The organism is Bradyrhizobium zhengyangense, from assembly GCF_022012555.1.
Lineage (GTDB): Bacteria > Pseudomonadota > Alphaproteobacteria > Rhizobiales > Xanthobacteraceae > Bradyrhizobium > Bradyrhizobium zhengyangense.
The window spans coordinates 1-56358 of sequence record NZ_JAKLTZ010000012.1; the positions used below are offsets into that span (position 1 = coordinate 1).

Genomic DNA, 56358 nt, shown 5'->3' on the forward strand with positions numbered 1-56358 from the left:
TCCTCGTTCAACGGCGTCAACCTGCTGAACGGCGACCAGCTCAAGCTGGTGTTCGACGAAACCGGCAAGTCGAGCCTGAGCATCACTGGCGTGACCTACAACTCCAAGGGCCTGGGCCTCGCCGCGTTGACCAGCGGTGTCGACTTCATCGACAACGCCGCGACCAACAAGGTGCTGACCAACCTGAACACGGCTTCGAGCACGCTACGCTCGGAAGCCTCGGCGCTCGGTTCGAACCTGACGATCGTGCAGGTTCGTCAGGACTTCAACAAGAACCTGATCAACGTGCTGCAGACCGGTTCGTCCAACCTGACGCTGGCCGACACCAACGTCGAAGCGGCGAACAGCCAGGCACTGTCGACCCGGCAGTCGATCGCGGTCTCCGCGCTGTCGCTGGCCAACCAGTCGCAGCAGAGCGTGCTCCAGCTGCTCCGCTAATAGCAGCTCGCATCGCAAGCAAGATCCGGCGGCGGGGCTTCGGCTCCGCCGCTTTTTTGTTCACCATTGTTCGGCGAACAGCATTCGAGAAGGCGGGGAGCGATCGATAAAGTAACCAGCGGTTATGGTTAATGGAGAGTAAGCGAGCAAAATCGCCAACGATTTCAGATTGATTGCGAGACCGGCTAGCGCGCCCCGACGGTTTATGGTGAACGGGCGCTTATGAGAGTGAGGTTCGTTTCACCCTTTGTTAGCCATGTCATCGCACCCTGTGCCGGTCACTCGATCCAGAAGCGATCGAACGAAGACGCGTAAACCAGAAGGGTAAGAGTCATGTCCGGTATTGTTCTCTCTGCGTCGGTTCGTCAGAACCTGCTGTCTCTCCAGTCCACCGCCGATCTTCTCGCCACCACACAGAACCGTCTGTCGACCGGTAAGAGCGTCAACTCGGCCCTGGACAATCCCACCAACTTCTTCACCGCACAATCGCTCGACAATCGCGCCAGTGACATCAACAACCTGCTCGATGGCATCGCCAACGGCGTGCAGGTGCTGCAGGCTGCCAACACCGGCCTGACCTCGCTGCAGAAGCTGATCGACAGCGCAAAGTCGATCGCCAACCAGGCGCTGCAGACCACTGTCGGCTATTCTTCGAAGTCCAGCGTTTCGACCACGATCGCCGGCGCGACGGCGGCCGACCTGCGCGGCACCACGAGCTTCGCCAGCGCAGTCGCCAACAGCAACGTGCTGTACAGCGGTGCTGCGGGTGGTGTGACCGCCGCTACGTCTGGCGCCACGCTGGGCGGCATTTCGGGATCCGACACGGGAACCGTCATCAACGCTGCGACGACTGCGGCCAAGCTCCTGAACGGCGCGGCTGCGGGCGACGCGAACGCCGGCGTTGCGGCCGGCGACACGCTCACCGTCAGCGGCAAGACCGTCACGTTTGCTGCGGGTGACGTTCCGACCACGATTCCGACCGGCCTGACCCAGGTTGCGGCATCGGCAGGCGTGACTACGGGCAACGTCTTCACCGACACGAGCGGCAATGTCACCGTTTATCTCGGTTCGACCACGAAGGCCTCGATCGGCGACGTGCTGACTGCAGTCGACCTTGCCAGCGGAACGCAGAGCAACGTTGCCGGCACCCTCACGCTCAACGCCGGGCAGACCGCCTCTACCGTCACGGGCGGCGGCGCGCTGAAGCTGCAAAGTACCACCGGTTCCGACCTGAGCGTGACCGGCAAGGCCGACATCCTGAAGGCCCTCGGTCTCACCAGTGCGACCGGCGCCGGCAATGTCACGGCAACTGCTGCGCGCACCACGAGCTCGACGACCGTGTCGTCGCTTGTTTCGTCGGGTTCGACGCTGAACGTCGACGGACATGTCATCACCTTCAAGGATGCACCGACGCCTTCTGCGGCTTCACTCGGCGCGACTCAGGGTGTGTCGGGCAACGTCGTCACCGACGGTAACGGCAACTCGACGGTCTATCTGCAGAACGGCACGATCTCCGACGTTCTGAAGGCTATCGACTTCGCCACGGGCGTGCAGACCTTCACGCTCAACGGCAGCGGCAGCGGCACGCTCGCGACCGCCTCGGGCCAGACAGCCTCGTCGATCAACACCTCCGGCCAGCTCAAGATTTCGACCGGAGTCAATGCCGATCTGTCGATCACCGGTACCGGCAATGCGCTGTCGGTGTTCGGTCTCGCCGGCAATACCGGCACGGCCTCGGCCTTCACCGCTGCGCGCACCTCTGGTGTCGGTGGCATCGCCGGCAAGACCCTGACCTTCACCTCCTTCAACGGCGGCACGGCGGTCAACGTCACCTTCGGCGACGGTACCAACGGTACGGTCAAGACACTCGACCAGCTCAATTCGCAGCTTCAGGCCAACAACCTAGCCGCAACGATCGACGCCAACGGTCAGCTAACCATCACCGCCTCAAACGACTACGCGTCTTCGACGATTGGCTCGACCGCGGCCGGTGGTGCGATCGGCGGCACGCTGACGTCCGCTCTGACGTTCACGACCGCCTCCACACCGGTCCAGGACGTGGTGGCGCAGTCGGCCCGCGCCAATCTGGTGTCGCAGTACAACAACATCCTGAATCAGATCGACACGACCTCGGTCGACTCTTCGTTCAACGGTGTCAACCTGCTGAATGGCGACCAGCTCAAGCTGGTGTTCGACGAGACCGGCAAGTCAAGCCTGAACATCACCGGCGTGACCTACAACTCCAAGGGTCTGGGCCTTGCCGCGCTGTCTGTCGGTGTCGACTTCATCGACAACGCCGCGACCAACCGGGTGCTGACCAATCTGAACTCGGCCTCGAGCACGCTGCGTTCGGAAGCCTCGGCTCTCGGTTCGAACCTCTCGGTCGTGCAGATCCGCCAGGACTTCAACAAGAACCTGATCAACGTGCTGCAGACCGGCTCGTCGAATCTGACGCTCGCTGACACCAACGTCGAAGCGGCGAACAGCCAGGCGCTGTCCACCCGCCAGTCGATCGCGGTCTCCGCGCTGTCGCTGGCCAACACCTCGCAGCAGAGCGTGCTCCAGCTGCTTCGCTAATAAGAAGCTGAAATTACTCAATAAAATCCGGCGGCGGGGCTTTTGCCCCGCTGCTCTTTTTTGCGTTCCGAGTTAGGGCAGGGCGTACACCAGCCATTAACCCTATCCCTTAAACCGGCGTTAACCATACTTTAAAGGACAGGTCCTAAAACTGGACAAAAGCCCGCTTCCAGACCCGCGCGGCCGATTCGTATCCGGTTCAAGAGGAAGACCTGCCAATGTCCAACATCGTTCTCTCGGCGTCAGTTCGCCAGAACCTGTTGTCGCTGCAGTCGACGGCCGACTTGCTGGCCACGACGCAGGAACGGCTGTCGACCGGCAAGAAGGTCAACACGGCGCTCGACAATCCCACCAACTTCTTCACGGCGCAGGGGTTGGACAACCGGGCGAGCGACATCAGCAACCTCCTGGACGGTATCAACAACGGTGTGCAGGTGCTCCAGGCGGCGAATACCGGCATCACCTCGCTGCAGAAGCTGATCGACTCCGCGAAATCGATCGCCAACCAGGCGCTCCAGACCACGGTCGGCTACTCCACCAAGTCCAACGTCTCGACCACGATCCCGGGCGCGACGCCGGCGGACCTGCGCGGCACGACCTCGTATGCGAGCGCGACCGCCAACAGCAATGTGCTCTATACGGGCGCGGCCGGCGGCGTCACGCCGGTGACGGCGGCCGCCGCGCTCGGCGCCTCGCTGGGATCGACCGCCGGCACGTTGACGACCGGTACTGCGGTGAATGCCGCCGACAACAGCACCGCGCTCATCGGTACCGACACGCTGCTCGGCACCACCACGTCCACCACGTTCAGCACGCCCCCCACAGACGGCGACACCATCACCGTGAACGGCAAGACCGTCACGTTCCGCACCGGTCCCGCGCCAGCGACGCAGCCGACCGGCTGGGGCCTCAATGCCAGCGGAAGCATCGCCACCGACGGCAACGGCAACTCGATCGTCTATGAGGGAACCGCGGCCGCACCCAAGGCAACCGTCAACGACGTCCTCAGCGCGATCGACCTTGCCAGCGGCGTCAAGACGGCTACGATCAGCGCCGGCGCGGCCACGATCGCGACCAGCGGCGCGACTGTCGGTACGCTGCAGACGCCGTCCTCCATCACCGCCGGCGTGGTCACGCTGAAGAGCTCAACCGGCGCTGACCTGAGCGTGACGGGCAACGCCGACTTCCTCCACGCCCTCGGCCTGACGGCCGCGACCGGCGCGGGCAATGCCAGCGTGAGCGCAAGCCGGTCGACGACCGCGGGCTCGCTCGGCACGCTGGTCCAGGACGGCTCGACGCTGAACGTCGACGGCCACACCATCACCTTCAAGAACGCGCAGACGCCGCAATCGGCAGCGAGCGTGCCCACCGGCTACGGGGTCAACGGCAACGTCGTCACCGACGGCAACGGCAACTCGACGGTCTATCTGCAGAGCGCGAACCTGACCGACCTGCTCAACTCGATCGACCTTGCGACCGGCGTGAAGACCGCCAGCCTCTTCAACGGCGCAGCGACGATCAGCACCACGTCGGGGCAGATCCCGTCGTCGGTGAACTCCAGCGGCCAGCTCTCGATCTCGACCGGCATCAACGCCGACCTCTCGATCACCGGCACCGGCAACGCGCTCAGCGCCTTCGGTCTCAGCGGCAACACCGGAACGGCGACCGCGTTCAGCGCGGACCGCAAGTCCGGTGTCGGTGGCGTCAGCGGCAAGACCCTGACCTTCACCTCCTTCAACGGTGGCACGCCTGTCAACGTCACCTTCGGCGACGGCACCAACGGTACGGTCAAGACGCTCGACCAGCTCAACGTCCAGCTTCAGGCGAACCACCTGACGGCGACGATCGATGCCAACGGCGTGTTGACGGTGACCACCGTCAACGAATACGCATCCTCGACCCTCGGCTCGTCCACCGCGGGCGGCACGGTCGGCGGCACGCTCACCGGCGTGCTCGCCTTCACCACTGCGCAGCCGCCGGTGCAGGATCCCGTGGCGCAGACCGCGCGTTCGAGCCTGGTCAGTCAGTTCAACAACATCCTGGCGCAGATCGACACGACCTCGCAGGACTCATCCTTCAACGGCGTCAACCTCTTGAATGGCGACACGCTGAAGCTGGTGTTCAACGAGACCGGCAGCTCCACGCTCGGCATCAACGGCGTGGTGTTCAACGCGGCGGGTCTCGGCCTTAGCAATCTCGTGCCCGGCACCGACTTCATCGACAACGGCGCGACCAACAAGGTGCTGCAGAGCCTGAACGCGGCCTCGAGCACGCTGCGCTCGGAAGGGTCGTCGCTCGGTTCGAACCTGTCGATCGTGCAGGTGCGCCAGGACTTCTCGAAGAACCTGATCAACGTGCTGCAGACCGGCTCGTCCAACCTGACGCTCGCCGACACCAATGAGGAAGCGGCCAACAGCCAGGCGCTGTCGACCCGCCAGTCGATCGCGGTCTCCGCGCTGTCGCTGGCCAACCAGTCGCAGCAGAGCGTGCTGCAGCTGCTCCGCTAATCCGCGAACGCAAGAACGAAGCTTGAGACGGCGCGGCGGGGCTAATGCTCCGCCGCTCTTTTGAGGGAGTTCGCTAAGACAAGATTAGCCGCGATCGATGCGCATGATGCAGTGCAAGTTTACAGCTTGCGTCTCGCGCATTTATCCTCGCGCTCACAAGGACGCCGCGACCCGTAATAATCCGGAGTCCTTCCAGGCGCACATGTAAGCAAATCTTAAGCGCTACTGCATAGGGTTGGGAAAGAAATCCTTAAGTCCGTTCAACGGGCTAGGAAGCTTCCAAGGTGTGATTGATGTCGAATTCCGCTGCCTCGGCCTACGCGCGTGTTGCAACGACCACTGCATCTCCTCGCGACATCGAGGCGCAGACTCTGTTGAAGGCCGCCAACAAGCTCCAGGACGCGGTCAATGCCGCCGATCCGTTCAGCGAGCAGACTACGCAGGCGCTGCTGTTCAATCGCAAGCTCTGGACCATTTTCCTCAGCGAGGCGATGCGCGACAACAACCCGCAGCCGCTCGACGTCAGGCAGAAGATCGCCAACATCAGCGTGTTCGTGTTGAGCCAGACCGCGGCGCTGCAGATGAGCCCGCAGTTCGATCACTTCCGTCCGCTGATCGAGATCAACCGCAACATCGCTGCCGGTCTGTCCGGCCGGCCGTGACGGAGAGCCATGATGTCGGACATCATGAGCATCCTGTCGACCGCCTATAAGTCGAGCTCGCTTTCGAGCACCTCGGGCTCGTCCAAATACGTTCCGGTCGATTCGCAGCTCTATCAGGGCAACTGGAGCGGCACCTACTCTGACGGCAAGACATTCTCGCTCAATATCTCGCAGGTCGACGGGTTCCGCGCGCAGATCCACTACCAGAGCGGCGGGACCTCGCAATACCAGCAGGTGCTGATCAAGGATTCCTCGTTCCGCTTCGGCAATACGAAGTTCACGCTGACGAAATCAGGCGTGGCGCAGATCAAGAACGTCGTCACCGATCCTGCAACAGGCTCGAGCTATCTCGACACCGCCCAGGCCACGCTCGACAGCTGATCGACAGGCGCTAAGCGCTGAGGTCCGTGTTGAGCGGACGCGAGGGCTCCGACTTCAAATCCAGTGCGTGGAAATAGGCTCGCCGGCGCAGGATCGCCTCGTCGGGAAATTGATTGACCACTGCGTCGGTCTTTTCGTTGACGACCTGGAAAACCATGGATGCAGCCGCCTGGTCGAACACGACCTGGCGCGAGATGTTCGCGTTGCTCTGCAGATCATTACTCGCAGGCGCGCTCGTATCGCTTGCGGCGACCGTCTGGCGCACCGGCAAATCGGTTTGCACGGCATCGTTCGCCGCCGAATTCGACGTCGCGACGATCTGTACGGGGGCCGGGATCCCCACCGGCCTGATGCTGAAATCTGTACTCATGGCAGCCTCCTGGTTGCCTCGCGTGAGTCAAATCCCAACCCCTCTCAATACGCAACCATGGAACAACAGGATTGAATACCCGGTAAGGAAACGTGCCTAACCGCGCGACGCTTTTGCCGCGCGGTTTTTCGTAAAATTTGAAGTGGTTTTGGTGTGTGCCTAGAGCGTGCGGCTAACCGCGAGCGGCGTGATGTGACGCGGGCCTGGCGTGGCACGGCGGCCCGCCGCGGTATAGGTGTTCGGCACGTTGCGCTTCTGGATCTCGGTGTTGACGCCGCGCACGACGCTTTCCGAGACCGCATGCGCGGTCGCGAGCACGGTGAGGTTGACCTGGAGCATGGCGCGGAAGGCGTCGTGATGCCGGTGCAGGGTCGACAGCAGCTCGGGCGCCGATTTTGCAAGCTTGTCCTGGTTCGCCTTCAGCTGGCCGACGGCGACGACATAGCGCCGCGACAGCTCCTGCTTCTTGCCTTCCATCATCATGGCCTCGCGGACCTTGCCGGCGCGGACCAGTTCGGTCTCGCGCTCGATCAGGCCGAGCAGGGCGTTCATCGCATCCATCAGATCTTCGGCGAGCTTGCGCGCCTCGGCGCTGCCTGGCGTGTTGCTCGGGCGCTGCGCGGGCATCGGCTGACGTGACGCGTTGAAGTGGTTCATCTCGTTTGACCTTATGCCGTACGAAGAGTGGTTTTGGCCTGCTGCATGATCAGGGTACGGTAGACGTCGCGGGCGACGCCGACGCCACCGGCGCTGGCGAAGTTCTTGGAATATTGCTCGGTCAGCATCGAGCGCCACACGCCGGTACCCGGCGTGTCGCCGAACGGACCTTCGCCCTTCAGGCCCGAGGTCATCTGCGCGAACATGCTGTTGAGGAACATGCCTTCGAAATCGGTGGCGGTCTTCTGCGCCTTGGCCTGCTGCTGCGGCGAGACCTTCTGAAGCGCTGCGGCAAGCTCGAAGTCGGGCCGGCCGTTACGGCTTTCCACCGAGAAGGCTGGGTTCGGGGATAGGGTGGCGGTGGCGAGATGCGCAGAGTTGATCATGCCGGTCTGCATCACATCACCTCGATGTCGGCTTCAATTGCGCCGGCGGCCTTGATCGCCTGCAGGATGCTGATGAGGTCGCGCGGGCCGATGCCGAGGCCGTTGAGTCCGTCGACGAGCTGTTGCAGCGAGACGCCGTCCTTGACGACGGCGAACTTCTTGCCGTCCTCGGTGACGCCGACGCTGGAGCGTGGCGTGACCACGGTCCGGCCCCGCGACAGCGGGTTGGGCTGGCTCACTTGCGGACTCTCGGAGATCGTGACCGTGAGATTGCCTTGCGCGACCGCGACGGTGGCGACGCGAACGTCGCGGCCCATCACGATGATGCCGGAGCGCTCGTCGATGACGATCTTGGCGGCGAGGTCCGGATCGACCTGAAGCTGCTCGATCTCGGTCAGGAAGGCGACCACATTGCCCTTGAACTCCGGCGGGATCGTCAGCTGCACAGTCGAGGGATCGATCGGCTCGGCGCTCTTGACGCCGAGATAGTCGTTGATCGCGGCCGCAATGCGTTTGGCGGTGGTGAAGTCGGCGTTGCGCAGCGCGAGCCGTACGTTCGGCAGACGATTGAGCGCAAACTCGATCTCGCGTTCGATGATGGCGCCGTTGGCGATGCGGCCCACGGTCGGCACGCCGCGCACGATCTTGGCCGCTTCGCCTTCGGCCTGGAAGCCGGAGATCGCGAGCGAGCCCTGCGCGACCGCGTAGACGTTGCCGTCGGCGCCGAGCAGGGGGGTGACGAGCAGGGTACCGCCGCGCAGATCCTTGGCATCGCCAAGGGCGGAGACGGTGACGTCCATGCGCGTGCCTTGCGTGGCGAAGGCCGGCAGGTTGCCGGTCACCATCACGGCGGCGACGTTGCCGGTACGGATCGTGGCGCCGCGGATGTTGACGCCCATGCGTTCCAGCATCGCTTGCAGCGACTGCTTGGTGAAGGGGATGTTGTTGAGGGTATCGCCGGTGCCGTTGAGGCCGACGACGAGGCCGTAGCCGATCAACTGGTTCTGCCGCACGCCTTCGATATTGGCGAGATCCTTGATGCGTGAGGTCGCGTTCGCGGACGCGACCGAAAGCGCCAGCGCCGACAGCGCGGCACAGGCCACCCCAAAAATCCTCACCCAACGAACGCCTGGCATCCTCTGCTCCCCAAGGCTCCCGAGAAGCCTCCTCACATCTCGGACCGTCTGCGACACTCCCATGTCGAGCTGGTCCGACGCTGTCCTTGCGAGTGCTGTGCCAACGCAGAGCGGAGGGGTTAGGCGATTGAATAGGTTGAGTAAATTTGTTTCCTCCGATGTCAGCGCCCGTTGTCGCTGAGGAGCGAAACTGCCGTGTGCCGGCAGATTTTGCCGGGCCGTTTACGCGTCGTTAACCATAATGCGGCGAATGTGGCGCATCGATCACCCGGATTGCTTCGATGCGCATCTACGGACCGAATGGCACCACGCTAGGGACGCCGGCCAGCCAGGCCAGGCGGACGAGCTCCGGCACCTTCGTGCTGCCGGATACCTCGTCGGCGCAGGAGACGCGCAGCGCGGCTGCGCCGAAGGCCACCGCCAACATCGACGGGCTGCTTGCACTCCAAGGTATCGAGGAAGATCCGGTCGAACGCCGGAAGCGTTCGGTTGCCCGCGGCAAGACCGCGCTCGACGTGCTCGACAATCTCAAGATGGGACTGTTGTCGGGCAATCTCGATAAGTCGACCGTGATGCGGCTGCGTGATGCGGCGGCAAACCTGAAGTCGTCCTCTGGCGATCCTGGCCTGGATTCCGTCCTGTCCGAGATCGAGCTGCGCGTCGAGGTCGAGCTGGCGAAGGCCGGGCAGGGCTGATCATTATTCAACTAGCTGAGCGTTCGGGGAACGGCTCGACGCCGCTTCCTCCTTTTGCTGCGTGTCGTAGCGGCGCTGGGCGGCGAGCACGTCTTTCAGATTCTCTTCGGCCCAATCGCGCAGCGGATCGACCGCGGTGGCGAGCGTCACGCCGAGCTGCGTGATCGAATATTCAACAGTCACCGGCACGGTCGCGATAGCGCGCCGCTTGAGCAGGCCGTCGCGTTCGAGCGACTTGAGAACCTGGCTCAGCATCTTCTGCGAGATCCCTTCAATCGTACGACGTAACTGATTGAAGCGCATCGGCTCCTCGCGCAGCAACAGCAGGATCAGCACGGCCCATTTGTCGCCGACCCGATCGAGGATTTGGCGCGTCGGACATTCGGAGGCATAGACATTGGGTTTCATCTCGGGCTCTCGCGCTTGCCTGGCTCGGCATCCGTTGTTGCTGGTTACTCGTGCGTAATCAGGTAAGCACAAAGTGCGCTCTTAACACCAGCATTCTTTGCGATATCTAGTTACTGTTAGTTACTATAGCAGCAAAGGAGCCTTCCATGAAAATCGCAGTCGCCGGCGCCTCGGGCCGGGCCGGGTCGGAGATCACCAAGGAACTGTCCCGTCGCGGTCACGCGGTCACCGCCATTGCCCGGAACCCGGAAAAGATTGCGGCGCTGCCGAACGTCACGCCGACCAAGGGCGACGTGCTCGACCGGGCCGCTCTGACGAAGCTCTGGGCCGGGCACGACGTTGCGGTGAGTTCCGTGCACTTCCTGGCGAGCGACCCGCACAAGCTGATCGGCGCAGCCAAGACGTCCGGCGTCGGGCGTTATCTGGTTGTCGGTGGCGCCGGCAGCCTTGAGGTCGCTCCCGGCGTAAAATTGGTCACAACCCCCGGGTTTCCCGCCCAATACAAGGCCGAGGCGGAGGCGGGATCCGCGTTCCTCGACCTGCTGCGTCAGGAAAAGGAGCTGAACTGGACCTTCATCTCGCCATCGGCGCTGTTCGTCGAGGAGGCGCGGACGGGCAAGTTCCGACTCGGCACCGACCGGCTTCTCGCAGATGCGAACGGCAAGAGCTGGATCAGCTTCGCCGACTACGCCATCGCGCTCGCCGATGAGATCGAGAAACCCGCCCATCAGAGGCAGCGTTTTACGGTCGGCTACTAGGCTTTTGGCCGCCCCCGGGCTTCTCCCGGATAAACCTTCCTGTGCAAGGGCTTGGGGGCGGTAACTGCGCCATTAAGGAAATATTGTCTGTCACAAGGGGTAGCTATATAAGCCCCGGCTCAACGGACCCCGTTCCGTTCGCGAGTCGTTGCTTAAAAAGATAGGCCGCCCTTGGAAAAGTTGAAAAACTACCGACCGACCGAAAAAGAGCCTTTCATGAACGACCGGCAGAAGGAGTACTTCCGTTTGAAGCTCCTCGCCTGGAAGGATGAGATCCTCAAAGAGTCCAAGCTCACCCTGCAAGCCCTGCAGGAGGAGAACGTGAACCACCCCGATCTCGCTGATCGGGCATCGTCCGAAACCGACCGTGCCATCGAACTCCGCGCCCGCGACCGCCAGCGCAAGTTGATCGCCAAGATCGACGCCGCGCTCCAGCGCATCGAGGACAACACCTACGGCTATTGCGAGGATACCGGCGAGCCAATCTCGTTGAAACGGCTCGAGGCCCGGCCCATCGCGACGCTCTCGGTGGAAGCGCAGGAGCGCCACGAGAAACGCGAGAAGGTCTATCGCGACGAATAGAATCCGAGCCGCAGAGATGCGGCTCTTTGTTTTTGGACTATGCCGCCACCCAAAGAACGGGTCGATCGCGGTTTAAGAACGAGTCGGTTGGTGCGAAGGCACATTTGCAACCGGCGGGCAGCGCGTGGTTAGAATATACGCGGAGTTCATGAGCCGCCAGAAGATGAAGGTCTCCTACACTCGCTTTTCGGCATTCGTTGCCGAACTTGGATTTGCCCGGGACGCGGACACCCGACGTCTGAAGAGACGGTGACGAGCGGGTTTGATGACGCCGCGCCCGACGAAACCAGTTCCGTCAACGCATCTTTTGCGCACAAACCCCGCCGATGCTGCGACCAACGGGCTTATTGCCAACACAGGTTAATCCCCCTAAGGTCTACCCCGCCAGCGAGAACAACGAATACGTGTCGCAGGGGAATCCCCTGCGAGGGAGATGCTCATGCCGCCGGCAGACGCCGCACCGTAGCGCTTCGGCGAGGGGCCAGGCTTTGGCTGCTGCCCCCACCTCCAGAACGGAGAATTCGAGACTTCAGGACGAGCGAACTCGCCGTGCGCGGGTTCGCCACGACACGACGCGACCTATCGGTAGGGAGAGGCGAGGTGGGACGGGCCTGGACTACGCAAGACGACGTTCGGTTGCGCTCCGAGCGCTTCAACAGCATCGAAACTCTGAAGAACCCGATCGGCAACTCCCAGATCGAAATCGTTCAACTCGGGCGGGGAAGGCTTTCTGGCGAGCTCCTGCATGGACGGATCGAGGACGTCGCTTTCAGTCGCGGGCAGTTCTCCCTCAGCGTACGCGCCACCGGCGTATTCAGCCCGGACAAGATCGTCGTCGGGACCCTCCTGGCCTGCGTTGGAGGATCCCGTAGCCTGGGCGACACCGTCGTCCCGGGGGACGTCCTCATGCATCCACCCGGAGCCGAGCATGATAGACTCTACGAAGGCGCTGCACGGTTCGCAGGCGTGATGTGCGACCCCGCGGAGATTTTGGACTTGTTCGTGGCCGAGGAGCATGTCTCGGATCCGGAGTTCTGGACCAAACGCCGACACTTTCGCTTCACGGATCGCCGTACTGGCGCGCTCGGCGCGTTATTGGCGCTGCTTGCGGGCCGGCTGCAACATGGCGGCATCCCTCAAGGGGCGGCCGCGGAGTATTGGAAGCGCTCGGTCCTCGACGCCTTCATCGGTCCCGTCGCGATGGAGCCGGGGGCCGGCAGGGAGCGGCCCGTCGCGTCGTCGACGAGGATCGTCCACGACGTCGAAAGATACCTCCATAAATACGGTAATCGGGCCGTCCACGTCTCCGAGATCTGCGAGAAGCTCAAGCTCAAGCGACGAACCCTGTATCGCGCCTTCGACGAGGCCCTCGGGATCGGACCGATCGAATTTCTGAGGGCGAAGCGGCTGTCCATGGTCCATCTCCGCCTGCGACAGGCAAGTCCCGATGAGACCGGCGTCCTCGATGTCGCGACCGAGCTCGGCTTCCTCGAATTCGGTCGCTTTGCGCAGCAGTATCGGGCGCTCTTCGGCGAATACCCTCGCGAGACGCTTCACCGCAACGCTCGCAAGAAGCGGCCCGATCTAAAAACGTCCTCTTCCCCTGACGATTTGGCACGATTCGCATAACGCCGCGATCGCGTCCGAGTTTAAGCTACGCCCACGTAGTTTGCGTAACTATGCTTACCAGAATTCTTATTTCGGCCCGGGGCGACCCCGGAGGGAATTGGAAGCATGCGTGACATTGTTTGCGGCACTGTCCGTCGTTCAGTCTCGATCTCACTCTTCACAATCTCACTGACCGTTTCATCGCTGGATAAGGTCGCGGCGGCTCCCCTGCCTCCGCCAACGGTCATCCAGGCGCCAGATACAAGTTCCGCTGCCATCGAGGTACGAGCCGCCGCACGGGGAGGGCGTGCAGTCGTCGGGCCGCGAGGCGGTGCGGTGGTACACCGAGGCGGCGCCGTCGTCGGACCCCGAGGAGCGGCATACCGCGGCCGCACGGCGGTAGTCGGGCCACGCGGCAACGTGGCGGTGCGACGAACGACGGTCGTTCGGCCGGGCTATAATGGCGGCGGTGTCCGTTGGGCGCGCCCCGGCTGGTATCGGTGGCCCGCCGGTGGCGCGATTGCGGCAGGAGCCGCGATCGGCGTCGTTACCGCTGCGACCGCAGCGGCGTGGGCCGGTGCTGCGCCGGCGCCCGGCATGTGCTGGTACTACACGGATCCCTCCCGCACGCAGGGCTTCTGGGATTATTGCCAGTAGCCGCAGCGGATGGGCGCCATCATGTTGCAGGCAGAGAGCGATCATGATCGTCAAGGTGAGGCATCGACCGACGACATGATCTGGATTCCCGGCGGCATGTTCCGAATGGGGTCCGACCATCACTATCCCGAAGAGGCTCCGAGCCACAGGGCCGTCGTGGACGGCTTCTGGATCGATCGCACCCCGGTAACCAACCGGCAGTTCAAGGCGTTCGTCAACGCGACCGGCCACGTCACCACGGCGCAGATCGTTCCGGATCCGAAGGACTATCCCGGCGCCCGGCCGGAGATGATTTATGCGGGCTCGCTTGTGTTCTCGCCCCCATCGCTGGTGACCGATCTCAACGACTGGAGCCAGTGGTGGACTTTCATGAAGGGCGCGACCTGGCGTCGCCCTTACGGTCCCAAGAGCAATATCAAGGATCTGGACGACCATCCGGTCGTCCATGTGTCCTACAGCGACGCGCTGGCCTACGCGAATTGGGCCGGCAAGGATTTGCCGACTGAAGCCGAGTGGGAATTCGCCGCGCGCGGCGGACTCGACGGCGAAGATTTCGCCTGGGGCAACGCATTCAATCCGGGCGGCCGGCACATGGCCAACACCTGGCAGGGGATCTTCCCGCTGGAAAACCGCTGCGAGGACGGCTTCGAACGCACCTCGCCGGTGACGGCTTTCCCGCCCAACGGATACGGCGTCCACGACATGATAGGCAACGTTTGGGAATGGACTGCCGATTGGTGGTCGGCCCGGCATGATGCCGATGCGCACAAGGCTTGTTGCACCCCGCAAAATCCGCGCGGAGGTCCCGAGAGCGCCAGCTTCGATTCCTGCCAGCCTCACATCAAGATCCCAAGGAAAGTCTTGAAGGGAGGCTCGCATCTTTGCGCGCCCAATTACTGCCGTCGCTACAGGCCTGCGGCGCGCCATGCGGAGCCTATCGATACCTCAACCAGTCACGTCGGTTTCCGATGCGTCGTTAGAAAGGGGAGTGAACGATGAGCGAAAAGAAGCAGTCAAATCCCAATCGCCGCAGCATCCTTCTGAGCGGAACGGCGCTCGTCGCAGCGTCGATTGCAACCGACGCGTTCGCGCAGGCGCAGAAGGCCGCACCAGGTTCTCCCGCTGCGACCGCAGGTCCATCCGGCCGCAGGCCGAACATCCTCGTCATATTCGGCGACGACATCGGCCAGAGCAACGTCAGCGCCTATTCTTTCGGGCTGATGGGCTACCGGACGCCCAACATCGACCGGATCGCCCGCGAAGGCATGATGTTCACCGACTACTATGCCGAGCAGAGTTGCACGGCCGGACGGTCGAGCTTCATCACGGGACAATGCACTCTTCGCACCGGGCTATCGAAAGTCGGCATGCCGGGCGCGACGGTCGGACTGCAGGCACGCGACGTCACCATCGCCGAAGTGCTGAAGCCGCTCGGCTATGCCACGGGCCAATTCGGCAAGAACCACCTCGGAGACCGCAACGAGTACCTTCCGACTGTGCACGGCTTCGACGAGTTCTTCGGCAACCTCTACCATCTGAATGCCGAAGAGGATCCGGAATCCCGCACTTACCCGCGCGATCCGCGGTTTCTTGCAACGCTCGGCCCACGGGGCGTCCTGCGCTGCAAGGCCTCGGACCGGGACGATCAGACCGAGCAGCCGCGCTGGGGACGGGTCGGCAAGCAGACGATCGAGGATACCGGGCCTCTCACCAGGAAGCGCATGGAAACGGTCGACGACGAAACCTCGGCGGCCGCGATCGACTTCATGCAACGGCAGACACGGGCGAACACGCCCTTCTTCTGCTGGTTCAACTCGACCCGCATGCACTTCCGCACACATGTGCGGGACTCGCATCGTGACCAGCCCGGCCTGACCTCGAGGACCGAATACGCCGACGGCATGATCGAGCACGATGCGGTCGTCGGGAATATCCTCAAAGCACTCGACGATCTCGGCATCGCGAACGACACCATCGTGCTCTACACGACGGACAACGGCCCGCATCAGAATTCCTGGCCGGATGCCGGAACGACGCCGTTCCGCAGCGAGAAAAACACCAATTGGGAGGGCGCGTTCCGCGTGCCCTGCATGATCCGCTGGCCGGGCCACATTCAGCCGGGCTCCGTGTCGAACGACATCGTCAGCGGCCTCGACTGGATGCCCACGCTGCTTGCCGCGGCGGGCGAGCCAGACATCAAAAGCAAGCTGCTCAACGGCTATGACGTAGCGGGCAAGACCTTCAAGGTCCACCTCGATGGCTACAATCAACTGCCATACCTCACGGGTCAGCAACCGAACGGCGCGCGCAAGGAGTTCGTCTACTTCGATGACGACGGCGATCTCGTCGCCATGCGTTACGAAAACTGGAAGATCGTGTTCGACGAGCAGCGCGCGACTGGCACCATGCGAATCTGGGCCGAGCCGTTCACCAAACTCCGGGTTCCCAAAATGTTTGACTTACGGTCCGACCCGTTCGAACGGGCCGATATCACTTCGAATTCCTACTACGACTGGTTCATGTCGAACCCGGCGCCGTTCCTGGCCTCGCAATCGATCGTCGGGCCATTTCTCGCGACCTTCAAGGATTACCCGCCGAGCCAGCGGCCCTCGAGCTTCAGCATCGATCAGTTGGTCGAGAAGATGCAGAAGAATTTAGAGCCGGCGCATTAGCGCTGAATGAGGGAGGCTCCGGTGAAAAAAGGACTGCTCGCCGCGTTCGCACTGGTTTGCATTTCGGGCGCCGCCTTCGCGCAGGCTACAGATGACAGCCGCGTGCGCAGCCGCGCCGTCGAGGCCGTCATCTGGGGCATGCCGGCCGTCAACTTCGACCTGATGTTGCAGGCGGCGCTGAAGGCCGGAGCCAGGGAAAATCAGATCGTGTTCTGGTCGCGAATTCCGGATTGGAAGAACCAGACGCTCACGCCCAATCCCAGCACGATCTACCTGATGCCGTTCATCGACACGAAGAGCAACGGCCCGATGGTGCTCGAAATCCCGCCGGCGCGCGGAGGCGAGATCACCGGCACGATCATGGATGCCTGGCAAGCCGCCCTCGACGACGTGGGACCGGCGGGCGCAGACAAGGGCAAGGGCGGAAAGTATCTCATCCTTCCGCCGGGCTACGCCGAGAGAACTCCTGACGGCTACATTCCCCTCGCGTCCGACACCAACATGGGCTACGCGCTGCTGCGCTCGAACGTCGGCAGCGGCAGCGACGTCGACGTCGCCAAAGCGGTCGCCTACGCCAAGCAGATCAAACTCTACCCGTTATCCCAGGCGGCGGCGCCGCCATCAACGACCTTCATCGACGTCGTCGACGCCACGTATGACAGCACGATCCCCTACGACATCCGCTTTTTCCAGTCGCTCGATCGCTTCATCCAGCGGGAAACCTGGCTCGAACGCGACAAGGCGATGATCGATCAGGTCAAGGCAATCGGCATCGAGAAGGGCAAACCGTTCGATCCTAATCTTCAAGCGCAAAAGATGCTCGAGGAGGCGGCCCGAGACGCCCGCTTGTGGCTCGATCTCAGGTACGAAGGCCTCTTCAAGCCGCCCTTCTATGAAGGCGGCCAATGGGCGCTGCCGGTCGCGCACGACGTCACCGAAGGGCTGGCGAATCTCTTCACCAAGCCAAACGTCTACCCGGTCGACGACCGCGGCGCGTTCTACTCGTTCGCATTCTCCAGCGTGAAGCACCTCGGCACCGGCCAATTCTATCTCGTCACGATCCGGGACAAGGAGGGCAAGGCGCTCGACGGGGGAAGCACCTATCGGCTGACGGTGCCGGCCAACGCCCCGGTCTCTCTCTACTGGTCGGGCACGGTCTACGATCGCGAGACGCATGGACTCGTCAAGGACACGAAGTGGTCGAGCCGGGGGTCGAATACGCCAGGTCTGCAGACCAATCCCGACGGCTCGGCCGACATCTTCTTCGGCCCGAAGGCTCCAGACGGCAAGGAGTCCAACTGGGTTCCGACCAAGGCCGGTGGAGGATGGGAGATCATCTTCCGTTTCTACGGTCCGCAGAAGGCCCTCTTCGACAAGACATGGCGGTTGCCGGACATCGAGAGGATCGCGGCGCAATGAGCGGTCTCGATCTCTTCGCCTGGGTCGTGCTGATCATCGTGCTTGCCGTGATCGTGCTCGTCTTCTGGCTAATGGGATCCACTCCTGGGCATGTCGCGCGTCGCCGCGGCCATCCATGGGCCGAAGCGGTGGCGGTCGCCGGCTGGATCACACTGATCTTCGGTTTCGTGCTGTGGCCGGTCGCGATGATCTGGGCCTATGTCGACGTCCCGGCGAAGCGGACAGTGGAGCCAAGGTCATGATGATCGCCCTCATGGCGCTCTATCTGGCGCTGCTGTTCACGCTGGTCTGGCTTGGCGCGATCCGGTTCAACGCGTTCTGGAAGGCCTCGCCGCTTGTCGTGCTGCTTCTTCTGAACGTCGGCCTGTTCATCCCGATGGGATGGGGTGCTCCGCAAGGCAAGGCCCTGGTCTACCGCAATGCCGTCTCGATCGTTCCGGACGTCGCCGGCGAGGTCATGGACGTTCCGGTTCGGCCGAACGCGTCCCTGAAGCAGGGCGATGTCCTCTTCAAGATCGACCCGACGCCCTACGACGCCCAGGTGAAGGCGATCGAGGCACAGCTCAAGCTGTCGAGCACGCGCCTGACCCAGATGACGTCGCTGTACGAACGGGACGCGGGCCGCGGCTTCGACGTCGAGCAGCGGCAATCCGAAGTCGACCAGCTCAAGGCCCAGCTTCAATCCGCCCAGTGGAATCTCGACAAGACCGTGGTGCGCGCGCCGGCCGACGGCTACGTCACCAACGTTGCGCTGCGCAAGGGCGCCCGCGTCGGAAATCTTTCAGCCGCGCCCGTGATGGCCTTCATCGATACGTCCGCCACCCAGGTCGCGGTCGAGATCGACCAGATCAATGCCCGCTACGTCGCACCGGGCGACGCAGTGGAGATCGCGTTCAAATACGTTCCGGGGCGCGTGCTCTCAGGAAAAGTCGAGAGCGTGTTGCAGGCCGTCGCCACGGGACAGACCCTGGTCTCGGGCGCCGCGGTCGCGCCCAAGGGCATCGAAACCGTCCCGTTCGTCGTGCGGGTGGCGCTCGACGACGCCGAACTCGCGAAGGCGCTCCCTGCGGGTGCCACGGGAACCGCGGCCATCTTCACCGACCACGTCAAGGTCAGCCACGTGCTCCGCCGCGTTCTGCTGCGGCAGATCTCGATCATCGACTACGTCAATCCGTTCTAAGCAGGGGAGAGCATCATGAGCAAAAGGGCACGTTGCGCGCTGATGGCGACCCTCGGCTGGGCCGTCGCCGCCATTCCCTCCCCCGCTTTTGCCGATGCGGGCGGCGTCGGGTTCTGGCTTCCCGGGATATTCGGCAGCCTCGCCGCGACGCCGACCGTGCCGGGCTGGGCCTACGCGTCGATCTATCTGCATCTGCAAGCCAATGCCGGTGCCTCGCAGAACTTCGTCACCAGCAACGGCGCGCGCGGCTCGGTCGTCGCGGGCTTGAACGCGCATGGCGATGCCCTGGCGCTGGGAATCACCTATGTCTCCCCGACGCCGGTTCTCGGCGGCCAGGCATCCTTCGGGATCGTCACCGCCCCCGGCAATGTCGGGCTTGGCGTCGATGCCACGCTGACCGGGCCACGCGGTAACGCCATCTCCGGGGCTGTGACGGACAACCGAACGACGCTGTCGGACGTCTACTACCAGGGCTCCCTGAAGTGGAACCAGGGCGTGCACAGCGAGATGGTCTACATCACCAGCAACATCCCGAGCGGCACCTACGATCCGAACCGCCTCGCCAACCTCAATCTGGGCTTCGTCGCTTGGGACGTCGGCGGAGGCTACACGTATTTCGATCCCAAGACCGGCCACGAATTCTCGGCGGTCGCAGGCGTCACCTACAATCTGATGAACCCGTATTTGCAGTATCAGAACGGCATCGACTTCCATGTCGACTGGGCGGCCTCACAGTTCCTGAGCAAGAACTTCCAGATCGGCGTTGCCGGCTATTTTTACCAGCAGCTCACCGACGACAGTGGCCCCGGCGCCAAGCTCGGCGGCTTCCGGGGGCGCGCGATTGGGATTGGGCCTCAGGTCGGCTTCATCATTCCGATGTCGGATGGCTACCAGGGATATCTCAACATCAAAGGCTACAAGGATATCGAGGTGGAGAACCGGGCTTCAACCTGGAGCACCTGGGTGACGTTCGCGGTTTCCGCGGCACCGCCGGAGCCGGCGAACAAGCCCAAGCTGCGCAAGTAAGAATCTCAATGGGTTGAACGGTGCGACCCGGTGCTATTGTCAAAGGCGCCCGATCGCCCCATTCTTGAAGTCAACGCCGTCTTGTTCTATCGGAGCGGCATCAAGAAATTTCAATGGTTTAGGCGACCCCCTGTTAATGTGGCAGCATATGGACTCACGGTGCCGCTTGAGCGCCGCCGGGTTGGCGCGTAGATTCGCGCCGCCATGATGATTTGCTCCCTCAATATCGCTTCGGTCTTCTTCCTGGACTGAGCGCAGGCGCCTCCGCCACGGAGGCATTGCGTGCCGCGCGGCTTGCCTCGCGGAGTCCCGACCGAGCCGGCCGGTTCCGCATTGAGCGGACGATGAGGGCTGGCAAGCATAGAGAGACATCATGGCTGCCACTTCCCGCGCGCTCGACAACGCGCAAATCGCCCAATTCATTCGCGACGGCTTTGTCCGGATCGACAACGCCTTTCCTCGCGAGCTCGCCGAGCAGGGCCGCGCCATCTTGTGGCGCGATCTGCCCTGTAGCGAGCACGATCCGTCCACTTGGACGCGCCCGGTGATCCGGCTGTCCGGCTACGGCGGTCCTGTTTCGAGAGATTGCCAACACGCCGGTGCTGCATCGCGCGTTCGATCAGCTGGTCGGCGTCGGCCGCTGGCGGGCGCGCAGGGACATCGGCGGCACTTTTCCGGTCCGCTTCCCGCATCCGGACGATGCCGGCGATGCCGGCTGGCATATCCACCTCAGCTTCCCCGGTGAAGACTGTGACCCCAACGAGCGGCACGATCATTCGGCGTGGCGAGCCAACATTGTCTCGCGTGGCCGTGCGCTGCTGATGCTGTTCCTGTTCTCCGATGTCGGCGAGAATGACGCGCCGACGCGCATCAGGGTCGGCTCGCACATGCCGATGGCGCGCTATCTGGCGCCATGGGGTGAGGCGGGCTACGCGCGGATGGTGCTGGATGACATGGGCGCCGATTGCGAGATTGCGCTCGCGACCGGTGAGGCTGGTACCGTCTATCTCTGCCATCCTTTCCTGGTACATGCGGCGCAAAAGCACCGCGGAAAGACACCGCGCTTCATGGCGCAGCCGGATCTCCCTCCGGCCGAGCCCCATCGGCTCGAACGCGAGGATAGCGCCTACTCGCCGGTCGAGATCGCAATCCGGATCGCACTCGACGCCGCCTGAGGCAAGCGGCTTCAACAGGCCATGTCGTGGCGCAGCTTTAAGCGCCATGACATGGCGCCCATCCTTGCCATTGCGAAAAATGAATCGCGATCAATGAGCTAGAGTCGATTCCTGTGAACTCACGTGAGTTCACATGAGAAACAGCCTTCACTTCAGGTGCGAGGGGTTTTTGCGAGTCGCATCAACGAGATCGGCCCGGATGCTGTGAAGCTGATCAAGCAGCATCATGTTTCGCTGCAATTAGGCTTCATGCGACACGACGAGGCGCGCATCCCCATAAAGCCTGGACCAGCTCAATATTTCCTTAAATGCCGGCAGCAGGCCGTAGGCGGCATCGGTCAGCTCGTACTCGACCCGCAACGGCTTTTCCGCAAAGGCGGTGCGCGACACCAATCCGTCCTGTTCGAGCTCGCGCAGCTGCGTGGTCAGCACGTGCTGGGTGATACCTCCGATCGATCGCCGCAACGCACCGAAACGAACCGCGCCGTCCATCAGCGCGAACAGGATCTCCAGTTTCCACTTGCCACCGAGCGCATGGATGGCGCGCTTGAAGTCGGCAAGCAAGGCAGGGTCGGGGCTGCAATCGCACGCGCCGTCGCAAGCGCTGGTCAGGTTTTCCATACCGGTCTCGAACTCCATTCTACTTGTTCCCCCGGGAGATAGTGACCAGATGCGTCCTTGAGCAGGGGAGCGGAACAAATTGGCCGGCCGGCGCAACGAGGGAAATTTGGCAATGAGCACTGTTCTGGTTACCGGCGGGTCCGGCTTCGTCGGCATCCATGTGATCCTGCAGCTTCTGGCGGCCGGCCATGCTGTCCGAACGACGGTGCGCCGGCCGGACCGGCAGGCCGCGGTGCTGGCGATGTTGCGCGAGGGCGGGGCGGCATCGCCCGACAGCCTCTTGTTCTTCACCGCAGATCTCACGGCGGACCACGGCTGGCGCGAGGCGGCGATGGGCTGCGAGTACCTGCTCCACGTCGCCTCGCCGCTGTCGACCAGTGTTCCCAAGGACGAGAACGAGATGATTGTCCCGGCCCGTGACGGCACGTTGCGGGTTCTGCGCGCCGCGCGGGATACCGAAGTCAAAAGGGTCGTCGTCACCTCGTCGCTGGGCGCGATCGGCTACGGGCATTCGCCGCGCCAAAAACCGTTCGACGAGACCGACTGGACCAATCTCGATGGCGCCGACGTGCAGCCCTACATCAAGTCCAAGACCCTGGCCGAACGAGCGGCCTGGGATTTCGTCGCGCGCGAGGGCGGCGGCCTGGAGATGTCGGTGGTCAACCCCGCCGGCATTTTCGGCCCGGTGCTGGGGCCGGATTTCTCCGGCTCGATCGAGATCGTCAAATCGCTGCTCGACGCTGCCATGCCGGCGGTGCCGCGGGTCTATTTCGGCGTGGTCGACGTGCGTGACGTCGCCGATCTGCATTTGCGAGCGATGACCGCGCCGGAAGCAAAGGGCGAGCGTTTCATCGCGGTCTCCGGCGAGACGATGTCAATCCTCGACATCGCCAAGGTGCTGCGGCGGGAACTGGGCTTCAAAGCGCGCCGGGTTCCGCGGCTGCAGGCGCCGGACTGGCTCGTGCGGCTTGCCGCGCGCCGGATTCCCCTGCTGCAAGCGGTGGTGCCGATGCTCGGGCGTGTCAGGCATTCCACCAGCGCCAAGGCGAGGTCGGTGCTTGGCTGGCAGCCCCGTTCCAACGACGAAGCGATCCTCGCCACCGCCGAAAGCCTGATCCGGCTCGGCCTGATCAAGGCGTGATGCTGCACGCCGCCAGCGCTTGTCAGGCCGGGGCTGGGATGCTGAAGTGCCGCCCTTGATTAGGTAGCGTGGGAGAGGCGGCGCCGATGGACAAAATTCTCGTGGCCGCAAAGGCGATCGCGCTGGCGCGCCGCAACCATGCGCCGCTCGCGGCGCTGGAACATCCGCCTGCTGACGAGGCCGAGGGCTATCAGGTCCAGCGCGCACTGCACGATCTCCTGCTGCCGCATGTGGGGCCGCTGGTCGGCTACAAGATCGGCTGCACCAGCCAGGTCATGCAGGAGTACATCGGCATCCCGCACCCCTGCGGCGGCGGCGTGTTCCAGAAGGGTGTGCACGACAGCGGTGTCAAGCTCGCAGCGTCCGACTATGTCCGCGTCGGCGTCGAATGCGAGATCGCGGTGCGCCTGAAGAGGAACCTCGCCGCCGGCGAGGCGCCGTTTACGGCCGAATGGGTCGGTGAGGCCGTCGAGGCCTATCATCCCGCGATCGAGATCGTCGACGACCGCTACGTGAAATGGGAGACGATGGGCGCGCCGACCTTGATCGCCGACGATTTCTTCGCCGCCGGCTGCGTGCTGGGACCCTCCGTCCCGCGCTCGTCGGTGCCCGACCTGAAGGCCGTCAAGGGCCGCGCCATCGTCAACGGCGAGGAGATCAGCCACGGCACCGGCGCCGACGTGCTCGGCCATCCCCACAACGCACTCGCCTGGCTTGCCAACCATCTCGCCGCCGAAGGCAAGGGCCTGCATGCGGGACAACTCGTGCTGACGGGGAGCCTCGTGAAGACGCTGTGGCTGAAAGCCGGCGACAAGGTGCGGATGGAATTGGACGGGCTGGGCGTGGTGGAGGCGGAGTTTACGTAAGTTCGCGGACATGACTCGTAGCCGCAAGGCATCCTCGCCAAAAATACATGCGGCCCTCGCCAGGGGAGCTAGCGAGGGCCGCGTAGTACATCGTCGTTCGCGCCTAGGTTCGCGAGCACGATGTGGGAGCTCTTGCGGAGGTTAGAAGGGCAGCAGCACGTCCATGACTTGCTGGCCGTAGCGCGGCTGCTGCACGTCCATGATCTGGCCGCGGCCGCCATAGGCGATGCGGGCCTGTGCGATCTTGGTGGAATCGATGGTGTTGTCGCTCTGGATGTCTTCGGGGCGGACGATGCCGGCGACGATGAGTTCGCGGATCTCGTAGTTGACGCGGATCTCCTGCTTGCCCTCGACTACCAGGTTGCCGTTCGGCAGCACCTGCGTCACGACTGCAGCGACGTTGGTCTGCAAGGCTTCCTTGCGATCGACGCTTCCCTTGCCCTCGCTGGACGCGGTGGAGTCGGCAGTGAGGATGCGGCCGGGCAGGATCTTGTTGGCCTGCGTGATCGTCTTGGCGCCGATGAAGTCGGTAATGCCGGAGTCTTCCTTGTTGCTGCGACTGCGCTGGGTGTCGTTCTCGATGTTGGCCTTGTCGGTGATGTTCACGGTCACCGTCAGGAGGTCGCCGACCTGATGAGCGCGCTGGTCCTTGAAGAAAGCGCGGCTGCCATTGCGCCACAGCGAGTTCGGGTTGTAGGAGGCGACTTCCGGCTTCGGCATCGGCATCTGCACCGGCTTGTAGCCGGGCTGCGTCGTCGGATTGTCGATCGCCGACAGCTTCGGTTGCTCGCCGATCTGGGACAGGCGGTCGATCGAAGAGCAGCCGCCCAGCGCGCTGACTGTCAGCAACAGTGCGGAGATCGCGATGCGACGAAGACGGGAAGCCGAACTGAAAGCGGACATGACTAACTCTTACTTTGCTTGTGCTTGCGAGGCGCGAGCTTGCGGGATCTGGACTTGTGCGACTTGAGCCTGGGCAGCTTGACCTTGAGTGGCTTGCGAGGCGGGGGCCTGAACGAGATTGCGGACGAGGGCCTCCGTGTCGACAGGAGCGGGCGCTTCGTCCCGCTTGAGCGAGGAGGTCTGTTCGACGGCAGGTGCCATTGGCACGGACTGGCTCGCACCCTGCACGGTCACCTGGCCGCGGCCGGTGACGACCCCGCTCAGAGTACGCTTGGTCTGCAGATTGAGGACGCTCACGGTGTCGCCCTCGGCGCCGCTCTCGATCGCCTTGCCGCGGGTGGTGAGGTAGATGCCGGGGACCTGGTAGATGACGGTGACGCTCTGGTCGCGCGACACGAATTCGGGCTTGGCGACGTCGGCGACGCGGATCGGCATGCCGGCGCGCATCGGCCGGCGCAGCTGCATGCCGATGGCGCGCTCGCGCAGCGCTGCCTCGCCCGTCACTTCGGCCTTGGGCCGCCGCTCCAGCGCGACGTCGGAGGATTTCAGCGTCTCGGTGCGATCGACGTCGCGGGTCAGAACAGCGACCTCAACGGTCTCGATAGCCGTGCCGGTCAGGCGCAGTTTGGTCGGGGCCGGGTTGCTGTCGTTGTTGATCTCGAAAGAGATGTCGAAGCGGCCGCCGCGGGCATCGTAGCGGGTCCCAACCGGCTGTAGCGCGCCGGTGTTGGAGGCCTCCAGCCGCATGTCGGAGATGCCACGGTCGAAGGTGACGGTGATGTTGGCGGCATCGCCAAGGCCGAAGCGATGGTCGAGCGCGGAAGCGACCGCGTTTTCGAGGTCCTTGTTGGCGAGCGTGCGGGCAAGCCGGGTGACTTGGACTTCCCTGATGTCGCCGGTCATCACGCCGATCACCTGCTTGGCGCGGAGCACATTCAGCACCTGGGCAACCGGCAGAGCGCCGGTGGTGCCGAGATCGGGCGAGCGATAGACCGGGATCTGCGCGGCCGCTCCGGCATTGTCGATGAGGTCGCCGACCCGCACGACGTCGGAGGTGACGGTGACGCTGGCGCGCAGCGTCGGCGCGGCGATGTCGTCGTCGGCGGCCCGCGCCGGCAGGGCCAGCACGAGCAGCGCGGAGATGGTGGCGAGCGTGGTGCGGATCATCATCATCACCTCAGCGGAACAGCGCCGTGGTCGATTGCATCATCTGGTCGGCGGCGCTTATCACCTTGGCGTTCATCTCGTAGGCGCGCTGCGCGGCGATCAGGTCGCTCATCTCCGAGACGACGTCGACATTGGCCTGCTCGAGGCTGCCTTGCGTGATCTTGCCGTACCCTTCCGAATTCGCGGTGCCGTCCTGCGGCGTGCCTGAAGATGTCGTCTCAACGAACTGGTTGCTGCCGACCGGCTGCAGGCCCGCCTTGTTGATGAAACGGGTCACGCCGATCTGGCCGAGATTGGTGTTGGTCGACGAGCCCGGCAGCGTCACGGTCACCTGGCCCTGCTCGTTAACGGTGATGCCCGATGCGTTGTTCGGGATCGTGATGGTCGGCTGCACAGGGTTGCCGCCCGCAGTGACGATGCGGCCCTGATTGTCCATCTGGAACGTGCCGTCGCGGGTGTACTGGAAGGTGCCGTCGGGCATCAGGATCTTGAAGAACCCTTCGCCCGAGATGGCGAGATCGAGGTCGTTGCCGGTCTGCGACAGCGTGCCTTGCGTCATGCTGCGCGGCGTGCCGACGGTCTTGACGCCGCCGCCGATGTCGACACCCACGGGCAGGATGGTGCCCTGATCCGAGGCCTGGGCGCCGACGCGGCGCACGTGCTCGTAAATCAGGTCCTCGAACGCCGCGGTCTGCTTCTTGAAGCCGGTGGTGCGGAGGTTGGCGATGTTGTTGGAGATCACCTGAACGTTCAGTTCCTGTGCCGCCATTCCGGTCGCTGCGGTGTGAAGCGCCTGCATGTCAGTTCTCCCTCAATCAGGCCGGAACGTCGGCGAGCTTTTCGATCGCCGATTTGTGGAGGTCGCTCTGCTGCTGGAGCAGGTTGGCGATGGCGGTGTAGCTGCGCATCACCTCGACCATGCGGCCCATCTCGCCGACCGAATTCACGTTCGACTTCTCGATGTAGCCCTGCTGCAGGGTGGACTTGGTGTCGGGCTGCTGGGCGGCGGAGCCGGTGTCGTAGAGATTGGCGCCGAGCTTGATCAGCTTGGCCGGATCGTCGAACGTCACCATCTTGATCTTGCCGCGGATCGTGTCGATCTTGGCCGTGCCTTCCAGCACCGTCACGGTGCCGTCGGGGGCGACGTTGATGTCGTGGTCGGTCGGCTGGAACACGATCGGGCCGGCAGTGCCGAGTACGAGGTTGCCGTCCGAGGTCATGAGCTGGCCGGTGCTGCTGAGCGCGAATTTGCCGTCGCGGGTGTAACGCTCGGCGCCATTGGCCTGCACGGCGAAGAAGGCGTTGCCGCTGATCGCCATGTCGAGCGGGTTGTTGGTCGCCTCCATCGGGCCCTGGCCGACGTCGCGGTAGGTGCCGCGGTCCTGCACATAGGAGACCCGGCGGTCGGAGCCGACGAAATTGTCCTCATGCGCGTTCGAGCGGAGATACTCCTCGAACAGCGAATGGTCGGCCTTGAAGCCGTTGGTGTTGACGTTGGCGACGTTGTTGGCGATGACATCCATCTGCCGTTCCAACGTCATCTGCCGTGACAAGCCGATCAGAAGCGCATTCTGCATCGGTCGATCTCCCCTTGCGTGAGCTCGGCCATCTCGCTCTCCCAAGCGCCTTGGCCGATCCCGTGAACGAGGCCGTCCGGTTCTCCCAAACCATCCGGTCTCGCCCTTCTCTCAGCGAAAGCCGTGCCAACTCGAAAACATGCATGATTACAGTTGGTTGGCTATTTTTCGGCAGAGAAAGCAGGGGGCAGAAAGGTTCTGTTAGCCATGTTTGCCCGGCAGATTTTTCCTAGCGGAAGCCCGATCGAAAGGTTCCGTTAACCATTATTACCGTAGCGTTTGCGTGTGAGAGGAGCGCTTTGCGCTGGGGCATTTGTATCGCGTCACTGTCTGCCAGGAGGCCTCGCCCTTTCGACCCTTTATGAGATGAGCGAGCCCGGACGGTCATGGCAGAGAATGAAGCGGAAGGCGGCGCAGCCGCCGAAGGCGCGGAAGCCGCTGCCCCCAAGAGCAAGTTCAAGCTGATCCTGATCGTCGTCGGCGTGCTGGTCGTGCTCGGCGGCGGTGCCGCCACCTGGTTTCTGTTCTTCCGTCATGGCGATGACGAGCATCATGCCGAAGTCGCGCCCCCGCCCAAGCCGCCGGCCTTCGTCGAAGTGCCCGACATGATGGTCAACCTCGCCGGCGCGCCCGGCGAGCGTGTGCAATATCTCAAGCTCAAGATCGTGCTCGAGCTGAAGGAAGAGAAGCAGATCGAGGCGATCAAGCCGTCGATGCCGCGGGTCACCGACATCTTCCAGACCTATGTGCGCGAGCTTCGCTCCTCCGACCTCAACGGCTCCGCCGGCATCTTCCGTCTCAAGGAAGAGCTGACCAAGCGCGTCAACGCCGCGGTCGCGCCGATCCAGGTCAGCGCGGTGCTGTTCAAGGAAGTCGTGCTCCAGTGAGGATGCAGCGGAAGGGTACGGGCTAGCGTCATGGCCGGCAACGAGCAGATGGACCAGGATGCGATTGCCGCCCAATGGGAGGCATCGCTCGATTCCGAGGATCCCGCGGAGGCCGCGAAGGCTGCTGCCGAAAACGAACTCTCGGAGACCATGGCCCTGCAATGGGCGGCCATGGTCGAGGACGGCAGCCGCGATCTCGGCAACGGCAAGAATTCCGGCGAGCGGGTGCTGTCGCAGGAGGAGATCGACAATCTCCTCGGCTTCACCGTCGGCGACGTCACGCTCGACGATCACAGCGGCATTCGCGCGATCATCGATTCGGCGATGGTCTCCTACGAGCGTCTGCCGATGCTCGAAATCGTCTTCGACCGCCTGGTGCGGCTGTTGACGACCTCCTTGCGCAATTTCACCTCCGACAACGTCGAAGTCTCGCTCGACCGCATCACCTCGGTGCGCTTCGGCGACTACATGAACTCGATCCCGCTGCCTGCCGTGCTCTCGGTATTCAAGGCCGAGGAGTGGGAAAACTTCGGCATGGCGACGGTGGATTCCAACCTGATCTACTCGATGATCGACGTGCTGCTCGGTGGCCGCCGCGGCTCCAGCCAGCTGCGTATCGAGGGCCGGCCCTACACCACGATCGAGACCGAGCTGGTCAAGCGCCTGGTCGAGGTGGTGCTGGCCGATGCCGAGCAGGCGTTCCGGCCGCTGTCGCCGGTGACCTTCACGATCGACCGGCTCGAGACCAATCCGCGCTTCGCCGCGATCAGCCGTCCCGCCAACGCCGCGATCCTGGTGCGCCTGCGCATCGACATGGAAGACCGCGGCGGCAATATCGAGCTCTTGCTTCCCTACGCGACCATCGAGCCGATCCGGCCCGTTCTGCTGCAGATGTTCATGGGCGAAAAGTTCGGCCGTGATCCGATCTGGGAAGGCCATTTCGCCACCGAGATCGTCCAGGCCGAGATTTCCGTCGATGCCGTGCTCTACGAGGCCGACATTCCGCTCAAGCAGCTGATGCGGCTCAAGGTCGGCGACACGCTGCCGCTGGACATGCGCGCGGATGCCAACGTCACCGTGCGCTGCGGCGACGTCACGATCAGCGAAGGGCGGATGGGCCGGGTCGGCGACCGCGTCGCGATCCGCGTCACGAAACCCTTGCGCAAGCCAAATACGACACTTGCGATGTTCGAGAAGGTGGACGAACAGAATAAGCTGATGGAGGCCCCATGAACCACTCCCTAGGAATGGCGATCGAGACGCTGGTGGCCATCCTGCTGATGCTCACGATCGGCTATTGCATCCTGCTCAACAAGCGGCTGACCCGGCTGAAGGCGGACGAGCATTCGCTGAAGGCGGTGATCGGCGAGCTGATCACCGCGACCGAGATCGCCGAACGCGCGATCGGCGGGCTGAAGCTCGCTGTGCGCGACGTCAACGAGAATCTCGGCAGCCAGCTCGCGGCCGCGACGCAGATGTCCGACCAGCTCTACAAGCAGCTCGGCGAAGCCGACAACGTGGTGCGCCGCCTCTCAAAGATCGCCATCGCGGCCCGCCCCGTGACAAATCCGGAAGCTGCCGCAGCGCCCGTCGCCAAGCCGTCGCCCGCGAAGGCGGTGGCCGCCGCCGCCGAAGCCTTCTCGGAGCGCCGCAGATCCAACGGTCTTGGGTCCAACGGTATCGCCGCATAAAGTCAGGGTATGAAGTCCTTTCGTAACATCCGCGTCATTCCGGTCGTGCTGGTTGCGGTCGCAGGTCTCGCCACGCTGAAGGTGGCGGGGCTCGTGATCAATGGCGGCTATGTGTTCGACTACCAGCCGAACTCCTTGAAGAAGTCCTGGGCGCAGGAGAATCTGAACTTCCCGACCGGGCGAGAGGACCCTGACATCACCGGCTCGACGCATGGCGAGCCGAAGGAAGCGCCGAAGCCGGCCGCACCCGAGAGCAAGCCCGAGGGCACTCCGGTCAAGATGGACGAAGCCCAGCCGCAGGTCTCGGCCTCGGAGCGTGCGATCCTGGAACGGCTGCAATCGCGTCGCCAGGAGATCGAGGCACGCCAACGCGAGATCGACATCCGCGAGAGCCTGTTGAAGTCGGCGGAAAAGCGCATCGAAGGCAAGGTCGAGGAAATGAAGGCGGTGGAGTCCCGCATCAGTGCGACCCAGGCCGAGCAGAAGGCCGCCGAGGCCCAGCGCTTGAAGGGCCTTGTGACCATGTATGAGGGCATGAAGCCCAAGGACGCCGCACGGGTATTCGACCGGCTCGAGATGAGCGTGCTGATCGAGATCGCCTCGGCGATCGCCCCCCGCAAGATGTCCGACATCCTGGGACTGATGTCGTCGGAAGCCGCCGAGCGGCTGACCGTCGAGATGGCGCGCCGTGCCAATGGGGGCGGGGATCAGGCTGCTTCCGTCGGGGATCTCCCGAAGATCGACGGCAAGCCGACGCAAAAGCCGAATTGAGGGCTCATACTTAAGAAGTCCTTAATTGGCAAAACTTACATTCGAAGGCATGGGCCGGCACCAGTGCCGGCGTGGATCCGTCGAACCGGAAGAAATGCCGCCAATGGCGCGAGAGGCTGCCGCTGGATTTGTGTCGCGAGCCCGCGCCTCGGCGCTGGGGCTGTCGCGCCATGTCCGCAAGGCGGTCTTGCTGGCCGCCTGCACGCTGGTCGGCCTTAATTCTTTTGCCCGCGCCGCCGATCCGATCCGGGGTGAGGCGACTTTCTCAGCGGGCGGCGGCTTTGCCCGTCTTGTGATCAAGCTCGGCGAGGACGTTCCCTCCGAGGTGACGACCGCCGGCTCCATTCTCGTCATCCGCTTCGATCGCCCGGTCGACGTTCCCGTCGATCGCGTGCCGGAGGGCGCGCCCGACTATGTCAACTCCGCGCGTCGCGATCCCGATGGCAACGCGATCAGACTGTCGCTGGCGCGGCGCGTCACCGTCAACACCATGAACGCCGGCGAGCGCACCTTCATCGACCTGCTGCCGGAAGGCTGGAAGGGCCCGCCACCGAGCCTGCCGATGGACGTGGTGAAGGAACTTGCCGAGCGCGCGCGTGTCGCCGAGCGCGCACTGCGCGCCCAGCGCGCCGCGGCCGAAAGCAAGAAGCGTCCGCCGATCCGCGTGCGCGCCTCGGTGCAGCCGACCTTCGTGCGCTTCGTGTTCGAGATGCCCGACGGCGTCGGCGTCTCCTCCGTGCTCAACGAGCAGAAGCTCACGCTCGCCTTTAACGCCAACCTCAACTTCGATCTCGCTGATGCTGTCGTCGCTGCGCCGCCGAACGTCGCTTCGATCAAGCAGAAGGCTGACATCGATACGACCAGCGTCGAGATCGCGCTGATCGGCGATTCCGACGTGCATTCCTTCCGTGACGACAAGAATTATGTCGTCGACATCGCCTTCCAGCCCGACAAGGGCAAGACCGCGGCGACGCCGGAGGCCGCGATCGCGAAGGCTGAAGCTGGCGGTCACGGACCGGCGCCGGCGGCTGAAAAGCCGGCGGCCGCGAAGCCGAAGGAGGCTCACAGCGAGATCAAGCCGCCGACCTCGGAGGCGATCGCGCGCGAAGCCAAGATCGAGGTGAAGCCCGAAGCAAAGACGGAAGCGCCCGCCGCGATGCCGGCTGCCGAAGCCCCGAAACCGGCTCCCGCGGTAAACTCGACCGAAGCCCCGCACGTCACGGACGCGCCCAAGAACGCGCCGCCCGCGATGGAGGCCGCTGCACCTGCTGCTCCCGCCAAGCCCGCGGTGACCGAAACGCCCAAGGAGGTCGTGAAGGAATCAGCGAAGGAGCCGGTCAAGGAAGAGCCCAAGGAGACGGTCAAGGAAGCGGCGAAGGACGCGCCCAAACCGGCACCGGTCGAGGCGCAAGCCGCTCCGTCGCCCCCTGTTGCCAGCGTCGATGCGCGGCGCGACAGCGATGGCTTGCGCGTGACGTTCCCGCTTTCCGTTGCAACGCCGGCCGCAGCGTTCCGCCGCGGCGACACGGTGTGGCTGGTGTTCGACTCGCCAAAGCCTATCGATGTCGAAGCGATCCGCGCCCGGGGTGGTGCGATGATCGGCGAGGTCAGCCGCATGCCGCTCGAGAAGGGGCAGGCGGTGCGGATCCGTCTCACCCGTCCGCTGGTCTATTCGCTGACCAGCGAGGAGGTCGGCAAGGAGACCAACTGGCTGCTGACGCTTGCCGACAAGATCCAGGCGACGCCGCTGCCGCTGATGATGTCCCGCAACATCACCGATCCCGCGCTCGCCAACATTGCCATCCCCTTTGCCAATCCGGGCCAGCTGCACAAGCTTACTGATCCCGATGCCGGCGACATGCTCTATGTCGTCACCGCGCAGCGGCCGGTCCGCGGCTTCATCAAGCGACAGGATCTCGTCGATCTCTCGCTGCTGGAATCCGCACACGGCATCGCGATGCGGCCGAACTCCGACGATGTCGGCGTCGAGGTCGGACAGGACAAGGTCATTCTCGGAAAGAAGGGCGGCCTGACGCTGTCGCCGGTCGACGTCTCCGCGGAGCGCGCACCGACTGCGGTGCGGCCGGTCTTCAGTCCCGAGAGCTGGCGCAAGGGCCAATCCGAAGATTTCTGGACGCGCCAGAGCGATCTGATCACGGCGATCTCGGCCGTCGAGCCGGCGCAGCGCTCGCTGCCGCGGCTCGATCTCGCCCAGTTCTACATGTCGCGCGCGATGTATTACGAAGCCAAGTCCGTGACCGAAGTGATGCTGTGCGATCCGCTCAACAAGGAGGAGAGCAGCGCGCTGATCATCCACGCGATCGCGAGCATCCTGATCGGGCGCACGACCCAGGGCCTGAAGGATCTCGCCAACCCCGTGATCGGCAACAGCCACGATTCACAGCTCTGGAAGGCGCTCGCTTATGCGCGCCAGGGCAAATGGGCGGATGCCCGCGAAAGATTCAAGAACGTCGAATTCGCCATCGCCTCGCTGCCACTCGACATCCAGCGCATCGTGACGATGGATGCGATGCGCGCCTCGCTCGAGGTCAAGGACTATGCCGGCGCCTCCAAGCGTCGCGGCGAGATCGAAGTGGTCGGCGTGCCGCCCGAGGCGGCGCCGGACTTTGCGGTGCTGCGCGGCCGGCTCGCCGAAGCGCTCGGACACGACAAGGACGCGCTCGACGACTACAAATTCGCGGTTGCCTCGGACGACCGCCAGGCCGCCGCCGAAGCCAAGCAGCTTGAGGTCGCGTTGCGTCAGAAGCGCGACGAGATCAGCAAGGAAGAGGCGCTGAAGGAGCTCGAGACGCTGTCGATGACCTGGCGCGGTGACGCGATCGAGGTCAAGACGCTGCAGATGCTGTCGCAGCTCTATTCCGAGAACGGGCGCTACCGCGACGCGCTCACCGCTGCGCGCACCGCGACGAAGATGCAGCCGAACTCGGAAGCCTCGCGGCAGGCGCAGGATCTGGCGTCGGATCTGTTTACGCAAATCTTCCTGGGGCCCAAGGGCGATGAACTGCCGCCGGTCGAGGCGCTCGGGATGTTCTACGAGTTCCGCGAGCTGACCCCGATCGGCCGCCGCGGCGACGAGCTGATCCGCCGTCTTGCCGATCGTCTTGCCTCGATCGATCTGCTCGACCAGGCCGCCGAGCTCCTGCAATATCAGGTCGACCACCGCCTCGAAGGCGCAGCACGCGCGCAAGTCGCCGCGCGTCTGGCCATGATCTATCTCGCCAACCGCAAGCCCGACATGGCGATCACGGCGCTGCGGGCGAGCCGCATCAGCGACCTCTCCGGCGAGCTCAGGCAGCAGCGCCTGCTGCTCGAGGCGCGGGCGCAGAGCGACGTCGGCCGCCATGACCTCGCGCTCGACATCGTTTCCAACGTATCGGGGCGTGAGGTGCTGCGGCTGCGGTCGGACATCTTCTGGGCGGCGCGGCGCTGGCGCGAGTCTGCCGAGCAGATCGAGCTCTATTACGGCGATCGCTTCCGCGACTTCAAGCCGCTCAATGCGGTCGAGAAGAGCGACATCATTCGCGCAGCCGTCGGCTATGCGCTCGCCGACGATTCGATCGGGCTGTCGCGTTTCCGCGAGAAATACGCCCCCCTGATGAGCGAGAGCGCTGACCGGCTCGCCTTCGACATCGCCAGCAAGCCGGCCGGTGCCTCCAGCGCCGAATTCGCCGAGATCGCCAAACTCGCCGCAAGCGTCGACACGCTCGACGGCTTCCTCCGCGAGATGAAGCAGCGCTTCCCCGACGCCACCGCTCGCGCCCCGGCCTCGCCGCAGGCCAAGGATGAGACCGAGCACACCGGCTCGCTGCCGACGATCCCCGTCGTGCGGCAGATCAAGATGACGCGGTAGGAACCCTGCTACTTCTAGCCTCTCGACAGGCGCCAGCCGCGGCGGCAACCTGTCCACCTTCATGCCGGGAGAGGGACGATATGAGCAAGCCTGCCAAGACCGAAGCCGAACTCATCGCGATGGCACGGGCCGAGTTGAAGGTCCACTCCGACGGCCCTGACAGCCTCGTCATCTCTGTTGTCCGCGACGGCGACAGCTGGGAGTTCCGGGCCGATGCCGATCAGGCGACACGGGGCAAGCCAGGCTTCCCCGAAAGCGTCGCCATGCTGGTGCAGATCGGCGATCACCTCAGCAAGCAATATGATGTGAAGGGGTAGGGTGGCGGGTCGTTACCCCCCGTAGCTCTGCACCAGGCTTCCCGCGACCAGCGACCAGCCGTCGACCAGCACGAAGAAGATCAGCTTGAACGGCAGCGAGATCGTCGCGGGCGGCAGCATCATCATGCCCATCGACATCAGCACCGAGGCGACGACGAGGTCGATGATCAGGAAGGGGAGGAACAGCAGGAAGCCGATCTCGAAGGCGCGCTTCAGCTCGGAGATCATGAAGGCCGGGACCAGAATGCGCAGCGCAAGCTCGTCGGGCGTCGCCGGTGGCGGCTCGCCCGAGAGATCGAGAAACAGCTTCAAATCCTTCTCGCGCACATTCTTCTGCATGAACCCGCGCAAGGGAACGGAGGCGCGCTGCAGCGCGTCCTCGACGCTGATCTGGTTGGCGACGAGCGGGCGGATGCCGTCGTCATAGGATTTCTGCAGCACCGGTCCCATCACGAAAAAGGTGAGGAACATCGCCAGCGCCAGGATCACCGAGTTCGGCGGCGCGGTCGCCGTGCCCATCGCGGTGCGCAGCAGCGATAGCACGACCACGATGCGCGTGAACGACGTCATCATGATCAGGATCGACGGCGCGATCGACAGCACCGTGAGCAGAGCGATCAGCTGGATCGCACGCTCGGTGACGCCGCCACCGCCAGCGCCGCCGCCGCCGAGATTGATGCTGATGTCCTGCGCATGCGCGGGCATCGCGAGCGAGGTCGCGGCGATCAGGACAGAAAAAAAGAATACTCTACGCGGGAAGGACGGCAGCCTCACGAAGACGGCTTCGGACGGCCGAGCAGGGAGGCCATCTCGTCTTCGAGATTTTCAAAGCTGGTCTTCTCTTGAGCCGGCTTCGCCGGCGGAGCCGGAGGGGCGGGCGGCTCGGCCCGTGCAGCGCGCGGCGTCGGCGCATCCGGTGCGACCGGCGGGGCGATGGGCTCGCCGGCTGGGCGGCGCAGGGCTGCCTCGAGGCGCTGCGCCATCTCAGCGAGATTCTGTTCGGCGCTCGACGGCGCGGCGACGGCAGGGGCCGGCGGCGGAACGGGCGGAGCCTGCAGTCCATGCGGGGCCTGCGGCACAGGTGGAGGAGGCGGTGGCGCAGCTGCACGCTCGGCACGCACCGGCGGCATCTTCGCCGGATCGCTCTGGCGCGGCGGGCGCGGCATCAGCGGCGGCTCGTTGCGTGCAACGCGGGGCATCGGTTCGGGACGAGGCTCTCGCTCGGGACGCTGCATGGGTTCAGGCGAGAAGCCGCCGAGGTGCGGCTCGCTGCGGCGCTCGGCCAGTGCGGGCGCCGGGCGGCGGACCTCGTCGGCAAACGACGGACGCGCAGGCCGCGGCGGCGGCTCCGGCATCTGCGGTTCGGGATGGTCGAGCACTTCGGGGCGCGGGGCCTCGTCGGCCCAGCTGCCGGCATCGGGCATCGGGGCGAGGCGCGGCGGCTCGGCGGCGCTGGGACGCTGCGGAATCTGGTCGCGGCCGGCGGCGGCGCGCACGATATTCGGCTCGACGACGATGTCGGTCGGGCCCCCGATCATCAGGAGATGTTCGACATTGTCACGGCGTACCAGCACCAGGCGCCGGCGACCATCGACCGCGGCCGCGTCGATCACGGCGAGCCGGGGCATCCTGCCGCGCTGGGTGTTGGCGCCGAGCCGGGTGGTCGCGAATCGGCGGACCAGCCACGCCGCGACGCCGATCAACGCCAGAACGACGATGAACGCGACGATGAAGGTGATAGGACTACCGTTCATACCTGTCCCCGGTAAATGCCGCTTCTGTCGTGCCTATGGTCGGATCCTGACCACCGGCCTGCGATGCCCCAAAACTGCGATTTCTTAACGTCCCGCGGCAAGTTTTGCCGTCCCCAACTCTTAATAACCTATGAATCGCCCGATCCAAAACGACTTTCTTGGCCTGTGCATGCGTCGCCAAGCGGTTGGGTTAATGCGGCTTTTGGAACGGGTAGAATCACGGGGCAGCATGACATGTTTCAATCGGCAACATGGATCCGCCGCGTCTTAACCACCTGTTAACCATACACGCGGCAAATTCTGCCTAGCTTCGGATCTCAGGTCCGGAAGAGGCGGAAGGAGCCGCAACGATGTCCATCAACGATCTTCCGGTCCTGTCGGCGCTTCGCACCAAGATGCAGTGGCATCAGGAACGCCAGCGCGTCCTGTCCGAGAACGTTTCCAATTCCGACACCCCCAATTTCCGGCCACGCGACCTGGTCGAGCCGAAATTCGACAAGACGGGAGCCACCACAGGCTCGATGGGGACCCTGGCGATGACCGTCACCAGCGCCTCCCACATGACGCCGTCCGGGGCGGCCTCGAGCTTCGACCAAAACAAGAATGCGGGTTTCGAGACCAGGCCTGCGGGCAATGCCGTCAATCTCGAAGAGGAGATGATGAAGTCCGCCAACAACCAGATGGATTACGCGGCCGTGACCTCGCTCTACTCGAAGAGCCTGCATCTTCTGAAGACCGCGATCGGTAAAGGCTAGAGCTAACGGAGCCGAATGATGGCGAATGACAGCAGCGACTTTGCCCGCTCGATGGCGATCGCGACCTCGGGCCTGCGAGCCCAGGCCGGGCGCATGCGGGTGATCTCCGAGAACATCGCGAATGCGGACTCGACCTCGGCGACCGCAGGCGGCGATCCCTATCGGCGCAAGGTGCCGACGTTCTCCTCCGCGCTCGACCGCACGCTCGACGCGCAGGTCGTCACGCTCGGCAGGATCAAGCCCGACCAGTCCGACTTTCGCGTCAAATACGAGCCGACAAATCCGGCTGCGGACGCCAGTGGCAACGTCAAGTATCCCAACGTGAATTCGGTGGTCGAGATGACCGACATGCGCGATGCGCAGCGGTCCTACGAGGCCAATGTCAACATCATCAGTGCAACGCGCCGGATGATCCAGCGCACGCTCGACATCCTCAAGGCCTGAACAGGAATTTTTGAGCCATGGCAACACCGACAATCGCGGCCAATGCTTACGCCAATCTTGCGCGCGTGCTGGAAAACACCGGCGCGGGCAAGGGCAGCGAGCCGAACGGGCAATCCTTTGCCGCGCTGCTGAAAGACGCCGTCGGCAGCGTCATGGAATCCGGCCGCAAATCCGACGCGCAAACCGTGGCGATGGCCAACGGCAAGGCCAACGTCATGGACGTGGTGACGGCGGTCGCCGACACCGATGTCGCGGTCTCCACGCTGGTCTCGGTCCGCGACCGCGTGATCGCGGCATATGAAGACATCATGAAGATGCCGATCTGATTTCGTCCTCCGTCGTCATTGCGAGCGAAGCGAAGCAATCCAGAATCTCTCCGCGGCGGCAGCCTGGATTGCTTCGCCTCGCTCGCAATGACGGGTGAGGCCTTCGTTCCTCGTCAGTCTGGCGAGGATGTGACTTGAATAAAGGAATCCTGCAATGACCGGACCCGAGACCCTCGACGTCGCCCGCGATGCGATCTGGACCATCGTGATCGTGTCCTCGCCACTGATGGTGGTCGGGCTGGTGGTCGGCGTGATCGTGTCGCTGTTCCAGGCGCTGACGCAAATCCAGGAGCAGACGCTGGTCTACGTGCCGAAGATCCTCGCCATCTTTGCCACAATGCTGCTGGCGCTGCCGTTCATGGCCGATGCCCTCCATTCCCACATGCTGCGGATCTCGTCGCGAATCATCGGCGGCTGAGGCACAATGCGCCCACCATGCGCATCGACGTCTCGCTGCTGCCGGCGCTTGCCGCAGCCTTCATGCTCGCTTTCGCCCGGATCGGCGCGATGGTGATGCTGCTGCCGGGGCTCGGCGAGACCAACATTCCGACGCGGGTGAAACTGTCGATTGCGCTTCTGCTCACGCTGATCATCCTGCCGCTGCATCGCAATGCCTATAACGTCGACATGGGCTCGCTCGCGCCGATGCTCGTCCTGATGCTGCATGAGATCGTCATCGGCATCGTGCTCGGCGCCACCGCGCGCGTGACGCTGGCGGCCCTGCAGGTCGCAGGCGCGGTGATCGCACAGCAGATGGGACTTGGCTTCGTCACCTCGGTCGATCCGACCCAGGGGCAGCAGGGCGTACTGGTCGGCAACTTCCTGACCATGCTGGGCGTGACCTTGCTGTTCGCCACCGACAGCCATCATTTGGTGATCGCGGCGCTGAACGACAGCTATTCGATCTTTGCCCCGGGCGAGACCGTCTCGAGCGGCGACGTCGCTTCGCTGGCCACGCGAGCGTTTTCCGCCGCGTTTCTGCTCGGCCTGCAGCTGTCGGGGCCGTTCCTGGTGTTCGGCCTCGTCTTCAATATCGGGTTAGGGGTGCTGGCGCGCCTGATGCCGCAGATGCAGGTCTATTTCGTCGGCGTGCCGCTGTCGATCTTCGTGGGCTTCATGGTGCTGGCCGTGGTGCTCACGGCGATGATGGGCACCTACCTCGACTACTTCATCGGTGTCATGCACCAGATGCTCCCGTTGAAATAAGAGGGATCGATGGCGGAAGACAACGATCCAGAAAGTCAAACAGAAGACCCGACACAAAAGCGCCTCGACCAGGCGCTCGAACGTGGCGACGTCGCCAAAAGCCAGGAGATCAACACCTGGTTCATGATCGCGGGCGGCACGCTGGTAATCTCGACCTTCTCCGGCTCGGTCGGCAGTGGGCTGCTGACGCCGATGCGCAATCTGCTCGCCAATTCCTGGATGATCAAAACCGATCCCGGCAATCTGCTCGCGCTGATGCGGCAGATCGAGGTCGCAGTGCTGGCCGCGGTCGGCGTGCCGCTCTTGATGCTGGTGATCGCCGCCATTGCCGGCAACATGCTCCAGCACCGGCTGGTGTGGTCGACTGAATCACTCACCCCTAAGTTCAGCAAGCTCTCTCCGGCTGCCGGCTTCAAGCGCATCTTCGGCAAGCAGGCGGGGGTCAATTTTCTCAAGGGCATCGGCAAGCTCGTCGTGCTCGGTGTGGTCATGACCACGATCCTGTGGCCGGAGCGGCACCGCATGGAGGCGATGGTCAAGCTCGATCCGATGGCCATGTTGGGTGCCTCCACCGGTCTGACCGTCCATCTGCTCGGCGCGGTGGTCGCAGCCCTCGCGATCATCGCGATCGGCGATTATTTCTTCCAGTATCGCAGCTGGTTCCAGCGGCAGAAGATGTCGCTGCAGGAGATCAAGGAAGAGTTCAAGCAGTCCGAAGGCGACCCGCATATCAAGGGCAAGCTCAGGCAGTTGCGGCAGCAGCGCTCTAAGAAGCGGATGATGTCAGCGGTTCCCAAGGCGTCGGTAATCATCACCAACCCGACCCACTATTCGGTGGCGTTGTCCTACGAACGCGGCATGTCGGCGCCGATCTGCGTCGCCAAGGGCGTCGACAACCTGGCTTTCAAGATCCGGGAGATCGCGCGCAAGCACGACATCCCGATCGTCGAGAACGTGCCGCTGGCCCGTGCGCTCTACGCGACCGCCGAAATCGACAAGGAAATCCCCGTCGAGCACTACCATGCGGTCGCCGAAGTCATCGGCTACGTCATTCGGCTGAAGCGCGGTTTCAGTGCCGCGCGGCAATAAAACCCCCGAAAAGTACCGGAAATGGCCGTAAGCTGGGAATCAGCGTACCTTTCGCCCCTGTCGCCCTTGCGTCTGCGGGTCCGATTCAGGCAGGGAGGACCCCACGTGCCCCGTGGCGCGTTGATTCTCTGCCGACAGGCTAAACCTGCGTGAAATGACCGCCGAGACCGACCACGATCTGTCACGCGAGCCCGTTGCGGCGCACGAGCCGTCGCCGCGCTCGGGCAGCATTGCGCTGGTGCTACTGGTGGCCACCGGCCTCGTCGCCGTCGCCGTCGGCCTGATGACGCTCGGGCGCGCGCAGGCGCAGCCCTATATCCTCGGCATCCTCGCCGTGCTGGCGATGATCGGCCTGTTCAACCTGTTCGCCTTCGCGGCCGGAATCATCCGCTTCGCCGACCGTAATCTCGACGATCCCATCATCGGCCGCATCTCCGACCATGCCTTCGACGGCCTGGCGGTGACCGATCCGCGCGGTCATGTGGTCTATTCCAACGCGGCCTATCTGACGCTGACCGGTGCCGCCGGCCCGCAGGACGTGCGCCCCGTCGAGCGCGTCTTTATCGGCAATCCTGACGTTTCCGAAGCTGTGTTCCGCCTGTTGAAAGCCGCGCGTGAAGGAAAACGGCAACAGGAGGAGGTGCGCATTTCCGGCCAGGACGGCAGCCACGGGCGCTGGCTGCGCATGCGGGTGCGTCCGCTCGGCACCGGCAAGCGCGAGGCCAAATATGCGGTGTGGTCGATTGCCGACATCACCCGCGACCGCGAGCGCCAGGAAGACGTGTTTCAGGAGCTTCAGCACGCGATCGAATATCTCGATCACGCGCCGTGCGGCTTCTTCTCGGTCAATCCCGCCGGTGAGCTCGCTTATGTCAACGCGACGCTGGCGAACTGGCTCGACTATGATCTCGCCGAGATCGGCTCGGGCGGCCTGAAGCTCGCCGACATCGTCTCGGGCGACGGCGCTTCGCTGCTCTCGTCGATCGTGGCGGTGCCGGGCGAGGTGAAGACGGAAGTCTTCGACATCGATCTGCGCATGCGCACCGGCAAGACCATGCCGGTCCGGCTCTATCACAAGCTCGCCTTCGGCGCCGACGGTGCGCCGGGACCGTCGCGCACGCTGGTCATCAGCCGCGCCCGCGACGAGCGCAGCGATCCCGATCGCGCCGCCGAAGTACGCTTCATGCGCTTCTTCGACCACACGCCGATGGCGATCGCCACCGTCGATCGCGGCGGTAACGTCGTGCGGGCGAATGCGCGCTATGCCAAGCTCGCGCAGGGCCTCGGGCTCGACAGCGCCTCCAAGTCGATCTTCCGTGCGGTCAATGCGCGCGATCGGCACCTGCTGATCGCGGCGATCAATCAGGCCGCCGAAAACCAGGCCGACATTGCGCCGGTCGAGGTGGCGCTGGAAGGAGCCAAGGAACGCTGGGGCCAGTTCTTCGTCACGCCCGTCGATGCGGCCGAGAACGATGCGGAAGCCGCGATCGTCCACATGCTCGAGACCACCGAGCGGCGCGCGCTGGAAAATCAGATCAACCAGTCGCAGAAGATGGAGACGGTCGGCCAGCTCGCTGGCGGCATCGCTCACGACTTCAACAACGTGCTCTCCGCCATCATGATGGCGAACGACTTCCTGCTGAACGCGCACAAGCCGACCGATCCGTCGTTCCAGGACATCATGCAGATCAAGCAGAATGCCACGCGCGCTGCGACGCTGGTGCGGCAACTGCTCGCCTTCTCGCGGCGGCAGACGCTGCGGCCGCAGGTGCTCGATCTCGGCGATGCGCTGTCGGATCTCACCATGCTGCTGCGCCGGCTGATCGGCGAGAAGGTCAAGCTCGACCTGATCCACGGCCGCGATCTCTGGCCGGTCAAGGTCGACGTCTCCCAGTTCGAGCAGGTCATCGTCAATCTCGCGGTGAACGCGCGCGACGCCATGCCCGATGGCGGCAAGCTGATCATCCGCACCGCCAATGTCGCCACTGAAGAGGCGGGCAAGCTCGCCTATAAGGGCATGCCAGCGGCGGATTATGTGCGCATCGAGGTGGCCGACACCGGCACCGGCATTCCCGCTGATATCCGCGACAAGATCTTTGAGCCGTTCTTCTCGACCAAGGAAGTCGGCAAGGGCACCGGCCTTGGCCTTTCGACCGTCTACGGCATCGTCAAGCAGACCGGCGGCTTCATCTACGTTGATTCCGAGCCAGGACAAGGCACCTCGTTCCACATCTTCGTGCCGCGCCATCACGCCGAGCCGGAGGTGCAGGTCGAGCAGCCCGCGGCCGTGGCCGCCGCGACGAACGGCGCTGCCAAGGACGCTGCGCCTGCCGCTGTCGAGGCCAAGCCTCGCACTGATCTCACCGGGCAGGGCACAATCCTGCTGGTTGAGGACGAAGAGGGCCTGCGCGCGCTGAACGCCCGCGGCCTGCGTTCGCGCGGTTACACCGTCGTCGAGGCCGAGAATGGCGTCGAAGCGATGGAGGTGCTGGAGGAGCAGAGTGGCGGGATCGATCTGGTCGTCTCCGATGTTGTAATGCCGGAGATGGACGGTCCGACGCTGCTCAAGGCGATGCGGGAGAAGAACCCCGATATCCGCTTCATCTTCGTCTCCGGCTACGCCGAGGATGCTTTCGAGAAGAGCCTGCCCGAGGGCCAGCAATTCGACTTCCTGCCAAAGCCTTTCACGCTGAGCCAACTCGTGGCGGCGGTGAAGGAGACGATGACGAAGCAGGGGTGAGACCCTGCCGTCGTCCTGGCGAAAGCCAGGACGATTTTGCGGAGATATCGGGTGTTAACAGCCGGTATCCGGCGACCACAGTTTCCGCCGGTTTCCGGCCAAGCCCCCGTCAAATAAGGGCTTTTGCCATATCCCCGCGACTGAGGGCCGCAGCCGGGGGTTCCAAAACCGGCTTCCCTTTTGTAAACGGCTGCCCATCTTACTGGCACGTCCCCATGCCGGGGATTTGGGAAACGAACATGAATTTCTCGCAATGGTCCCGCAGTCTCGTGAAGACGCTTGCCGTCGTCCTGGCGCTTGCGCTGCCGACGGCGCTTGCGATCTCGTCCGCCGACGCCCGCGTCGGCGGCGGCTTCTCGTCGGGTTCGCGCGGTTCGCGGACCTTCTCGGCCCCGCCGTCGACCACGACAGCGCCGGGCTCGACCTCGCAATTCAACCGCACCTATAGCCAGCCCGGCGCCGGCATGAGCACGAGCGCGCCTTCGCGCGGCGGGCTGTTCGGCCGCGGCGGCGGCTTCTTGGGCGGTCTTGCGGCCGGCTTTCTCGGCGCAGGTCTTCTGGGCATGCTGTTCGGCGGCGGCCTGTTCGGCGGTCTCGGCGGCCTGTCGTCGTTCCTGGGCCTGATCATCCAGATCGTGCTCGTGGTGTTCGTGGTGCGGCTGGCGATGTCCTGGTGGCAGCGCCGCAATTCGCCGCAGGCGGCCTATGCCGGCGCTGATGCGGGTCCGCAGACCAACTATCGCAGCGGCCTAGGTGGCGGTCTTGGCTCTGGTCTCGGCGGCGGCTTCGGCTTTGGCGCCAACAGCGCGCCGCTCGAGATCAAGCCTGCCGACTACGCGGCGTTCGAGCATCTGCTCGGCGACATCCAGTCTGCGTGGTCGAACGAGGACGTTGCAAAGCTGCACACGCTCGCGACGCCGGAAATGGTCTCCTATTTCGAGCAGGACCTTGCGCAGAACCGCGCGCGCAATGCGGTCAACAAGGTGACCAATGTCAAGCTGTTGCAGGGCGACCTCGCGGAAGCCTGGCGTGAAGGCGAGACCGACTACGCGACGGTGGCGATGCGCTTCGCGCTCACCGACAAGACGGTCGACCGCAACACCGGCGCGATCGTTGCAGGCAGCGAGCAGCCCGGCGAGGTCACCGAAGTCTGGACCTTCGCCCGTCGCCAGGGCAGCCCCTGGGAATTGTCGGCGATCCAGCAGACCAACTGATCGCACGCAGGACAATAAACGAGGGCGTCGTGCTTCGGCACGGCGCCCTTTTTCTTTGCGCCGCTCATCTCCTGATACGGCCGACCACTTTGCGAGAAGCACTTAATTGCTTGTTGCCCGCGCCGGGCTCCCGCAATTTCGCGCCAGCCAGTTGGAGAAGGAGATTATTCGGTGAGCCAGTCCGTCGCGCGCTTCAGGACAAATCATGACAACGCCGCCACGAATTCGTCCCCGCTGCTGGAGGCGATTGATGCTGCGTATGACCGGATCGAGGCCGAGCGCGACCGCAATTGCTGGATCTATCTCCGCCCGCGGGAAGAGGCGCTCGAAGCATGCCGTAAGCTCGTGGCGCGCGCACGGACCGGCGAACATCTTTCGCTGCTCGGCATTCCCTTCGGCGTGAAGGACAATATCGATGTCGAGGGAATGCCGACCACCGCCGCATGCCCGGCGTTCAGCTATACGCCCTGGCATTCCGCGCGCAGCGTCGAACGCCTCACCGCGGCGGGCGCTATCTGCCTCGGAAAGACCAATCTCGATCAGTTCGCCACGGGCCTGTCCGGCGCGCGTTCGCCCTATGGCCCCTGCGCCTCGGTTGCCGACGCGCGCTATGTTTCGGGGGGCTCAAGTTCCGGTTCTGCGGTCGCCGTGGCGGCAGGGCACGTGGCGTTCGCGCTCGGCACCGACACTGGCGGGTCTGGCCGCATACCTGCCGGCTTCAACAACATCGTTGGGATCAAGCCGACCGTTGGGCTGGTGTCGTCACGCGGGCTGGTGCCGAATTGCCCGACCATCGATTGCGTTTCGGTGTTCTGCAATACCGTCGGCGATGGCGAAGCGATCCTCGACATTATCGAAGGGTTCGACTTCGAGGATCCCTACAGCCGCCAGCCCAGGGCCTTGTCTTTCGCGAGCGGAGCGGCGTCATCATTCCGGTTCGGCCGCATTGCATCAGCCGATCTCGAATGCTTCGGCATGCCGGAATGCGGCGAGCTCTATGAGCGCGCCTGCGAGCGGTTCACTGCGATCGGCGGAACGGCCGTTGAGGTGGACTTCGCCCCGTTCCGCCAGGCCGGGGAGTTGATGTTCAGCGGTCCCTGGGTGGCGGAGCGGCACTCGGCCATCGCTTCGCTGCTGGACATTGAGTCCGGCTCCCTGCTTGATGTCACCAAAACGGTTCTGGGCTCAGCGGGCGGCTACTCGGCGATCGACACGTTTGGCGCCATTCACCGGTTGCGCCGACTTTGTCGCGACGCCGAGTCGATCTTTGCGGGGATCGATGCGCTGGTGGTTCCGACCGCACCGCGGCCATTCACATTGGAGGAGATGTTTCGCGATCCGATCACCCTCAACAATCGCCTCGGCTACTACTCGTACTTTGCCAATCTGCTCGATCTCTGCGGCGTGGCGGTTCCGAATGCGACATTGCCTGATGGCATGCCGATGGGCGTGACCCTGCTGGCGCCGGCGTGGCACGATCGTGCGCTGATCGGACTGGCGCGGCGCTTCGAGGCCAGCGCAGACGAAACGGCGTTCGAATTGAAGCGCAGCGCCTGAAAGGCGGAGTCTATTCCACCTCCTGCCCGAGCATCGAAAGATCCAGGATCGAAATCACGGATCTGTCGTATCGGATCACGCCTTCCTCCTGGAGCCGCGCGAGTTGCACGGTCACCCATTGGCGGGTGGACCCGATGAGATTGGCGAGATCGCCGTGGGTAAACGGCATGCCGACGATGATCTCGTTGTCGCGCCTCACGCCGTAGACGTGCGACAGGAAGATCAGCAGGCTATGCAGCCGCTCGGTCACCGATCGCGTCCCGAGCATCTGGGCCATCGCCGAATAGCATCGCGCCTTGAACGCCAGGGCATCCAGCAAGGCGACGGCGATTGCCGGCGACTCCAGCGCAAGCCGCCGCAGCGCCGGTCCAGGCATGAACGTCAACTGGCTGCGCTCTGCCGCAACCGATGTCCACATGTGCGGGCCCGTTCCGAAGATATCGGGGCCGCCGACGAAGTTGCCGGGAAACCAGTAGGCGAGGGTGACCTCGCGGCCCGATGGCGCCGCATAGTAGCTGCGGATGCGCCCCTCGCTGATCAGGTAGATCCCGGCCTGTGCGTCGCCCTGAGACCAAACCAGTTGGCCGGCTTCCAGCGTCTTCGCGCGCCCGATCGCACGCAAGCGATTGCGATCGACCCGGTCAAGGCCATCGAGCAAGCCAGGCAGCGGCCTGACGAGGTCGTCCGACTCGGCCAGCATCACACCTGCCGCTATCGCGCTGTTCGCCCTGTGCATGGCCGGCTCCACTGTGAGACCCGGCATCGATTATTCAAGAACCATGCCAGCGCGCTACGGCCCTCTCTCGATTGGCGCGTTCGAGGCGATCAGCTCGCGTCCGACTGATTGAACGCCCGCAACCCTTCTGCGCGGATGACGTCGAGACAATCCTTTTTGAGGGAAAGATAGGTTGGCTCGACCATGATAGAACTCGACCGCGGGCGCGGTAGCTTGACCGCGACGTCGCGCAGGATGCGGCCCGGTCCCGCGCTCATGATGAGAACGCGGTCGGCCAGCACGATGGCTTCATCGATGTCATGCGTGACGAATACGATGGTCGCCTTGATCCGGTCGCGCAGCTCCAGCAGATTGTCTTGCATCACCGCCCGGGTCTGCGCGTCGAGGGCCCCGAAAGGCTCGTCCATCAGCAGCACTCGAGGCTGATTGGCCAGCGCCCGCGCAATCGCCACACGCTGTTGCATGCCGCCGGACAGCGTGTTCGGATAGGCATCGGCGAAACGCTTGAGACCGATCATCGCGATCAAATCGTCGGCGATGGCATTCGCGTCCGCCTTGGACTTCCCATGCATCCTGGGGCCATGAGCGATGTTCCTGCGAACTGACTTCCAGGGGAAAAGATGCGGCTGCTGGAACACCATGCCGACATCGGGCCGCGGGGCGTAAACAGGCGAGCCCTCCACCAGGATGTCGCCTTCAAACGGCACTTCCAGTCCGGCGATCGTGTTGAGCACCGTCGACTTGCCGCAGCCGGAGGGCCCGACGATGCAGACGAACTCGCCAGGCGCGACGTCAAAGGACACGCGATCCACCGCGATGGTCTGCCCGCGCTTGGTGTCAAACACGATGCTCAGGTTTGAGACTTGAATGGCGGGTTGCGTCCGCGCCGATTCCACAGAGACCGGCGGGCTTGCCAGGGCCAATTTCACGATCGATCGAGATCCCGACATCAACGCCACCAGACAGTACGTTCGGCAAGGGCCGCAAACAGCCGGTCAGCGATGAACGATATCAACCCGAGCGCGGCGAGCCCGCCCATGACCTGGCCCGTTTGCATGTTCTGCTGCGCAATCTCGATCCTGTAGACAATGCCGGCGAAAGTGCCTGCAAGTTCGGCCGCGACAAGCGTGTAAAAGGAGATGCTGACGGCGGTGCGCAATCCGACCACGATGTAGGGCAGCGCGCCCAACAGCACGATCTCCTGCAGCATCTGCCGCCGCGGCGTGCCGAGCATCAACGCCGCCCGGATCAGGCCGCGGTCGACCTTCTGCACGCCGATGTGGGTCGAAAGCCAGACCGTGAAGAACACGCCCCATACGACGAGGAACAGTTTTCCCGCCTCCGACAGGCCGAACCAGAGAATGACGATCGGCACGAAAGCAATCGGCGGAATTGGCCGCAGGATATGGAAGAGCGGGGACAGCAGGCTCGAAACGACAGGGAATTGGCCGGTGAGGATGCCGAGCAGAATGCCGAGTGCGCCGCCCACGATGAACCCGGTGGTGACGCGAAGGAGGCTCGCCGAGAGATCACCGAGGAATTGTCCGCTTCGTATCCATTCGAGGACGGCCGCGGCAACCACCGTCGGCGGCGGAAACAGCACCATGTTGACGGCGCCGGAGCGGGACGCCAGTTCCCAGAGGCCGACGAACAGCGGCAGCGAAAGCGCACCGACCAGAATATTGAGGCGGCGAAGACGTGCTGAATCCGTCCGCCGATTGCGACCATCAGTGCGGAGAGCAATCTTTTGTGGTGCTGAAGTGCCGTCCTGCATGGCTGTGCGGGTGCCTATTTCCACGAAAGGGTGACACGCTCCGGGGCGATCTTCTTCAGCGGCTCGCTGACGACGACCTTGCTGAAGTCTGGCATCGCCGCTCCCGGAGGGTGGTTGCCGCTCTCGAGGCGCCATGCGGAGTGGGTCTTGAGAATCTCTACCAGCCGGTCGTCGAGGCGCACGCGGTAGACATAGTCGGTCCAGATCGGGGCGAGTTCGTCCCGCTTCATGCCGACCGCGTCCGCCACGACCGTGATCGCGTCATCCTGATGTGCCTTCATCCAGACCTCGGCATCGATCAGTGCGGCGATGAACTTCTCGACCAGCGCGGGGTTGGCGTCCAGATAGGGCCTCATGACGACGATGTTGAACGTCTCGGAGTAGGTGCCTGAAGTATCGAGCTCAGCGACGGCTTCGCCCAGGGCCTTCTTCGCGTTGGCGATGTGGGGCTCCCACGTGTCGATCGCGTCGATGCTTCCTGCTGCAAGTGCCGGCAGCATCTCCTGCGGCCGCAGGTTGACGAGGGTGACATCCTTGGCAGTCAATCCCGCTGACTTCAGCAAAGTCGCAGTGTAAACCTCGCTGCCGGTGCCAGCCGTGAATCCGATTCGCTTGCCGCGAAGATCCGCCTTGGTCTTGACGCCGGCCTTGGCCGCGACGACCGTCTTGAGGTCGGAATATTCCATGCCCGCGACGAAGGCGATGGGCTGGTTTGCCATCGCCGAGGCGGTGACCGGTGCCTCGGCCGTCGTCGCGATGTCGGCGCCGCCACCGATCACGGTATCCAGGCATTGCTTGCCGGACGTGAAGTTCGAGACCGTGATGTCCAGTCCGTTCTTTTCGAAAATCCCCTTCGATTTGGCGACGATCGCAAGGCCGGAGATCGGTCCGAGGTTTTGCGCAAGACGGGCTTTGAGCAATTCTGCGGCCGAGACGCAGTCCGGGCTGATGACGAGGCAGCAAAGCGCCGCATAGCCGGCAATGGCCGAAAGTGGGCGGACGGTGTTCCAGTGCATGACGATTTCCCCTCGCGCCGCGCCCGGCGGCAGCCCCGATGTGATCGCGGATACCGCCCTGAACGGTTCCGCCACAGACTCCCGCGTCCTCCCCTGGCCGATCGCTTGAGGATCAGCCGATATTGGCATGCTCGCCCGGCGTTACGATCTCGGGAAGCAATTAATCGACACGTTCTTTGGGCAACCGGCGTGATGGACTGTCAGCAAGGCAGCGCCGACTCGTCCTGACGGAACCTTCGACCGCATGCTACATTGGGTTGTCGCTCCCACGCTCACGGACCCCTCCCATGAATTACGAGCTCTACTACTGGCCCGAGATCCAGGGCCGCGGTGAATATGTGCGGCTGGCGCTGGAGGAGGCGGGTGCGGATTACATCGACGTCGCACGCGGTCCGCGCGGCAGTGGCGCCATGATGAAGATGATGGAGGTCCACAAGGGTACGCCGCCCTTTGCGCCGCCGTTCCTGAAGGCCGGTAAGCTCGTCATTGGCCAGACCGCCAACATCCTGCTCTATCTCGGCAGCCGACACGCCCTCGCGCCGAAGACGGAAGCGGGCAAACTCTGGGTGCACCAGCTTCAACTCACCATCACCGATTTCGTGGTCGAAATCCACGACACCCACCATCCGCTCGGGCCATCGCAGTATTACGAAGACCAGAAGGCGCCCGCAAAGAAGCGCACCGCTGACTTCTGGGACGAGCGCGTGCCGAAATATCTCGGCTATTTCGAACAGCTCCTCGACGACACCGGCGGTGCCTATGTCACCGGTCGACGCTTGACCTACGTCGATCTCTCGCTGTTCCAGATCGTCGCCGGATTGCGCTACGCCTTTCCCAGGCGCATGAAGGCGTTCGAGAAGAAAATCCCAGGTCTCGTCGGCCTGCACGACCGCGTTGCCGCGCGGCCGAACATCAAGGCCTATCTCGCCAGCGAGCGCCGCATTCCCTTCAATGAGCAGGGCATCTTTCGACGCTATCGCGAGCTTGACGGTTAGAGCGTTTTCGAGCGAAGTGAGCGCAAGTTCGCGTCAAGAAAACGCGTCAGGACAACAGTCCAGCCGGTCCGGACAGGGGCTGGCGGCAGCCTCTGTTCAGGACCGGCCGCTTCGGGCGCGATCGGTCGCCCAAAGATGTCATGGCTCCCGACCGGCGGTGCGCGTCGAGGGCCAGATTGATCGTCGGTCTGATCGGGAGCGGATGCGAGGTCATGCTCGTCGGGACAGGGGGGCTTGCAGAACATCATCGCGTCTCGCGTCGTGCACCCGGATCGGATCAGTGTGCGGGTGCGGCCTTCTGTAGCGAGGCCCGGCTGCGGCGGCATCAGTCGAACGGAGGACGTGGAGTTGTTTCGGCAGTCGCGTTCACCACACTCCAGGCAACAGGCGGTAACGCACGCGTGCAGCATAATCGGCATAGCCTGACAGACCGGCCATGAGGGTACGCTCCTCGATGCCGATGCGGATCGCGAGCAGTACGAGAAAGAGCGGCGCGGTGGCCAGGCCCCACCACGAGCCGAGGATCAGCGGCACGCTGGCGAAGAACAGGATCATGCCGCTGTACATGGGATGGCGGACATGGGCGTAGGGCCCGGTCGAGATCACGCGTTGCGCGCGCTCGGCCTGTAGCTTCACCACGGGCGCGGCGAAGGAATTCTCGCGAAAGACCCACAATGTGAACAGCGTCGAGGCGATGAACAGCACGAAGCCCAGCAACTGCCACGCCACGTTCATACTGGAGGCAAGATGGCGCCGGTCGAGCCCCATCGCGACGAGCCAACCCAGCATCGCCGCGATGAAGGCGACCATGAAGACCTTGTCGGCGGCCGGTTGATCTCTCTGGAGAACGGGCCGCAGACGCTCCGCCAGAAGCGCCGGGTCGATCCGGTAAAGCCACCAGCCGCAGAGCGGGCCAAGCAAGACGGAGGTGACGAGAAACACCCACGCGCCGGGCCAATGCAGCGTGCCGGCGGCCGCGAACAGCAGCGCGCCCATTGCGGCGGTGAGAACAGTGTTCTGCAACAGCAGACGTACGATCATGTTCGATCTGCCTCCATCACGCGCGGGTGCAATGATCACATGCTTCCGGCAAACATAAGGCCGGTGCGGCAGGCGGGCTTCAGATCTTGATGGGCGGCGTGAAGGCCGCCAGCAGCCGCACCAGATCTGCCTGTCGTTTGGTTCCGGTCTTGGTGAAGATCCTGGCGAGGTGAGTCTTGATCGTCGTTTCGGCGACGCCCACGCTTTTGGCCACGTCAGGAACCCCGCCGACCTCGACGATGGAAAGGAATACGCGCAGTTCGGCCGGCGTCAGCTTGAACAGCTTACGGATCAGATCAGGCGCGACGATCGTGTCGAGCGCTGCCTTGCTGACGAACAGGACGGCGCAGGCCTCGTGGCTCGCCCCGAACATTTGCCGGCGCCCCGCGGTCAGTGGCACGAGATGCCCGACATAATACGAGCCATCGCGCGCTGTCAGATGCAGCGAGATGCCCATCGTCGCCCTGTCGCCGTGAGCCGTGCTCGCCAATGCCTGTCGCAGCATGCGATCCGCATTCAGGTCTGATGTCACGAGCCGGCCGTGCACGGCGCGAAGGACGTCGGCTTCCTCGAGAATGTCCCGCGCGCTCGCATTGGAATGCGTGATATGACCGACGGCATCGAGCAGCAGGACCGCGGCGCGCAGGGCGTCGAGCGTGTGGGCCGACGTCGTCTCCAATGCGTTCTGATGCTGTAGCTTTTGCCGGACATGCATGGCCCGTTGCATGTGCGGCGTGATGTAGGAAATTACCTGGTACATCCTGCGATCGACAAGGCCACCGGCCTTCATGATCGAGAGGCGGGACAATCCCGCAGCGGACTTGTCGAGCAGGATATTTGCGGCATCTTCGAGACCTTGCGGTCGCGTCCACTCGTTGTAGAACATGGTCGTCCGGAATTCGTCGACGTCGATCCAGTCTCCGATCGTCTGGATCTGGCCGACTGGCGCGTGGAGCACGGCCCGCGACGGATCGAACGGCTCGTAGGTTTCGATATAGGATTGAACAAAGGCGGGGTCGACGCCGACGGCATGCGAGATCACGGCCTCGCCGGCGGCTCCGATCCGGACCAGACCACCGCTCTGGCCGCCCGCGAGGTCCACGATGCTGCCAAGGGTCGACGTCCACAGGGAATCGTCGAGCGCTGCATCGTAGATGTCCCCGACCAGCGACAGCAGCTCTTCACTCGGTTCCATTGGCGCGTCCCATAAACATATGGATGGGCTTGTTCGGCCTCGAAGATGAGCACGCCGGATGTGGAAATTTGATGAGCCGGATCACACTTCAGGCCGCCGAGATCGCTTGCAGGATCCTGAGAGAGGTCAGCCTGGCGCCGAAAAGGACCTCGCGGTGCGCGCCAATGGCTGCGCGGCCTCGGCGACGCGAGCGAACGTTCGATGCAACGAGAGACGCGCAATGATGCGCGCGGCCGTCGCGCACGAGTCTGGCCGCGCCGTCCGCCAAATGCGGACGCGCGAAAGGCCCGGCCGTCAAGACCGGGCGATCCATCGCAGAAAAGTCAGATCAGGCGAGCTGATCGATCCGGGTGCCCTGACCCGGCGGCAGCGGCGCCGGCGGCGTCGGCTGGTAGGTCGGGTCGTTGTCCTTGGTCTTGGTCTGGTCGTCCGGCTGCTTGGTCGTGTCGTAGCTTGGGACCACGATCGTGACAGGCGGCGGCGCAACGCTGGAAACGCTCATCCACAAATCCTCACAGATTGAACCTGATGAGCCTGCCCTGTGAGGGACGAAAGGTCCGTCAAGCCGATCGTTAAAATGCGAGGGATCTGCGCGAAAAGACGCGCCTACTCGTCCTTCGGCCGCGTGATCGCGATCGCCGCGTCCGTCTTGGTGCGCGTGCATTCCATGTTGAGGCGCTTGTAGCGCATCGTGATCTTGTCACCGCGCAAGAGGCCCATGCGCTTCAGGCAGCGCGACGCCCCGGTCGTGGTGTCGTCCTTCGTCACCGTGAAGATGATCGCGGCCGCGGAGGCCACGAGATCATAGAACTGCGGCGTCGGCTTGCGGTCGCCTTTGGCGTAGAGCTCGTTGGAATAGGCCTGCCCCTGGGTTCGGCAGCCGAGCGACAGCTCCTTCGCAGCCGGGTGGGTGAGGTAGATGATGTTGGCGGCCTTGAAGTTGACCTTCAGCCCGTCGATGCCGCCGGCGAGCTGCTTGGCGATGTCGTCGCATTGGTCGGCACGCGCAGGCGCGGTGAGGGTCACAAGGCCGGTGATTGCGGCGGCGACAATAACCGCGCCGCGAAAGTGCAGTCTGGAAATCATGATGAAAAGCCCCTTGACGGCGCGCATTCAACCGTCGCCGCGCGCGAAGCGCAAGGGGTGCAACCCGGCTCGACCGGGCACGTCTACAGCTATTGAAGGCAGGCGGCAAAAATGGCCGCCAGAGCGCCGAATAAGACACCGAATCGGGATGCCCCGGCCGCGCCAGGACGCCTTCCCTTTGTGGCAAAAAAGCTTAGAACGCTTCTATGCTTAGAGGCCCGCGAGGGCTGCAAAACCCGAGATCGCCCCATGAACGCTCCCACCGCCTTCCCCGACCAGTCCAAGCCCGTCCCGCCCTACAAGCACACCCCGCTGTTCCCGCTCGGCAAGGACGAGACGCCCTACAAGAAGATCTCGTCCGAGGGCGTCAGGGTCGAGAAGGTCTTGGGGAAAGACATGCTGGTGGTGTCGCGCGAGGCGCTGCGGGCGCTGTCGGAAGCGGCTTTCGGCGACATCAATCACTATCTGCGCCCGGGCCATCTGAAGCAGCTCCGCGCCATCCTGGAAGACGGCGAGGCCAGCCCGAACGACAAGTTCGTCGCCCTCGACTTTTTGAAGAACGCCAACATCGCCGCCGGTGGCGTGCTGCCGATGTGCCAGGACACCGGCACCGCGATCATCATGGGCAAGAAGGGCTGCAACGTCATCTCCGACGGTGACGACGAGGCGGCGCTGTCTGAAGGCGCGCGCGATGCTTACCTCCGCCGCAACCTGCGCTATTCGCAGGTCGCGCCGCTCTCAATGTACGAGGAGAAGAACACCGCCAACAACATGCCGGCGCAGTGCGAGATCTACGCCGAGGGTGACGACGCCTACAAGTTCATGTTCATGGCCAAGGGCGGCGGCTCCGCCAACAAGAGCTTCCTGTTCCAGGCGACGCCCTCGGTGCTGACCAAGGACCGGTTGCTCGCCTTCCTGAAGGAGAAGATCCTCACGCTCGGCACCGCGGCGTGCCCGCCTTATCACCTCGCCATCGTCATCGGCGGCACCTCGGCCGAGCTCTGCATGAAGACGGTGAAGCTGGCGTCGGCCCGCTATCTAGATGCGCTGCCGACCCACGGCTCGCCCGACGGCAACGCCTTTCGCGACGTCGAGATGGAGAAGGAAATCCACAAGATGACGCAAAGCCTGGGGGTGGGCGCGCAGTTCGGCGGAAAATATTTCTGCCACGACGTCCGCGTGATCCGCATGCCGCGTCACGGCGCCTCGCTGCCGATCGGGCTTGGCGTGTCCTGCTCGGCCGACCGCCAGGTGCTCGGCAAGATCACCAAGGATGGCGTCTATCTCGAGGAGCTCGAGCACAATCCCGCTCAATATCTGCCGCAGGTCGAGCAGTCGCTCGGCGGCGAGGTCGTCAAGATCGACATCAACCAGCCGATGAAGGACATCCTGGCGACGTTCGCGAAATACCCGATCAAGACCCGCGTCTCGATGACCGGCACCATGATCGTCGCGCGCGACTCTGCGCACGCCAAGCTGCGCGAGCGGCTGGAGAAGGGCGAGCCGCTGCCTGATTATTTCAAGAACCATCCGGTCTACTACGCCGGGCCGGCCAAGACGCCCGAGGGCTACGCCTCTGGCGCGTTCGGTCCGACCACGGCGGGCCGCATGGATTCCTTCGTCGACCAGTTCCAGGCCGCCGGCGGCTCGATGGTGATGGTCGCCAAGGGCAACCGCGCGCCGGCCGTGCGCGAGGCCTGCAAGAAGTATGGCGGCTTCTATCTCGGCTCGATCGGCGGTGCGGCGGCGAACCTTGCCGAGCACTGCATCAAGAAAGTCGAAGTGCTCGAATATCCCGAGCTCGGCATGGAAGCGATCTGGCGCATCGAAGTGGTCGACTTCCCGGCGTTCATCATCATCGACGACAAGGGCAACGACTTCTTCAAGGAGTTGAATCTGGGCTGATTTGTTTTCACCTCTCCCCGCTTGCGGGGAGAGGTCGGATTGCATCGAAGATGCAATCCGGGTGAGGTGGACTCTCCACGAGTCCGACTGTCACCGTCCTCGCGGAGACTCCCCCTCACCCTAACCCTCTCCCCGCGAGCAGGGAGAGGAGACTTCTTAAGCCCTTGCGCCGGTGAACGGGAAGCTACCCATCGGGCCGATACCCATCTCGCCGTTGATGTTGTTACCGGACACCGTGCCGGTAAATTCGAGCGTCAGCGGCATCGGGTTGGTGATCGAGACTTTCCAGGAGACGCTGTCACCGTTGACGGTGCCGTCGAAAATTTCGGCGGTATTGCCGTCCGCGCCCTGCGTGCCCGTGAGCGTGCCGCCGGCTTCCTTCAGGCTCAGCGTCGCCTGGCGCTCGCCCATCGGCGTCG

The 56358-nt window shown here is 63.8% G+C and carries 56 protein-coding genes and 1 pseudogene (1 of these 57 only partly in view); 36 read left to right on the plus strand and 21 right to left on the minus strand.

Annotation, left to right across the window (positions count from 1 at the left end):
* The 5 genes from L6639_RS31955 to L6639_RS31975 all read left to right on the plus strand — a co-directional run.
* A partial coding sequence (locus L6639_RS31955; RefSeq protein ID WP_276575778.1) for a flagellin occupies positions 1-438 on the plus strand: 438 nt, incomplete at its 5' end.
* 333 nt (positions 439-771) lie between these two features.
* Positions 772-3015: a DUF1522 domain-containing protein gene (locus tag L6639_RS31960; protein ID WP_237865516.1), complete on the plus strand. Its 2244-nt coding sequence runs from the start codon at positions 772-774 to the stop codon at positions 3013-3015.
* 218 nt (positions 3016-3233) lie between these two features.
* Positions 3234-5522, plus strand: coding sequence for a DUF1522 domain-containing protein (locus L6639_RS31965; protein WP_237865517.1), 2289 nt, complete (start codon positions 3234-3236; stop codon positions 5520-5522).
* Positions 5523-5815: 293 nt separating this feature from the next.
* Complete coding sequence (gene flaF / locus L6639_RS31970; RefSeq protein ID WP_057747396.1) at positions 5816-6184, plus strand: flagellar biosynthesis regulator FlaF; 369 nt, start codon at positions 5816-5818, stop codon at positions 6182-6184.
* 12 nt (positions 6185-6196) lie between these two features.
* Complete coding sequence (locus tag L6639_RS31975; RefSeq protein ID WP_237865519.1) at positions 6197-6565, plus strand: hypothetical protein; 369 nt, start codon at positions 6197-6199, stop codon at positions 6563-6565.
* Positions 6566-6575: 10 nt separating this feature from the next.
* On the opposite strand, the gene L6639_RS31980 is transcribed toward L6639_RS31975, so the two are convergent.
* The 4 genes from L6639_RS31980 to L6639_RS31995 form a co-directional block, all read right to left on the minus strand.
* Positions 6576-6935: a hypothetical protein gene (locus L6639_RS31980; RefSeq protein ID WP_237865521.1), complete on the minus strand. Its 360-nt coding sequence runs from the start codon at positions 6933-6935 to the stop codon at positions 6576-6578.
* 159 nt (positions 6936-7094) lie between these two features.
* Entirely contained in the window at positions 7095-7592 is a 498-nt protein-coding gene (locus L6639_RS31985; protein ID WP_237865523.1) for a hypothetical protein, read from the minus strand.
* Between the two features lie 11 nt (positions 7593-7603).
* Positions 7604-7990, minus strand: coding sequence for a flagellar assembly peptidoglycan hydrolase FlgJ (gene flgJ, locus L6639_RS31990; protein WP_237865525.1), 387 nt, complete (start codon positions 7988-7990; stop codon positions 7604-7606).
* Entirely contained in the window at positions 7990-9114 is a 1125-nt protein-coding gene (locus L6639_RS31995; RefSeq protein WP_237865532.1) for a flagellar basal body P-ring protein FlgI, read from the minus strand. Before L6639_RS31995 ends, flgJ begins: the two co-directional genes overlap by 1 nt.
* Positions 9115-9395: 281 nt before the next feature.
* On the opposite strand from L6639_RS31995, the gene L6639_RS32000 reads away from it, so the two are divergent.
* Positions 9396-9809 (plus strand): flagellar assembly protein FliX, encoded by a 414-nt coding sequence (locus L6639_RS32000; RefSeq protein ID WP_237865534.1) that lies wholly within the window; start codon positions 9396-9398, stop codon positions 9807-9809.
* Positions 9810-9812: 3 nt separating this feature from the next.
* On the opposite strand, the gene L6639_RS32005 is transcribed toward L6639_RS32000, so the two are convergent.
* Positions 9813-10217, minus strand: a complete 405-nt coding sequence (locus L6639_RS32005; protein ID WP_237865536.1) for a winged helix-turn-helix transcriptional regulator — start codon at positions 10215-10217, stop codon at positions 9813-9815.
* 146 nt (positions 10218-10363) lie between these two features.
* Here L6639_RS32005 and L6639_RS32010 point away from each other — a divergent pair, with 146 nt between their 5' ends.
* From L6639_RS32010 to L6639_RS32060, 11 genes and pseudogenes are all read left to right on the plus strand, one after another.
* Complete coding sequence (locus tag L6639_RS32010) at positions 10364-10975, plus strand: NAD(P)-dependent oxidoreductase (RefSeq protein ID WP_237865538.1); 612 nt, start codon at positions 10364-10366, stop codon at positions 10973-10975.
* Between the two features lie 216 nt (positions 10976-11191).
* On the plus strand, positions 11192-11557 hold the full coding sequence (gene dksA, locus L6639_RS32015) for an RNA polymerase-binding protein DksA (protein WP_008554760.1): 366 nt from the start codon (positions 11192-11194) through the stop codon (positions 11555-11557).
* A gap of 636 nt (positions 11558-12193) precedes the next feature.
* A complete protein-coding gene (locus L6639_RS32020; protein ID WP_237865546.1) occupies positions 12194-13186 on the plus strand; it encodes a helix-turn-helix domain-containing protein in 993 nt (330 codons plus the stop codon).
* A 405-nt stretch (positions 13187-13591) separates the two neighbouring features.
* Positions 13592-13822, plus strand: a complete 231-nt coding sequence (locus L6639_RS32025; RefSeq protein WP_237865548.1) for a hypothetical protein — start codon at positions 13592-13594, stop codon at positions 13820-13822.
* A gap of 21 nt (positions 13823-13843) precedes the next feature.
* Positions 13844-14821, plus strand: a complete 978-nt coding sequence (locus L6639_RS32030) for a formylglycine-generating enzyme family protein (protein WP_237865550.1) — start codon at positions 13844-13846, stop codon at positions 14819-14821.
* Entirely contained in the window at positions 14818-16494 is a 1677-nt protein-coding gene (locus L6639_RS32035; protein WP_237865552.1) for an arylsulfatase, read from the plus strand. The genes L6639_RS32030 and L6639_RS32035 overlap by 4 nt, the downstream gene beginning before the upstream one ends.
* Before the next feature lie 21 nt (positions 16495-16515).
* Entirely contained in the window at positions 16516-17913 is a 1398-nt protein-coding gene (locus L6639_RS32040; RefSeq protein ID WP_237865554.1) for a DUF1254 domain-containing protein, read from the plus strand.
* Positions 17910-18155 (plus strand): DUF3302 domain-containing protein, encoded by a 246-nt coding sequence (locus L6639_RS32045; protein WP_237865556.1) that lies wholly within the window; start codon positions 17910-17912, stop codon positions 18153-18155. The genes L6639_RS32040 and L6639_RS32045 overlap by 4 nt, the downstream gene beginning before the upstream one ends.
* Entirely contained in the window at positions 18152-19093 is a 942-nt protein-coding gene (locus L6639_RS32050; RefSeq protein ID WP_237865558.1) for an HlyD family secretion protein, read from the plus strand. Before L6639_RS32045 ends, L6639_RS32050 begins: the two co-directional genes overlap by 4 nt.
* Positions 19094-19135: 42 nt before the next feature.
* On the plus strand, positions 19136-20119 hold the full coding sequence (locus tag L6639_RS32055; protein WP_237865787.1) for a SphA family protein: 984 nt from the start codon (positions 19136-19138) through the stop codon (positions 20117-20119).
* 373 nt (positions 20120-20492) lie between these two features.
* A pseudogene (locus tag L6639_RS32060) lies at positions 20493-21294 on the plus strand (phytanoyl-CoA dioxygenase family protein).
* A gap of 240 nt (positions 21295-21534) precedes the next feature.
* On the opposite strand, the gene L6639_RS32065 reads toward L6639_RS32060, so the two are convergent.
* Positions 21535-21933 (minus strand): winged helix-turn-helix transcriptional regulator, encoded by a 399-nt coding sequence (locus L6639_RS32065; RefSeq protein ID WP_237865560.1) that lies wholly within the window; start codon positions 21931-21933, stop codon positions 21535-21537.
* A gap of 94 nt (positions 21934-22027) precedes the next feature.
* Between L6639_RS32065 and L6639_RS32070 the strand changes: the two genes are divergently transcribed.
* Together L6639_RS32070 and L6639_RS32075 are read left to right on the plus strand one after the other, a co-directional pair.
* On the plus strand, positions 22028-23056 hold the full coding sequence (locus tag L6639_RS32070; RefSeq protein ID WP_237865788.1) for an SDR family oxidoreductase: 1029 nt from the start codon (positions 22028-22030) through the stop codon (positions 23054-23056).
* 86 nt (positions 23057-23142) lie between these two features.
* Positions 23143-23922 carry a 2-keto-4-pentenoate hydratase gene (locus L6639_RS32075; protein WP_237865568.1) on the plus strand — a complete coding sequence of 260 codons (780 nt, stop codon included), beginning with the start codon at positions 23143-23145 and terminating at the stop codon, positions 23920-23922.
* A 141-nt stretch (positions 23923-24063) separates the two neighbouring features.
* On the opposite strand, the gene flgH is transcribed toward L6639_RS32075, so the two are convergent.
* The 4 genes from flgH to flgF are packed head-to-tail and all read right to left on the minus strand — an operon-like array spanning position 24064 to position 27569.
* Positions 24064-24825, minus strand: a complete 762-nt coding sequence (gene flgH / locus L6639_RS32080) for a flagellar basal body L-ring protein FlgH (protein ID WP_237865570.1) — start codon at positions 24823-24825, stop codon at positions 24064-24066.
* 9 nt (positions 24826-24834) lie between these two features.
* Positions 24835-25992, minus strand: a complete 1158-nt coding sequence (gene flgA / locus L6639_RS32085; protein ID WP_237865789.1) for a flagellar basal body P-ring formation chaperone FlgA — start codon at positions 25990-25992, stop codon at positions 24835-24837.
* Positions 25993-26002: 10 nt separating this feature from the next.
* Positions 26003-26791 carry a flagellar basal-body rod protein FlgG gene (gene flgG / locus L6639_RS32090; protein WP_237865572.1) on the minus strand — a complete coding sequence of 263 codons (789 nt, stop codon included), beginning with the start codon at positions 26789-26791 and terminating at the stop codon, positions 26003-26005.
* Positions 26792-26807: 16 nt separating this feature from the next.
* Complete coding sequence (gene flgF / locus L6639_RS32095; RefSeq protein WP_237865575.1) at positions 26808-27569, minus strand: flagellar basal-body rod protein FlgF; 762 nt, start codon at positions 27567-27569, stop codon at positions 26808-26810.
* 386 nt (positions 27570-27955) lie between these two features.
* On the opposite strand from flgF, the gene fliL reads away from it, so the two are divergent.
* From fliL to L6639_RS32125, 6 genes are all read left to right on the plus strand, one after another.
* Positions 27956-28456 (plus strand): flagellar basal body-associated protein FliL, encoded by a 501-nt coding sequence (gene fliL, locus L6639_RS32100; protein WP_237865577.1) that lies wholly within the window; start codon positions 27956-27958, stop codon positions 28454-28456.
* Between the two features lie 30 nt (positions 28457-28486).
* Positions 28487-29689, plus strand: a complete 1203-nt coding sequence (gene fliM / locus L6639_RS32105; RefSeq protein ID WP_237865579.1) for a flagellar motor switch protein FliM — start codon at positions 28487-28489, stop codon at positions 29687-29689.
* Positions 29686-30147 carry a DUF6468 domain-containing protein gene (locus L6639_RS32110; protein ID WP_237865586.1) on the plus strand — a complete coding sequence of 154 codons (462 nt, stop codon included), beginning with the start codon at positions 29686-29688 and terminating at the stop codon, positions 30145-30147. The genes fliM and L6639_RS32110 overlap by 4 nt, the downstream gene beginning before the upstream one ends.
* 9 nt (positions 30148-30156) lie before the next feature.
* The gene (locus L6639_RS32115) at positions 30157-30918 is read left to right on the plus strand and encodes a MotE family protein (RefSeq protein WP_237865588.1); all 762 of its coding nucleotides are present in this window, start codon (positions 30157-30159) and stop codon (positions 30916-30918) included.
* A 103-nt stretch (positions 30919-31021) separates the two neighbouring features.
* Positions 31022-34789, plus strand: coding sequence for a tetratricopeptide repeat protein (locus L6639_RS32120; RefSeq protein ID WP_237865590.1), 3768 nt, complete (start codon positions 31022-31024; stop codon positions 34787-34789).
* A gap of 80 nt (positions 34790-34869) precedes the next feature.
* Entirely contained in the window at positions 34870-35106 is a 237-nt protein-coding gene (locus tag L6639_RS32125) for a hypothetical protein (RefSeq protein WP_237865592.1), read from the plus strand.
* Between the two features lie 12 nt (positions 35107-35118).
* On the opposite strand, the gene fliP is transcribed toward L6639_RS32125, so the two are convergent.
* Positions 35119-35880: a flagellar type III secretion system pore protein FliP gene (fliP, locus tag L6639_RS32130; RefSeq protein WP_237865602.1), complete on the minus strand. Its 762-nt coding sequence runs from the start codon at positions 35878-35880 to the stop codon at positions 35119-35121.
* On the minus strand, positions 35877-36860 hold the full coding sequence (locus L6639_RS32135) for a flagellar biosynthetic protein FliO (protein ID WP_237865613.1): 984 nt from the start codon (positions 36858-36860) through the stop codon (positions 35877-35879). Before L6639_RS32135 ends, fliP begins: the two co-directional genes overlap by 4 nt.
* A gap of 350 nt (positions 36861-37210) precedes the next feature.
* Between L6639_RS32135 and flgB the strand changes: the two genes are divergently transcribed.
* From flgB to atzF, 9 genes are all read left to right on the plus strand, one after another.
* The gene (flgB, locus tag L6639_RS32140) at positions 37211-37615 is read left to right on the plus strand and encodes a flagellar basal body rod protein FlgB (RefSeq protein WP_237865615.1); all 405 of its coding nucleotides are present in this window, start codon (positions 37211-37213) and stop codon (positions 37613-37615) included.
* Positions 37616-37633: 18 nt separating this feature from the next.
* Complete coding sequence (flgC, locus tag L6639_RS32145; RefSeq protein WP_057747376.1) at positions 37634-38059, plus strand: flagellar basal body rod protein FlgC; 426 nt, start codon at positions 37634-37636, stop codon at positions 38057-38059.
* A 17-nt stretch (positions 38060-38076) separates the two neighbouring features.
* Positions 38077-38385, plus strand: coding sequence for a flagellar hook-basal body complex protein FliE (gene fliE, locus L6639_RS32150; RefSeq protein ID WP_057747375.1), 309 nt, complete (start codon positions 38077-38079; stop codon positions 38383-38385).
* Positions 38386-38539: 154 nt separating this feature from the next.
* Positions 38540-38803: a flagellar biosynthesis protein FliQ gene (gene fliQ, locus L6639_RS32155; RefSeq protein ID WP_027534765.1), complete on the plus strand. Its 264-nt coding sequence runs from the start codon at positions 38540-38542 to the stop codon at positions 38801-38803.
* A 17-nt stretch (positions 38804-38820) separates the two neighbouring features.
* Positions 38821-39591: a flagellar biosynthetic protein FliR gene (fliR, locus tag L6639_RS32160; protein ID WP_237865617.1), complete on the plus strand. Its 771-nt coding sequence runs from the start codon at positions 38821-38823 to the stop codon at positions 39589-39591.
* A gap of 9 nt (positions 39592-39600) precedes the next feature.
* The gene (flhB, locus tag L6639_RS32165) at positions 39601-40680 is read left to right on the plus strand and encodes a flagellar biosynthesis protein FlhB (RefSeq protein WP_237865619.1); all 1080 of its coding nucleotides are present in this window, start codon (positions 39601-39603) and stop codon (positions 40678-40680) included.
* Between the two features lie 154 nt (positions 40681-40834).
* Positions 40835-43420 (plus strand): cell cycle histidine kinase CckA, encoded by a 2586-nt coding sequence (gene cckA / locus L6639_RS32170; protein ID WP_237865621.1) that lies wholly within the window; start codon positions 40835-40837, stop codon positions 43418-43420.
* Between the two features lie 215 nt (positions 43421-43635).
* A complete protein-coding gene (locus tag L6639_RS32175; protein WP_237865623.1) occupies positions 43636-44634 on the plus strand; it encodes a Tim44 domain-containing protein in 999 nt (332 codons plus the stop codon).
* A 171-nt stretch (positions 44635-44805) separates the two neighbouring features.
* The gene (gene atzF, locus L6639_RS32180) at positions 44806-46191 is read left to right on the plus strand and encodes an allophanate hydrolase (protein WP_237865625.1); all 1386 of its coding nucleotides are present in this window, start codon (positions 44806-44808) and stop codon (positions 46189-46191) included.
* Positions 46192-46201: 10 nt separating this feature from the next.
* Here the strand turns inward: atzF and L6639_RS32185 are convergent, their stop codons facing one another.
* The 4 genes from L6639_RS32185 to L6639_RS32200 all read right to left on the minus strand — a co-directional run bounded on the left by L6639_RS32185 (position 46202) and on the right by L6639_RS32200 (position 49717).
* A complete protein-coding gene (locus L6639_RS32185) occupies positions 46202-46927 on the minus strand; it encodes a Crp/Fnr family transcriptional regulator (RefSeq protein WP_237865627.1) in 726 nt (241 codons plus the stop codon).
* An 89-nt stretch (positions 46928-47016) separates the two neighbouring features.
* The gene (locus L6639_RS32190) at positions 47017-47856 is read right to left on the minus strand and encodes an ABC transporter ATP-binding protein (protein WP_237865629.1); all 840 of its coding nucleotides are present in this window, start codon (positions 47854-47856) and stop codon (positions 47017-47019) included.
* Between the two features lie 20 nt (positions 47857-47876).
* Positions 47877-48725 (minus strand): ABC transporter permease, encoded by an 849-nt coding sequence (locus L6639_RS32195; RefSeq protein ID WP_237865630.1) that lies wholly within the window; start codon positions 48723-48725, stop codon positions 47877-47879.
* The gene (locus L6639_RS32200) at positions 48716-49717 is read right to left on the minus strand and encodes an NrtA/SsuA/CpmA family ABC transporter substrate-binding protein (RefSeq protein ID WP_237865637.1); all 1002 of its coding nucleotides are present in this window, start codon (positions 49715-49717) and stop codon (positions 48716-48718) included. Before L6639_RS32200 ends, L6639_RS32195 begins: the two co-directional genes overlap by 10 nt.
* 287 nt (positions 49718-50004) lie before the next feature.
* Between L6639_RS32200 and L6639_RS32205 the strand changes: the two genes are divergently transcribed.
* Positions 50005-50712: a glutathione S-transferase gene (locus tag L6639_RS32205; RefSeq protein WP_237865638.1), complete on the plus strand. Its 708-nt coding sequence runs from the start codon at positions 50005-50007 to the stop codon at positions 50710-50712.
* 366 nt (positions 50713-51078) lie between these two features.
* Here L6639_RS32205 and L6639_RS32210 read toward each other — a convergent pair whose 3' ends face one another.
* From L6639_RS32210 to L6639_RS32225, 4 genes are all read right to left on the minus strand, one after another.
* Positions 51079-51753, minus strand: coding sequence for a methyltransferase family protein (locus tag L6639_RS32210; RefSeq protein WP_237865639.1), 675 nt, complete (start codon positions 51751-51753; stop codon positions 51079-51081).
* Between the two features lie 79 nt (positions 51754-51832).
* A complete protein-coding gene (locus tag L6639_RS32215) occupies positions 51833-52948 on the minus strand; it encodes a helix-turn-helix transcriptional regulator (RefSeq protein WP_237865640.1) in 1116 nt (371 codons plus the stop codon).
* Between the two features lie 328 nt (positions 52949-53276).
* Positions 53277-53450 carry a hypothetical protein gene (locus tag L6639_RS32220; RefSeq protein ID WP_237865641.1) on the minus strand — a complete coding sequence of 58 codons (174 nt, stop codon included), beginning with the start codon at positions 53448-53450 and terminating at the stop codon, positions 53277-53279.
* A 104-nt stretch (positions 53451-53554) separates the two neighbouring features.
* Positions 53555-54034: a hypothetical protein gene (locus tag L6639_RS32225; protein WP_237865790.1), complete on the minus strand. Its 480-nt coding sequence runs from the start codon at positions 54032-54034 to the stop codon at positions 53555-53557.
* A 249-nt stretch (positions 54035-54283) separates the two neighbouring features.
* Between L6639_RS32225 and L6639_RS32230 the strand changes: the two genes are divergently transcribed.
* Positions 54284-55939: a fumarate hydratase gene (locus tag L6639_RS32230; RefSeq protein WP_237865642.1), complete on the plus strand. Its 1656-nt coding sequence runs from the start codon at positions 54284-54286 to the stop codon at positions 55937-55939.
* A 156-nt stretch (positions 55940-56095) separates the two neighbouring features.
* Here the strand turns inward: L6639_RS32230 and L6639_RS32235 are convergent, their stop codons facing one another.
* A protein-coding gene (locus L6639_RS32235) for a hypothetical protein (protein WP_237865643.1) crosses the window boundary here: on the minus strand, positions 56096-56358 show its 3' portion. The gene runs 34 nt beyond the window's last position; only the last 263 of its 297 coding nucleotides appear in the window; its start codon lies off the right edge, out of view; it ends in the stop codon at positions 56096-56098.

Bases quoted from the DNA above. Each gene is read 5' to 3' on its own strand.
- L6639_RS32120 (WP_237865590.1), top strand. From the start codon at position 31,022: ATGGCGCGAGAGGCTGCCGCTGGATTTGTGTCGCGAGCCCGCGCCTCG.
- L6639_RS32200 (WP_237865637.1), bottom strand. From the start codon at position 49,717: ATGCACTGGAACACCGTCCGCCCACTTTCGGCCATTGCCGGCTATGCG.
- L6639_RS31985 (WP_237865523.1), bottom strand. From the start codon at position 7,592: ATGAACCACTTCAACGCGTCACGTCAGCCGATGCCCGCGCAGCGCCCG.
- flhB (WP_237865619.1), top strand. From the start codon at position 39,601: ATGGCGGAAGACAACGATCCAGAAAGTCAAACAGAAGACCCGACACAA.
- flgG (WP_237865572.1), bottom strand. From the start codon at position 26,791: ATGCAGGCGCTTCACACCGCAGCGACCGGAATGGCGGCACAGGAACTG.
- L6639_RS32005 (WP_237865536.1), bottom strand. From the start codon at position 10,217: ATGAAACCCAATGTCTATGCCTCCGAATGTCCGACGCGCCAAATCCTC.
- L6639_RS32000 (WP_237865534.1), top strand. From the start codon at position 9,396: ATGCGCATCTACGGACCGAATGGCACCACGCTAGGGACGCCGGCCAGC.
- fliM (WP_237865579.1), top strand. From the start codon at position 28,487: ATGGCCGGCAACGAGCAGATGGACCAGGATGCGATTGCCGCCCAATGG.
- flgA (WP_237865789.1), bottom strand. From the start codon at position 25,992: ATGATCCGCACCACGCTCGCCACCATCTCCGCGCTGCTCGTGCTGGCC.
- L6639_RS32175 (WP_237865623.1), top strand. From the start codon at position 43,636: ATGCCGGGGATTTGGGAAACGAACATGAATTTCTCGCAATGGTCCCGC.
- L6639_RS31980 (WP_237865521.1), bottom strand. From the start codon at position 6,935: ATGAGTACAGATTTCAGCATCAGGCCGGTGGGGATCCCGGCCCCCGTA.
- flaF (WP_057747396.1), top strand. From the start codon at position 5,816: ATGTCGAATTCCGCTGCCTCGGCCTACGCGCGTGTTGCAACGACCACT.
- fliE (WP_057747375.1), top strand. From the start codon at position 38,077: ATGGCAACACCGACAATCGCGGCCAATGCTTACGCCAATCTTGCGCGC.
- L6639_RS32055 (WP_237865787.1), top strand. From the start codon at position 19,136: ATGGCGACCCTCGGCTGGGCCGTCGCCGCCATTCCCTCCCCCGCTTTT.
- L6639_RS31960 (WP_237865516.1), top strand. From the start codon at position 772: ATGTCCGGTATTGTTCTCTCTGCGTCGGTTCGTCAGAACCTGCTGTCT.
- L6639_RS32220 (WP_237865641.1), bottom strand. From the start codon at position 53,450: ATGAGCGTTTCCAGCGTTGCGCCGCCGCCTGTCACGATCGTGGTCCCA.
- L6639_RS32110 (WP_237865586.1), top strand. From the start codon at position 29,686: ATGAACCACTCCCTAGGAATGGCGATCGAGACGCTGGTGGCCATCCTG.
- flgB (WP_237865615.1), top strand. From the start codon at position 37,211: ATGTCCATCAACGATCTTCCGGTCCTGTCGGCGCTTCGCACCAAGATG.
- L6639_RS32225 (WP_237865790.1), bottom strand. From the start codon at position 54,034: ATGATTTCCAGACTGCACTTTCGCGGCGCGGTTATTGTCGCCGCCGCA.
- L6639_RS31995 (WP_237865532.1), bottom strand. From the start codon at position 9,114: ATGCCAGGCGTTCGTTGGGTGAGGATTTTTGGGGTGGCCTGTGCCGCG.
- L6639_RS32215 (WP_237865640.1), bottom strand. From the start codon at position 52,948: ATGGAACCGAGTGAAGAGCTGCTGTCGCTGGTCGGGGACATCTACGAT.
- cckA (WP_237865621.1), top strand. From the start codon at position 40,835: ATGACCGCCGAGACCGACCACGATCTGTCACGCGAGCCCGTTGCGGCG.
- L6639_RS32010 (WP_237865538.1), top strand. From the start codon at position 10,364: ATGAAAATCGCAGTCGCCGGCGCCTCGGGCCGGGCCGGGTCGGAGATC.
- fliR (WP_237865617.1), top strand. From the start codon at position 38,821: ATGCGCATCGACGTCTCGCTGCTGCCGGCGCTTGCCGCAGCCTTCATG.
- L6639_RS32115 (WP_237865588.1), top strand. From the start codon at position 30,157: ATGAAGTCCTTTCGTAACATCCGCGTCATTCCGGTCGTGCTGGTTGCG.
- fliQ (WP_027534765.1), top strand. From the start codon at position 38,540: ATGACCGGACCCGAGACCCTCGACGTCGCCCGCGATGCGATCTGGACC.
- L6639_RS32135 (WP_237865613.1), bottom strand. From the start codon at position 36,860: ATGAACGGTAGTCCTATCACCTTCATCGTCGCGTTCATCGTCGTTCTG.
- dksA (WP_008554760.1), top strand. From the start codon at position 11,192: ATGAACGACCGGCAGAAGGAGTACTTCCGTTTGAAGCTCCTCGCCTGG.
- L6639_RS31975 (WP_237865519.1), top strand. From the start codon at position 6,197: ATGTCGGACATCATGAGCATCCTGTCGACCGCCTATAAGTCGAGCTCG.
- flgH (WP_237865570.1), bottom strand. From the start codon at position 24,825: ATGTCCGCTTTCAGTTCGGCTTCCCGTCTTCGTCGCATCGCGATCTCC.
- L6639_RS32065 (WP_237865560.1), bottom strand. From the start codon at position 21,933: ATGGAGTTCGAGACCGGTATGGAAAACCTGACCAGCGCTTGCGACGGC.
- flgF (WP_237865575.1), bottom strand. From the start codon at position 27,569: ATGCAGAATGCGCTTCTGATCGGCTTGTCACGGCAGATGACGTTGGAA.
- L6639_RS32045 (WP_237865556.1), top strand. From the start codon at position 17,910: ATGAGCGGTCTCGATCTCTTCGCCTGGGTCGTGCTGATCATCGTGCTT.
- L6639_RS32205 (WP_237865638.1), top strand. From the start codon at position 50,005: ATGAATTACGAGCTCTACTACTGGCCCGAGATCCAGGGCCGCGGTGAA.
- L6639_RS32050 (WP_237865558.1), top strand. From the start codon at position 18,152: ATGATGATCGCCCTCATGGCGCTCTATCTGGCGCTGCTGTTCACGCTG.
- L6639_RS32030 (WP_237865550.1), top strand. From the start codon at position 13,844: ATGTTGCAGGCAGAGAGCGATCATGATCGTCAAGGTGAGGCATCGACC.
- L6639_RS32075 (WP_237865568.1), top strand. From the start codon at position 23,143: ATGGACAAAATTCTCGTGGCCGCAAAGGCGATCGCGCTGGCGCGCCGC.
- L6639_RS32210 (WP_237865639.1), bottom strand. From the start codon at position 51,753: ATGATCGTACGTCTGCTGTTGCAGAACACTGTTCTCACCGCCGCAATG.
- L6639_RS32125 (WP_237865592.1), top strand. From the start codon at position 34,870: ATGAGCAAGCCTGCCAAGACCGAAGCCGAACTCATCGCGATGGCACGG.
- L6639_RS32035 (WP_237865552.1), top strand. From the start codon at position 14,818: ATGAGCGAAAAGAAGCAGTCAAATCCCAATCGCCGCAGCATCCTTCTG.
- L6639_RS32185 (WP_237865627.1), bottom strand. From the start codon at position 46,927: ATGCACAGGGCGAACAGCGCGATAGCGGCAGGTGTGATGCTGGCCGAG.
- L6639_RS31965 (WP_237865517.1), top strand. From the start codon at position 3,234: ATGTCCAACATCGTTCTCTCGGCGTCAGTTCGCCAGAACCTGTTGTCG.
- L6639_RS32230 (WP_237865642.1), top strand. From the start codon at position 54,284: ATGAACGCTCCCACCGCCTTCCCCGACCAGTCCAAGCCCGTCCCGCCC.
- L6639_RS32070 (WP_237865788.1), top strand. From the start codon at position 22,028: ATGAGCACTGTTCTGGTTACCGGCGGGTCCGGCTTCGTCGGCATCCAT.
- flgJ (WP_237865525.1), bottom strand. From the start codon at position 7,990: ATGCAGACCGGCATGATCAACTCTGCGCATCTCGCCACCGCCACCCTA.
- fliL (WP_237865577.1), top strand. From the start codon at position 27,956: ATGGCAGAGAATGAAGCGGAAGGCGGCGCAGCCGCCGAAGGCGCGGAA.
- flgC (WP_057747376.1), top strand. From the start codon at position 37,634: ATGGCGAATGACAGCAGCGACTTTGCCCGCTCGATGGCGATCGCGACC.